55 protein-coding genes, 4 pseudogenes and 2 riboswitches (1 of these 61 only partly in view) are annotated in these 55,039 nt (G+C 63.5%); of the genes and pseudogenes, 30 read left to right on the forward strand and 29 right to left on the reverse strand.

Annotated features, from left to right (window positions below; translation table 11 throughout):
- Nucleotides 1-264: 264 nt before the first annotated feature.
- Nucleotides 265-3,339: an efflux RND transporter permease subunit gene (locus BN1233_RS33155; protein WP_046867899.1), complete on the reverse strand. Its 3,075-nt coding sequence runs from the start codon at nt 3,337-3,339 to the stop codon at nt 265-267.
- On the reverse strand, nt 3,336-4,253 hold the full coding sequence (locus BN1233_RS33160) for an efflux RND transporter periplasmic adaptor subunit (RefSeq protein ID WP_046867900.1): 918 nt from the start codon (nt 4,251-4,253) through the stop codon (nt 3,336-3,338). The genes BN1233_RS33155 and BN1233_RS33160 overlap by 4 nt, the downstream gene beginning before the upstream one ends.
- A 199-nt stretch (nt 4,254-4,452) precedes the next feature.
- Between BN1233_RS33160 and BN1233_RS33165 the strand changes: the two genes are divergently transcribed.
- Nucleotides 4,453-5,844, forward strand: coding sequence for an aspartate aminotransferase family protein (locus BN1233_RS33165; protein ID WP_046867901.1), 1,392 nt, complete (start codon nt 4,453-4,455; stop codon nt 5,842-5,844).
- A gap of 86 nt (nt 5,845-5,930) precedes the next feature.
- On the opposite strand, the gene BN1233_RS47685 is transcribed toward BN1233_RS33165, so the two are convergent.
- Complete coding sequence (locus tag BN1233_RS47685) at nt 5,931-6,074, reverse strand: hypothetical protein (RefSeq protein WP_154678334.1); 144 nt, start codon at nt 6,072-6,074, stop codon at nt 5,931-5,933.
- Between the two features lie 388 nt (nt 6,075-6,462).
- On the opposite strand from BN1233_RS47685, the pseudogene BN1233_RS33170 reads away from it, so the two are divergent.
- The 4 genes and pseudogenes from BN1233_RS33170 to BN1233_RS45235 form a co-directional block, all read left to right on the forward strand.
- Nucleotides 6,463-7,277: pseudogene (locus BN1233_RS33170) on the forward strand (crotonase/enoyl-CoA hydratase family protein).
- The gene (locus BN1233_RS33175) at nt 7,274-8,077 is read left to right on the forward strand and encodes an SDR family oxidoreductase (RefSeq protein ID WP_048709774.1); all 804 of its coding nucleotides are present in this window, start codon (nt 7,274-7,276) and stop codon (nt 8,075-8,077) included. Before BN1233_RS33170 ends, BN1233_RS33175 begins: the two are co-directional and overlap by 4 nt.
- 194 nt (nt 8,078-8,271) lie before the next feature.
- A complete protein-coding gene (locus BN1233_RS33180) occupies nt 8,272-8,658 on the forward strand; it encodes an ester cyclase (protein ID WP_046867902.1) in 387 nt (128 codons plus the stop codon).
- A gap of 155 nt (nt 8,659-8,813) precedes the next feature.
- Nucleotides 8,814-8,954 (forward strand): annotated as a pseudogene (locus BN1233_RS45235) (IS3 family transposase); the annotation flags it as partial.
- 588 nt (nt 8,955-9,542) lie between these two features.
- On the opposite strand, the gene BN1233_RS51335 reads toward BN1233_RS45235, so the two are convergent.
- The 6 genes from BN1233_RS51335 to BN1233_RS33210 form a co-directional block, all read right to left on the reverse strand.
- On the reverse strand, nt 9,543-9,731 hold the full coding sequence (locus tag BN1233_RS51335; protein WP_425311765.1) for a zinc finger domain-containing protein: 189 nt from the start codon (nt 9,729-9,731) through the stop codon (nt 9,543-9,545).
- 43 nt (nt 9,732-9,774) lie between these two features.
- Nucleotides 9,775-11,097 (reverse strand): cobyrinic acid a,c-diamide synthase CobB, encoded by a 1,323-nt coding sequence (locus BN1233_RS33190; protein ID WP_046867904.1) that lies wholly within the window; start codon nt 11,095-11,097, stop codon nt 9,775-9,777.
- Complete coding sequence (gene cobA / locus BN1233_RS33195; protein WP_046867905.1) at nt 11,094-11,888, reverse strand: uroporphyrinogen-III C-methyltransferase; 795 nt, start codon at nt 11,886-11,888, stop codon at nt 11,094-11,096. The genes BN1233_RS33190 and cobA overlap by 4 nt, the downstream gene beginning before the upstream one ends.
- 138 nt (nt 11,889-12,026) lie before the next feature.
- Nucleotides 12,027-12,818, reverse strand: coding sequence for a precorrin-4 C(11)-methyltransferase (cobM, locus tag BN1233_RS33200; protein WP_046867906.1), 792 nt, complete (start codon nt 12,816-12,818; stop codon nt 12,027-12,029).
- A complete protein-coding gene (locus BN1233_RS33205) occupies nt 12,815-13,216 on the reverse strand; it encodes a cobalamin biosynthesis protein (protein ID WP_048709778.1) in 402 nt (133 codons plus the stop codon). The genes cobM and BN1233_RS33205 overlap by 4 nt, the downstream gene beginning before the upstream one ends.
- Entirely contained in the window at nt 13,213-14,466 is a 1,254-nt protein-coding gene (locus BN1233_RS33210) for a bifunctional cobalt-precorrin-7 (C(5))-methyltransferase/cobalt-precorrin-6B (C(15))-methyltransferase (protein ID WP_046867908.1), read from the reverse strand. The genes BN1233_RS33205 and BN1233_RS33210 overlap by 4 nt, the downstream gene beginning before the upstream one ends.
- On the opposite strand from BN1233_RS33210, the gene BN1233_RS33215 reads away from it, so the two are divergent.
- The gene (locus tag BN1233_RS33215; RefSeq protein ID WP_052764035.1) at nt 14,465-15,217 is read left to right on the forward strand and encodes a cobalt-precorrin-6A reductase; all 753 of its coding nucleotides are present in this window, start codon (nt 14,465-14,467) and stop codon (nt 15,215-15,217) included. The genes BN1233_RS33210 and BN1233_RS33215 overlap by 2 nt on opposite strands.
- Here BN1233_RS33215 and cobJ read toward each other — a convergent pair.
- From cobJ to BN1233_RS33250, 7 genes are read right to left on the reverse strand one after another with little or no spacing between them, the layout of a single operon-like run.
- Nucleotides 15,199-15,966, reverse strand: a complete 768-nt coding sequence (gene cobJ / locus BN1233_RS33220; protein ID WP_046867909.1) for a precorrin-3B C(17)-methyltransferase — start codon at nt 15,964-15,966, stop codon at nt 15,199-15,201. The two genes, BN1233_RS33215 and cobJ, sit on opposite strands and share 19 nt — an antisense overlap.
- Nucleotides 15,966-16,703, reverse strand: coding sequence for a precorrin-2 C(20)-methyltransferase (locus tag BN1233_RS33225; RefSeq protein ID WP_046867910.1), 738 nt, complete (start codon nt 16,701-16,703; stop codon nt 15,966-15,968). Before BN1233_RS33225 ends, cobJ begins: the two co-directional genes overlap by 1 nt.
- A 7-nt stretch (nt 16,704-16,710) precedes the next feature.
- The gene (locus tag BN1233_RS33230) at nt 16,711-17,343 is read right to left on the reverse strand and encodes a precorrin-8X methylmutase (protein WP_046867911.1); all 633 of its coding nucleotides are present in this window, start codon (nt 17,341-17,343) and stop codon (nt 16,711-16,713) included.
- Nucleotides 17,343-18,650 (reverse strand): precorrin-3B synthase, encoded by a 1,308-nt coding sequence (gene cobG / locus BN1233_RS33235; RefSeq protein ID WP_046867912.1) that lies wholly within the window; start codon nt 18,648-18,650, stop codon nt 17,343-17,345. Before cobG ends, BN1233_RS33230 begins: the two co-directional genes overlap by 1 nt.
- Nucleotides 18,640-21,969, reverse strand: coding sequence for a cobaltochelatase subunit CobN (cobN, locus tag BN1233_RS33240; protein ID WP_046867913.1), 3,330 nt, complete (start codon nt 21,967-21,969; stop codon nt 18,640-18,642). Before cobN ends, cobG begins: the two co-directional genes overlap by 11 nt.
- A 1-nt stretch (nt 21,970) precedes the next feature.
- Nucleotides 21,971-23,005, reverse strand: coding sequence for a cobalamin biosynthesis protein CobW (gene cobW / locus BN1233_RS33245; RefSeq protein WP_046867914.1), 1,035 nt, complete (start codon nt 23,003-23,005; stop codon nt 21,971-21,973).
- Between the two features lie 31 nt (nt 23,006-23,036).
- Nucleotides 23,037-23,429, reverse strand: coding sequence for a DUF1636 family protein (locus BN1233_RS33250; RefSeq protein WP_046867915.1), 393 nt, complete (start codon nt 23,427-23,429; stop codon nt 23,037-23,039).
- A 259-nt stretch (nt 23,430-23,688) separates the two neighbouring features.
- A riboswitch (cobalamin riboswitch) is annotated at nt 23,689-23,873 on the reverse strand.
- A 166-nt stretch (nt 23,874-24,039) separates the two neighbouring features.
- Between BN1233_RS33250 and cobU the strand changes: the two genes are divergently transcribed.
- The 3 genes from cobU to BN1233_RS33265 are packed head-to-tail and all read left to right on the forward strand — an operon-like array spanning nt 24,040 to nt 26,684.
- The gene (gene cobU / locus BN1233_RS33255) at nt 24,040-24,591 is read left to right on the forward strand and encodes a bifunctional adenosylcobinamide kinase/adenosylcobinamide-phosphate guanylyltransferase (protein ID WP_187144433.1); all 552 of its coding nucleotides are present in this window, start codon (nt 24,040-24,042) and stop codon (nt 24,589-24,591) included.
- 6 nt (nt 24,592-24,597) lie between these two features.
- Nucleotides 24,598-25,203, forward strand: a complete 606-nt coding sequence (cobO, locus tag BN1233_RS33260) for a cob(I)yrinic acid a,c-diamide adenosyltransferase (protein ID WP_046867916.1) — start codon at nt 24,598-24,600, stop codon at nt 25,201-25,203.
- Nucleotides 25,204-25,214: 11 nt separating this feature from the next.
- Nucleotides 25,215-26,684 carry a cobyric acid synthase gene (locus BN1233_RS33265; protein ID WP_046868018.1) on the forward strand — a complete coding sequence of 490 codons (1,470 nt, stop codon included), beginning with the start codon at nt 25,215-25,217 and terminating at the stop codon, nt 26,682-26,684.
- Here BN1233_RS33265 and cbiB read toward each other — a convergent pair.
- Nucleotides 26,671-27,705 carry an adenosylcobinamide-phosphate synthase CbiB gene (cbiB, locus tag BN1233_RS33270; protein WP_244470999.1) on the reverse strand — a complete coding sequence of 345 codons (1,035 nt, stop codon included), beginning with the start codon at nt 27,703-27,705 and terminating at the stop codon, nt 26,671-26,673. The genes BN1233_RS33265 and cbiB overlap by 14 nt on opposite strands.
- Between cbiB and cobD the strand changes: the two genes are divergently transcribed.
- The 8 genes from cobD (at nt 27,667) to BN1233_RS50140 (ending at nt 32,869) form a co-directional block, all read left to right on the forward strand.
- Nucleotides 27,667-28,731: a threonine-phosphate decarboxylase CobD gene (gene cobD, locus BN1233_RS33275; RefSeq protein WP_074078418.1), complete on the forward strand. Its 1,065-nt coding sequence runs from the start codon at nt 27,667-27,669 to the stop codon at nt 28,729-28,731. The two genes, cbiB and cobD, sit on opposite strands and share 39 nt — an antisense overlap.
- A gap of 246 nt (nt 28,732-28,977) precedes the next feature.
- Nucleotides 28,978-29,745 carry a precorrin-6A synthase (deacetylating) gene (gene cobF, locus BN1233_RS33280; protein ID WP_046867918.1) on the forward strand — a complete coding sequence of 256 codons (768 nt, stop codon included), beginning with the start codon at nt 28,978-28,980 and terminating at the stop codon, nt 29,743-29,745.
- Nucleotides 29,742-30,068: a hypothetical protein gene (locus BN1233_RS48730; RefSeq protein WP_244470996.1), complete on the forward strand. Its 327-nt coding sequence runs from the start codon at nt 29,742-29,744 to the stop codon at nt 30,066-30,068. The genes cobF and BN1233_RS48730 overlap by 4 nt, the downstream gene beginning before the upstream one ends.
- 67 nt (nt 30,069-30,135) lie before the next feature.
- A riboswitch (cobalamin riboswitch) is annotated at nt 30,136-30,334 on the forward strand.
- A gap of 34 nt (nt 30,335-30,368) precedes the next feature.
- Nucleotides 30,369-30,551, forward strand: a complete 183-nt coding sequence (locus BN1233_RS33290) for a CbtB domain-containing protein (RefSeq protein WP_046867919.1) — start codon at nt 30,369-30,371, stop codon at nt 30,549-30,551.
- Nucleotides 30,552-30,562: 11 nt separating this feature from the next.
- Nucleotides 30,563-31,270 carry a CbtA family protein gene (locus BN1233_RS33295; protein WP_046867920.1) on the forward strand — a complete coding sequence of 236 codons (708 nt, stop codon included), beginning with the start codon at nt 30,563-30,565 and terminating at the stop codon, nt 31,268-31,270.
- A 285-nt stretch (nt 31,271-31,555) separates the two neighbouring features.
- Nucleotides 31,556-31,963: a hypothetical protein gene (locus BN1233_RS33300; protein WP_048709781.1), complete on the forward strand. Its 408-nt coding sequence runs from the start codon at nt 31,556-31,558 to the stop codon at nt 31,961-31,963.
- A gap of 213 nt (nt 31,964-32,176) precedes the next feature.
- Nucleotides 32,177-32,503 carry a c-type cytochrome gene (locus BN1233_RS50135; protein WP_244470997.1) on the forward strand — a complete coding sequence of 109 codons (327 nt, stop codon included), beginning with the start codon at nt 32,177-32,179 and terminating at the stop codon, nt 32,501-32,503.
- Nucleotides 32,504-32,608: 105 nt separating this feature from the next.
- Nucleotides 32,609-32,869, forward strand: coding sequence for a hypothetical protein (locus BN1233_RS50140; protein WP_244470998.1), 261 nt, complete (start codon nt 32,609-32,611; stop codon nt 32,867-32,869).
- Between the two features lie 63 nt (nt 32,870-32,932).
- Here BN1233_RS50140 and BN1233_RS45240 read toward each other — a convergent pair.
- Nucleotides 32,933-33,193, reverse strand: a pseudogene (locus BN1233_RS45240) (integrase core domain-containing protein); the annotation flags it as partial.
- Between BN1233_RS45240 and BN1233_RS46250 the strand changes: the two are divergent.
- Together BN1233_RS46250 and BN1233_RS43680 are read left to right on the forward strand one after the other, a co-directional pair.
- The gene (locus BN1233_RS46250; protein ID WP_147707691.1) at nt 33,135-33,374 is read left to right on the forward strand and encodes a hypothetical protein; all 240 of its coding nucleotides are present in this window, start codon (nt 33,135-33,137) and stop codon (nt 33,372-33,374) included. The pseudogene BN1233_RS45240 and the gene BN1233_RS46250 overlap by 59 nt on opposite strands.
- Before the next feature lie 9 nt (nt 33,375-33,383).
- Nucleotides 33,384-33,758 (forward strand): outer membrane protein, encoded by a 375-nt coding sequence (locus BN1233_RS43680; RefSeq protein ID WP_147707692.1) that lies wholly within the window; start codon nt 33,384-33,386, stop codon nt 33,756-33,758.
- A gap of 127 nt (nt 33,759-33,885) precedes the next feature.
- Here BN1233_RS43680 and BN1233_RS33315 read toward each other — a convergent pair whose 3' ends face one another.
- The 4 genes from BN1233_RS33315 to BN1233_RS33330 all read right to left on the reverse strand — a co-directional run bounded on the left by BN1233_RS33315 (nt 33,886) and on the right by BN1233_RS33330 (nt 36,665).
- Complete coding sequence (locus tag BN1233_RS33315) at nt 33,886-34,245, reverse strand: hypothetical protein (RefSeq protein WP_048709788.1); 360 nt, start codon at nt 34,243-34,245, stop codon at nt 33,886-33,888.
- 444 nt (nt 34,246-34,689) lie between these two features.
- Nucleotides 34,690-35,526, reverse strand: coding sequence for an LssY C-terminal domain-containing protein (locus BN1233_RS33320; protein ID WP_052764039.1), 837 nt, complete (start codon nt 35,524-35,526; stop codon nt 34,690-34,692).
- A gap of 150 nt (nt 35,527-35,676) precedes the next feature.
- Nucleotides 35,677-36,060 (reverse strand): hypothetical protein, encoded by a 384-nt coding sequence (locus BN1233_RS33325; RefSeq protein ID WP_244471000.1) that lies wholly within the window; start codon nt 36,058-36,060, stop codon nt 35,677-35,679.
- 194 nt (nt 36,061-36,254) lie between these two features.
- Nucleotides 36,255-36,665 (reverse strand): helix-turn-helix domain-containing protein, encoded by a 411-nt coding sequence (locus BN1233_RS33330; protein WP_048709791.1) that lies wholly within the window; start codon nt 36,663-36,665, stop codon nt 36,255-36,257.
- Nucleotides 36,666-36,916: 251 nt separating this feature from the next.
- Between BN1233_RS33330 and BN1233_RS33335 the strand changes: the two genes are divergently transcribed.
- Nucleotides 36,917-37,360: a hypothetical protein gene (locus tag BN1233_RS33335; protein WP_046867922.1), complete on the forward strand. Its 444-nt coding sequence runs from the start codon at nt 36,917-36,919 to the stop codon at nt 37,358-37,360.
- Between the two features lie 127 nt (nt 37,361-37,487).
- Here BN1233_RS33335 and BN1233_RS33340 read toward each other — a convergent pair whose 3' ends face one another.
- The 4 genes from BN1233_RS33340 to BN1233_RS43685 form a co-directional block, all read right to left on the reverse strand.
- Nucleotides 37,488-38,381 carry a hypothetical protein gene (locus BN1233_RS33340; protein WP_046867923.1) on the reverse strand — a complete coding sequence of 298 codons (894 nt, stop codon included), beginning with the start codon at nt 38,379-38,381 and terminating at the stop codon, nt 37,488-37,490.
- Between the two features lie 175 nt (nt 38,382-38,556).
- Entirely contained in the window at nt 38,557-39,255 is a 699-nt protein-coding gene (locus BN1233_RS33345) for a neuromedin U (protein WP_147707694.1), read from the reverse strand.
- A gap of 514 nt (nt 39,256-39,769) precedes the next feature.
- Nucleotides 39,770-40,411 (reverse strand): response regulator, encoded by a 642-nt coding sequence (locus tag BN1233_RS33350; RefSeq protein WP_046867924.1) that lies wholly within the window; start codon nt 40,409-40,411, stop codon nt 39,770-39,772.
- Between the two features lie 151 nt (nt 40,412-40,562).
- Nucleotides 40,563-42,263 (reverse strand): sensor histidine kinase, encoded by a 1,701-nt coding sequence (locus tag BN1233_RS43685; RefSeq protein ID WP_048709794.1) that lies wholly within the window; start codon nt 42,261-42,263, stop codon nt 40,563-40,565.
- Between the two features lie 365 nt (nt 42,264-42,628).
- Between BN1233_RS43685 and BN1233_RS33360 the strand changes: the two genes are divergently transcribed.
- Nucleotides 42,629-43,552: a formylglycine-generating enzyme family protein gene (locus BN1233_RS33360; RefSeq protein ID WP_046868025.1), complete on the forward strand. Its 924-nt coding sequence runs from the start codon at nt 42,629-42,631 to the stop codon at nt 43,550-43,552.
- A gap of 101 nt (nt 43,553-43,653) precedes the next feature.
- A complete protein-coding gene (locus BN1233_RS33365; protein WP_147707704.1) occupies nt 43,654-45,315 on the forward strand; it encodes an arylsulfatase in 1,662 nt (553 codons plus the stop codon).
- A gap of 324 nt (nt 45,316-45,639) precedes the next feature.
- On the opposite strand, the pseudogene BN1233_RS51340 reads toward BN1233_RS33365, so the two are convergent.
- Nucleotides 45,640-46,146 (reverse strand): annotated as a pseudogene (locus BN1233_RS51340) (serine protease family protein); the annotation flags it as partial.
- Between the two features lie 307 nt (nt 46,147-46,453).
- Here BN1233_RS51340 and BN1233_RS33375 point away from each other — a divergent pair.
- The 4 genes from BN1233_RS33375 (at nt 46,454) to BN1233_RS33390 (ending at nt 50,034) form a co-directional block, all read left to right on the forward strand.
- Nucleotides 46,454-47,629: an AI-2E family transporter gene (locus BN1233_RS33375; protein WP_048709798.1), complete on the forward strand. Its 1,176-nt coding sequence runs from the start codon at nt 46,454-46,456 to the stop codon at nt 47,627-47,629.
- A 544-nt stretch (nt 47,630-48,173) separates the two neighbouring features.
- The gene (locus tag BN1233_RS33380) at nt 48,174-48,431 is read left to right on the forward strand and encodes a hypothetical protein (RefSeq protein ID WP_046867927.1); all 258 of its coding nucleotides are present in this window, start codon (nt 48,174-48,176) and stop codon (nt 48,429-48,431) included.
- 131 nt (nt 48,432-48,562) lie between these two features.
- Nucleotides 48,563-48,967 carry a hypothetical protein gene (locus BN1233_RS43690; RefSeq protein ID WP_048709801.1) on the forward strand — a complete coding sequence of 135 codons (405 nt, stop codon included), beginning with the start codon at nt 48,563-48,565 and terminating at the stop codon, nt 48,965-48,967.
- Between the two features lie 410 nt (nt 48,968-49,377).
- Nucleotides 49,378-50,034: a MarC family protein gene (locus BN1233_RS33390; RefSeq protein ID WP_046867928.1), complete on the forward strand. Its 657-nt coding sequence runs from the start codon at nt 49,378-49,380 to the stop codon at nt 50,032-50,034.
- Nucleotides 50,035-50,225: 191 nt separating this feature from the next.
- Here BN1233_RS33390 and BN1233_RS33395 read toward each other — a convergent pair whose 3' ends face one another.
- Together BN1233_RS33395 and BN1233_RS33400 are read right to left on the reverse strand one after the other, a co-directional pair.
- The gene (locus tag BN1233_RS33395; protein WP_046868028.1) at nt 50,226-50,939 is read right to left on the reverse strand and encodes a hypothetical protein; all 714 of its coding nucleotides are present in this window, start codon (nt 50,937-50,939) and stop codon (nt 50,226-50,228) included.
- Nucleotides 50,940-51,817: 878 nt separating this feature from the next.
- The gene (locus BN1233_RS33400) at nt 51,818-52,147 is read right to left on the reverse strand and encodes a hypothetical protein (protein WP_046867929.1); all 330 of its coding nucleotides are present in this window, start codon (nt 52,145-52,147) and stop codon (nt 51,818-51,820) included.
- 735 nt (nt 52,148-52,882) lie between these two features.
- Here BN1233_RS33400 and BN1233_RS33405 point away from each other — a divergent pair.
- From BN1233_RS33405 to BN1233_RS33425, 4 genes are all read left to right on the forward strand, one after another.
- Nucleotides 52,883-53,218 carry a hypothetical protein gene (locus BN1233_RS33405; RefSeq protein ID WP_046867930.1) on the forward strand — a complete coding sequence of 112 codons (336 nt, stop codon included), beginning with the start codon at nt 52,883-52,885 and terminating at the stop codon, nt 53,216-53,218.
- Nucleotides 53,219-53,516: 298 nt separating this feature from the next.
- Nucleotides 53,517-53,897, forward strand: a complete 381-nt coding sequence (locus BN1233_RS43695; RefSeq protein ID WP_048709804.1) for a hypothetical protein — start codon at nt 53,517-53,519, stop codon at nt 53,895-53,897.
- Between the two features lie 533 nt (nt 53,898-54,430).
- A complete protein-coding gene (locus tag BN1233_RS33420) occupies nt 54,431-54,721 on the forward strand; it encodes a hypothetical protein (protein ID WP_046867932.1) in 291 nt (96 codons plus the stop codon).
- A gap of 45 nt (nt 54,722-54,766) precedes the next feature.
- Nucleotides 54,767-55,039, forward strand: the 5' end (the start) of a protein-coding gene (locus BN1233_RS33425) for a DUF2092 domain-containing protein (RefSeq protein WP_046867933.1). Its footprint extends 492 nt past the window's final position; the window shows 273 of its 765 coding nt (coding positions 1-273); it begins with the start codon at nt 54,767-54,769; its stop codon lies beyond the right edge, outside the window.

Here is a 55,039-nt window from a genome sequence, read left to right on the forward strand (position 1 = left end):
TCGGTTCGCAGTTGAGTGCGTCAAGTTCAGCAAATTGGTTTAGCGTGCTGAGGCCTGAGCGGCACGCGGGGCCCCGCGTCGAGCCTCGCATTTCTCTCCCTGAACATCCAAAAGCGGACTTGTAGCCCCACGGATCACAATTGACTACTTCGGTCACTCGGGCACGTGTGGCAAGGCCGTGAATGGCTGACCTGTCGCAGACACACAGCCAATCGCGACCGGCGAGGAAGCTTTCTCAGTTCGGGGGACATCTCATGGCGAGCGTTAAGAGGGCGGGCCGTCCGACAGGGCTGCGCGCCCGCTTGGGCTGCGGCCGCGCGCCGTGCTGGCCACACGGTCCATAACCACGAAGAACGCTGGGACGAAGAGCAGAGACAGAAGCGTCGACACGGTCAGACCGCCGATGACGGCGATTGCAATGGGTGCTCGGGCCTCGCCGCCTGCCCCGAAGGCGAGCGCTGAGGGAATCATGCCAGCGATCATGGCAACCGTGGTCATAATGACCGGTCTAGCGCGCTTACGGCCCGCATCCACGATCGCTTCTCGCGCCGATAGCCCTCGCGCTGTCGCCTCGAGACCGAAATCCACCAACATGATGGCGTTCTTGGCCACGATGCCGAGTAGCATCAGGATCCCGATTGCCACGGGCATGCTGATGGGCTGGCCTGCAACGAGGAGCCCGAGCATCGCCCCGCCAATGGAGAGCGGCAGAGAGACCAGAATGGTGATGGGGTGCAGGAAGCTGGCGAAGAGGAGGACGAGGACGCCATATACGAGGAGGAGGCCGGCCTGCGCCGCAATGGCGAACCCGTCGAAGAGCTCGTTCATCGTCTCCGCGTCCCCAGCCTCTCTTACGCTGATTCCGGGAGCCGGGTTGCGTGCGGCCGGGAGCGCTAAGGCGGCCTCTATGGCGTCCCCGAGGGCTGTTGTGCCAACCAAGTCAGCTTCAATCGTAACGCTCCGGGTGCGGTCGGAGCGCTCGATGCTCGCCTGACCTTGACCGAGCTCCACGTCGGCGACTGCGCCCAGAGGGAGGACGGTGCCACCCTGAGGGGTTGGAAGGCCGATGATCTCCAGGAAAGGTCGGTCGGGCAGCGCGGCGGGGTCCAAGCGCACTCGAATTGGAACAAGCCGGTCACCGGCATCGAACCGGGGCAGGTTCGGCCCAACATCACCAAGTGTCGCAACCCGGACCGCCTCGGCGAGAACTGCGGCCGGGACGCCCAACGCCATGGCGTCGTTGGGTCTCGGACGAATTCGAATTTCGGGTCGGTTGAGGGCCGCCGTGGAGACAACGTTGGAGATCATCGACAACCGCCGCATCTGCGCTGCGAGTTCAACGGCGGTGGCCGAGACCTGCGCTCCGTCCTCGCCAGTCACGATGAGGGTCACGGGGCGCAATCCATTGGCGTCGAGAAAGTAGAAGCGGATATCGGGCACCTCCGCGAGTTCCCGCCCGATCTGTCGCTCCAGCTCGCGCTGCGGCCTTTTGCGCGAGGACCGAGCCTCGTAATTGACGATGATCGTGGCGCGCCGGACTTCCGGCGCTCCGTTCGGCACCTGCCCGCCCCGAACAAGAACCGAGCTCACCTCCGCGATCTTCCTTAGCCGTCGGGTGATCGCGTCCGAGGTCGCGTGGGTATCTTCGAGGCTCGACCCGGGAGGCAACTCCACTACCAGAAGGGAGCGGCTCGTGTCTTCAGGAGGCAGGAACGAGGTGGGAAGAAGTAGCGCGCTCGCGATCGAGGCGGTGAAGATCGCGAGCCCTACGACGACCGTGAGGATGCTGTGGCGCACTGACCAGGCGATGAGACGCGTATACGCCCGCAGCAGGCGCCCCTCGCTGTCAGTGTGCTCCGGGGCAGAGCGCAGATAGTAGGCTGCCATCATCGGAGTGATGAGACGCGCGACCAAGAGCGAGAAGAACACGGCTGCCGCGATCGTGACGCCGAACTGCCTGAAGAACTGGCCGGCCACCCCACTCATAAAGCTCGAAGGTACGAATATCGCTACGATCGTCGCCGTGATGGCGATCACCGCTAGTCCGATCTCGTCTGCCGCCTCCATGGAGGCCTCGTAGGCTGATCGGCCCATACGGATATGTCGGATAATGTTCTCGGTCTCGACAATGGCATCGTCGACCAAGATCCCGGTAGAGAGCGTGATCGCAAGCAGGGTCACCAAGTTGAGGGAGAAGCCCATGGTGTCCATGGCCCAGAAAGTCGGGATAATCGAGAGGGGCAGCGCGAGCGCCGCGATCACGGTTGCCCTCAGGTCCCGCAAGAAGATGAAGACCACGATCACAGCGAGAACCGCCCCTTCCAACAGGGCGCTCAGGGTCGCTTGATAGTTCCCCGTTGTATATGCCACCGGGGAATCGATCAGCCTGATCTGAAAATCCGGGTGGGCGGTCGTGAGGATCGCAACCTGCGCCGCCACGTCTTGCGCCACGTCTACATCGCTGGCGCCCCGAGTTCGCGAAACGGAGAACCCCACGATGGGACTCCCGTCGAGCAGTGCGAAGTTGCTCGGATCGGCGACACCGTCGCGGACGGTCCCGAGGTCGTCAAGGCGCACCGTTCCACCGGTCGGAAGCGCAATGGGCATCGCGGCGAGAGCCTCGATGGTGTGGACGCTCGCCAGAGTTCGGATCACCTCGTCCCGGCCCGAGGACGGTGCCCGCCCGCCCGCCATGTCCACGTTGGCGGCGCGCAGTTGCCGGTTCACGTCGTTCACCGTCAGCCCAACCTCGGTAAGCCGGAGCAGGTCGAGGGAAATCCCGATCTCGCGCTCGAAGCCCCCAACCCGCTCGATCGCAGCGACGCCCCGCAGTCCCAGGAGGGCGCGCCTGACGGTGTCATCGATGAACCACGAGATTTGCTCCGGAGACTTTGAAACCGCTGTGACCTCGTAGGTCACGATGGGCAAACCGGCGATCTCGATCGTCTGAACTACAGGCTCCTGCACGATCTGCGGTAGGTCCGCCCGCAGGCGGCCGACCGCGTCCTTGACTTGGTTGGCGGCCGCCGTCGGATCCATCTCGAGACGGAATTCAATGATCGTGGTGGAGAGCCCCTCCGTGATAGAAGACGTGAGGTGGCGCACGCCCGCGATGCCCGCCACAACGTTTTCCACCGGCTTTGTGACCTGAGTCTCGATCTCAGACGGGGCTGCGCCGAATTGCGAAACTATTACCGAGACGACAGGGATGTCGACGCTCGGGAGCCGGGTCACGGGCAGGTTGCGAAAACTCATCAGCCCGAGTGTCACCAGGATCAGGAACAAGACGACTGCAGGAATAGGCCGGCGGATCGAGGCGGCGGAGATGTTGAGCCTCATGGCCGCGTCTGCTCCGGCAGGGTGCGCACGACGTCGCCAGCGCTCAGGAATACCGCAGCGCGAGCTACGACCAGGTCCCCTGCGTTCAACCCTTCCCGAATCTCGGCCAGTGCGCCTTGAACGATTCCGAGCTGAACAGGCGTGCTCTCGACTCGCCCGTCGCGCACGCGCTGGACGAGGGTGCGCTCGCCCTCGATCTGCAGCGCAGATACGGGAATAGAGGGCCCGCAGCTCCGGCCCGCATCGATGACTCCTGCCACGGTGGCGCCGAATCGCAGCCGCGGACTGGATTGGATCGAGATCCGCACTTGGCCAAGCCTAGTCTGTCGGTCGATCTTCGGCGCAACGAGGCGCACGCGGCCCACCGTCTCTCCGCTGCCGGGGATCTGCACGCGAGCTGCCTGCCCAGGCCGGAGATTCGTGAGCCGGGCTGCCGGGAGCCCCGCCACAACTTCCATGGCCCCATCGCGGGCGAGGCGGAACAGGGGGGCCGGCGATTGAGGCGAGGCGAGGGCTCCGATGCGGGCCTCCCGGGCAATGACAACCCCGCTTACCGGAGCGACGACGTCGAAAGTCGTTGAAGCTGTGGTCCCTGGCTGAGCGGGTGCGAGACTTGTCAGGCGCGCAAGCGCTTGGCCGGCCGCGACCCGTGCCCCCTCCTCGATGAGCACCTCGGAGATGCGTGCACCCTCAGTTTCCGGGATAACGAGAACTTCCTCCTGAGCGACGGTGAATCCCGTGAACGGCACAACGTCGTTGAAGCAGGCAGGCGATGGAACCACTACCGTTACGGTCGGGATCGGAGGTACTTCGAAAGACTGCGCGACCGCTGCGCGCAGGCCTGCCCAATGGACTGCTGCCAGGAGCGCGGTAGCGCGAAAAGCTCGTGACGTGACCCCGCGCGGTCGCACCATCTGTCCGCGTCCTCTCGCAGGCCGTACGGCCCATTTCGTTTCTCAAGATAGCGCACAGGAACAGAAGGTCTCCAGACGCCAAGAAGACAGCTCCGCGTGCCCCGTCGCTCGCACGGCCGAGCCCTCAGGGGCCTTGCCTTCGGGCCGGGACAACTTCGCTCAGGCGAGATAACGTCTTAGCCGCCCGTTGGAGACCTCCATGAGCCTTGATATCGCGTCACTCTTCGCCGAGCACGAGGCGGACCGCTATACCCTGCACACGCGCTACTTGAACGAGCAAATGGTGCGTGTCCTCAGGGTGATCGGCTACGATGTCGGCTTCAAACGGGGGCAGGGGCCTTACCTCTGGGATCGAGAGGGTGTTCGTTACCTCGATCTCCTGAGCGGCTGGGGCGTATTTGCTCTTGGGCGGAACCATCCGGGTGTGAGCGACGCACTAAAGTCCGTTCTCGATGGCGAACTGCCGAACCTCGTCCAGATGGACGTTCCACCCCTTGCGGGGATTCTTGCCGAGCGCCTCCTGCGCAGGGTACCCCATCTCGACAAGGCATTCTTCGCGAATTCAGGGGCCGAGGCCGTGGAGGCGGCGATCAAGTTCGCCCGGGGCGCCACAGGTCGCCCGGGCATCTTATACTGCAGCCACGCCTTTCATGGGCTTACTTACGGCGGCTTGTCGCTCACAGGCGACGACATGTTCCGAAAAGGTTTCGGTCCCCTCCTGCCTGATTGCACCGAAGTCCCCTTCAATGATCTTGAGGCCTTGGAACGCGCGCTGGCCTCGCGTCAAGTCGCAGCGTTCATTGCCGAGCCGATCCAAGGCAAGGGCGTGAACATGCCCTCGGATGGCTACCTCCAAGCCGCAGCCGACCTCTGCCGCCGTCACGGCACCCTTTTTGTCGCCGACGAGATTCAGACCGGCCTCGGGCGGACCGGGCGCTTTCTCGCGGTGGAGCATTGGAGCGTGGAGCCAGACATGGTGCTCCTCGCGAAGGCGCTTGCTGGAGGGCACGTGCCAGTTGGCGCGGTGCTGTGCCGCAAGTGGATTTTCCAGAAGATCTTCGACCGGATGGATCGGGCCGTTGTCCACGGATCCACTTTCTCGAAGAACGATCTCGCCATGGCAGCTGGGCTTGCCACACTTCATGCGCTGGAAACCGAGCGCCTGATCGAGAACGCAGCGGTACGCGGGCAGCGACTGATGTGGGCCTTCGAAAGCATGGCTGAGCGCTACGAATTCGTGAAAACCGTCCGGGGCAAGGGGCTAATGATCGGCATCGAATTCGGTCCGCCCCGCTCGCTGAAGCTGAAGGCGGCCTGGAGCATGCTCGAATCCATGAACAAGGGTTTGTTCTGCCAGCTTATCACTGTGCCCCTGTTCAAGGAACATAAGATTGTATCGCAAGTCGCAGGGCACGCGAGCCATGTCGTGAAGCTTCTGCCGCCGCTCACGATCTCAGACCAGGATTGCGAGTGGATCGAGCACTCGTTCGACACGGTTATTGCAGACAGTCACCGAGTGCCCGGCTCTGTTTGGTCGCTCGGCAAAACCTTGGCGGACCACGCCGTGAAGATGCGTGCCGGGAGCGGCTAATCGCTGGGGCTGCGATTACGAACGCAAGTTCAGGCGAGGTGGAAGAGGCCTACTGCTCCCGCTATTACGCTGAATGATTGGCCTACCTACACCCGGCGACTGCGAGTGAAATACCAGATGGCAGCCGCGATAATGACCACCAGCAGGATGATCCGCCAGTAATCCATGATGCCGCCGGTTGCTCCGGCATCGCTGGCTGGGGAGAGCCAGCGCGAGGAGTCTGTGCCCATGCAGACGACGCAGCCAGGAAGATGAAGCCAATCAGTGCTGTGAGTTTGCTCATGCAAGTGTCTCCGGTTGAGAGATCCAAGAGCAGCCTCTCCGCTGAATGACTAAGCTGGCCCCCTCGGAGAATACCTCCTGCGGGAAGGCGTCCCCTATCAGCCTCACACACGCGTGTGAAGATAGTCCGCAAATTTCGATAAACCGATCCCGGCGAAACCCATACCTGCCCGCATTGTGGCGCCGTGTATGAGGTCACGATCTAGCACCTTCCTGATGGTAGAACCGGAACGTCTCTTCCTGGCCCACTGCGGAACTTTCGCTTGCCAAACACCACTTCGACAATACGACTGCAAAAAAGCTGGCCCCTGAATCCCGATCCATAGGAGGGTCTCCATGAGCGTCTATGTCGAGAAGAACGGGCCGGTGGCCACGGTCATCAACGACCGGCCGAACGCGCGCAATGCCGGCGATCCGGAAACCGCGGATGCGCTGACGCAAGCCTTCCTGGCGTTCGATGCCGACCCTGACGCCAGAGTCGCCGTCTTCTGGGGAGCCGGCGGCGCGTTCTGCGCCGGCTGGGACCTTAAATACGCAGCAGGTCTCGCCGATCGGCAGCGCTTCCAGAAGGAAATCGTCGCGGGGCTGGCGTTTCCGCCTGGCGCGGCGTCGGCGCCGCGCGGCCCGCTGGGTCCCTCCCGGCTGGAACTCTCGAAGCCGGTGATCGCCGCCGTCGAGGGGCCGGCGGTGGCCGGCGGCATGGAACTCGCGCTCTGGTGCGACATCCGCGTGATGGCCGAGGACGCCTATTTCGGCGTCTATTGCCGACGCTGGGAAATCCCGCTTCTGGATGGCGGCACTGTGCGGCTGCCGCGGCTCGTCGGCCAGGGACGCGCCATGGAAATCATTCTGACAGGCCGGAAAGTGCCGGCCGAGGAAGCCTATCGGATTGGGCTATGCGAGAAGGTCGTGCGCAAAGGCCAGGCACGGGAGGCGGCTGAGGCGATGGCGCATGAGATCGCTCGCTTCCCGCAGGCAGCGGTGCGGGCCGATCGCGCCAACGTCTATGAAACTTACGGCCTCCAGATGCGTGAAGCGCTCAAGCGCGAATGGGCAAATGGGCTGGAGGCCCATCACAGGAAGGCGCCGACGGCGCTGCGCGCTTCTCCTCCGGAAAGGGTCGCCATGGCGACTTCGCGGATATCGCGTGAACCTGACGTCGGTCCCGCGCAGCGAGGACGACGTCGATGACCCGGCTCAATGGCCAGGTCGTTCTGGTGACGGGGCCGCCGGCACGCTTGGCCGCGCCATCGCCGAAAAAGTGGAGCGCGCTGGAGGGACGGTCTTCCGCACCGACCTGCGCGGCAACATCGGCCGGAACATCGACCAGTCGCACGACGTGACGCGCGAAGAGGACTGGCGGAATGTGATCGCGGCCCTAGGCCAACGCTTTGGGCGCCTCGACGGTCTGGTCAACAACGCCGGCATCCTGCATATCGGCTCGGTCGAGGATACGTCGCTCGCGGATTGGCATCGGGTGATGAGCGTGAACGCGGACAGCGTCTTTCTCGGCTGCCATTGCGCCTGGGAGTTGCTCGGCCGGAGCCAGACGGCGTCGATCGTGAACATCTCATCCGTGTCCCGCATCGTCGGCGGCGCCAATCTCACGGCCTACAACGCCTCCAACGGGGCCGTCAGGCTCCTGACCAAGTCAGTCGCCCTTCATAGCGCTCGCCAAACGCCGCCGGACCGTTGCAACTCGGTCCACCCCTCCTTCGTCGAAGGCGCGATGGCCGAAGCCGCGCTCGCCGCGGCGACCAATCCGGAGCGGGCGCTGACTGGAATGGTCCGTGACATCCCAATGGGAAGACTTGCGCGCCCCGGCAGTGACCGGGTCAGCCAGCACTCCGGAGGCGAGGATGCCAAGGAAGTCGCGCCGCCTCATTCCATGATCCGATTGGCGTCCTCCCAATCCCGCAGGTTAGGGGAGTGGCAACGGAGGCGCCAGTGATCGAGGCAGCAGGGCTCCTGGGAGGCGGACCGAGGCGACCGCCTTCCGGCGGGCGCTGGAAAAGGCTGGGTTCGAGGTCGTTGAGTTCATTCCAGGCATGGAACGGCTGCCGCTCGGGCGTGAGCGGCAGGCTTCATTGCCCGTTCCATGAACGCTTTTCGGAAGTTACAGCTCACATGACACGAGAGGAAGACATGACCAGCGCCGACCTCCGGTCGATCTATCGGGCATACCTTGACTGTCTCAACGCACAGGACTGGTCCCGCCTCGGTGAGTTCGTGGATGACGAGGTGAGCCATAACGACCGCCCGTTTGGCGTAGCAGGGTATCGGGCAATGCTCGAGAAGGATTTCCTGCAGATACCCGATCTCCGGTTTGAAGCCGAACTGGTGGTTTGCGAGCCCCCCGTCATCGCGGCCCGCCTCAAGTTCGATTGCTCGCCGAAGGGCAGCTTCCTCGATCTACCTGTCAACGGCCGCACCGTGTCGTTTTCAGAGAACGTCTTCTACGAGTTCAAGGCAGGCAGGATCAAAAGGGTCTGGTCGGTTATCGACAAGGCGGCAATCGAAGCTCAGATTTGATGACACGCCTTCATACGCCTTCCGCGAATTTCAACTAAACCGTCGAGGCTTTGGCGCTTGGGATGGCTGTAGAGCGGAAATTATTCTATTGGCACGTTGCTGAAGTTGGCCGAACGTCCGCAATCACCGACGACCGCTTGAATCCGCCCTCCTGCGAGGCCGTCGAGTTCGCCACTCTTGAATAGGTCGATTGGTTCCAACACCGGCGCCTGCTCAAGCCCCTCGGCAACATCCCGCCCGCCGAGGCAGAAGCGGCCTACTACGCTCAGCTTGAGGTCATGCCGATGGTCGCCTAAAATCCAAGCCAATCAGCCTCCGGAAAAATCGGCGCGGTTCACTTGCTCAAGCCCGGCGGCACGGTTCTCATCGTCGATGGCGACTTCGTCTCGTACACGCTTGTGAGACGGATGATTCGGAGGTTCGAGCGGCTTACCGGACGAGCGTCTCCGGCATCCCATACTCCCCATGTCATGCGCGAGACCCACGAACGGATCCTGCGGCAGGTCTACTTCTCCAAGGGAGCACGAGCAGGCGAGGTCGTGAATTTGTGCGTGAGGCTGGCTTCGCCGAGGCCACCGTGGATCGTAATCTTAATCGCATTCACCGCGAGCAAGCGAAGCACATGCCGCGTCTCAAAGGCCTGGAGCGGGCAACCCAGCACTGCTATGCCATCGCGGCGACCAAACGGTGAAGACGGCGCGGCATTGCTCCCGACCCACGATCTGCACCAAATTCAACATTCGAATCGAAGGCCCGCAAGTGGTTCGGATGCTATCCCAAAGCCGCCTACACGACCGAGGTCGAAAGCTGGTGCGTGCTCGAGGGCGGCACCATCGAATTCACGATGCGGCGTCTGCCGAGCGCAGATTGAAGCATCAATTTAATTATTCCGTCCGGTGCCCACTGGATTCGATACTGCTGCTTCGGGAACGCCTTTCTTCCGGGGCAATTCCGGCCTTGGCGAGACGGCGTTCATGCGGGTCACGCTCTTTCCCGGCCCTGGTTACGCACTGGGCTCCTCGTGCTGCTCCGCAACGAGGACACCGGACATTATAAGGAACTGGGTAGTTCATCGATGAACCTTCCTATCCGAAGCGGTCTTCCGTAAGGCGTGCGTCACACGCGAGCTATCACATGGAAGAAACTCCCTGTCACAAAGCCGCACCGATGACCGGCAATCCCAAGATCTTTGCCTGCAGCATCCGTGATTGTGGCGAGCGCCCAATCCTTTGCTTTGTCGCTCCCTGTTATGGAAGCGTAGTGGAATTCGTGCCCAACATGACACTGGCCGGCGAGGCCCAGCGGGCTATCGTGGAGTAGTTGCGATATTCGGTAGCCGAGGTGGAGCTTGCGCTTGGCGAAGCTGGTGTCGACCGGCAGAAGTCCTGCCATCGGGTGCACGACGCCTTCACTGTCTTCGAGTGTTCTCCCAAGAACCATGTAGCCGCCGCATTCCCCATGGATCGGGTGGCTCTCGGCGAAGGAACGAATCCCGCTCAGGAAACGACGTGCCCCCGCAATCCGGCCGGCATGAAGTTCCGGGTAGCCACCTGGCAGCCAGCAGGTGTTGCAGTCAGGGGGCGGGGGCTCGTCGGCGAGAGGCGAGAAGGTCTTGATCTCCGCGCCTGCGGCCCGCCACCCTGCCAGCAAGTGCGAATACGTGAACGAAAAGGCCTGATCAAACGCCAGGGCGATACGTTGTCCGGGCGGCGGCAACATTTGGGCTGCGTCAAGTGCTACGGCCCGTGTAGGACGGGCCAGAGCGACGAGTCGGTCGAGATCAATGGAACGTTCGACCGTATGTGCGAGGTGGTCCAAGCGGCTCTCGAGTTCTACCGTCTCTCCAGCCTGTACCAGGCCGAGATGGCGCTCCGGCAGCATGAGATCTGCATCGCGCATCAAGGCGCCGAGTATGGGCAGGCCGACCCGACCCATGCCATCCTTGACAAGCTGGAGATGGCGCTCACTTCCCACCTTGTTCAACACCACACCGCTAATCTCGATCCGCGTGTCGTACCGCGCACAACCAAGCGCCACGGCAGCCGCGGACTGGGCGTGCCCCGATACGTCGAGGACCAGGACAACCGGCCAGCCGAGCATGGCGGAAATGTCCGCACTCGCGCCCGTGCGGCCAGGCTCCTGCCGGACTCCATCAAACAGGCCCATAGACCCTTCGGCCACGACTAGATCAGCCCCCGCTCCTGCATAGCCGGCGATCGCAGCCAAAAGACCTTCTCTCATAGCAAAGCTGTCGAGATTGAAGCTCGCAAGTCCGGTTGCCGCAGCGTGGAAGGCAGGGTCAATGTAGTCTGGGCCGCACTTGATGCCGCGGACGCGCAAGCCCCGTCGCACGAGAGCCCGCTGAATGCCGAGCACGACGGTCGTCTTGCCCGAGCCGGAGCGCGGCGCGGCAACGAGGAGCCCGGGGGGGCGGGTCATTGCGCCGCCTCAATTCCTGAGGCCAATAGGTGGTTTGCGATTGCGGCGCGGAACGCTGCGACGGCCCCAACCGCAATCACCGCAGGAGAGCGGATCACTCCTCCATCCGCTAGTGATGGCAGACATTCAAGAGGAGCCTCGATCACGCTCTCCTCGCACGTGGTCGCTGCATGCACCACGAGCGTCGGGGTGAAACCTGCAAGTCCGCCCTGCATGAGAGCGTCGACAATAGCCGGCAGGTTAGCAACAGCCATATAGAGGACGATCGGCGCGCCTGTGCGAGCGAGTGACGCCCAGTCCATGGATGCGTCGGCGGCGCAATGGCCGGTCGCGAGAATAACCGCATGATTGGTAGACCGTATCGTGGCCGGGACGCCGTGAATCGCGAGTGCTGCGAGCCCGCTCGACACGCCCGGGATGATGCGGAACGGAATGCCGGCCTGGGCGAGCGCGAGCGCCTCCTCGCCGCCGCGCCCGAAGACGAAGGGATCACCCCCCTTGAGACGTAGGACGCGAAACCCCTCGCGGGCGAGCTGGATCAATCGCTCGCTGATATCCCGCTGGACGGCCGAGCGCTGGCCGCCGCGCTTGCCTGCATGTTCCAGGACAGCGCCGTCCCGGGCCAGTGAAAGCACCCGGCGATCGACAAGAGCATCGTAGATGACGACATCTGCCGCTGCGAGCGCATTGATTGCGTGCACGGTCAAGAGACCCGGATCACCGGGACCGGCTCCAACCAGCCAAGCCGTACCCGATGCAAAAGGTGGCGAGAGGTGTGACAGAGCGGTCATTCTCACCCCTGCGAATGGCCTGCACCCGCAGGGCATTCATGTGTCAGTTTATGGACGGCCCGAACCCGACCAGCGGCCTGCACTGCGGCTGGACTATCGGAGCCTGCGACTTGGCCGGGCGGGTGCCGTTCCATCGTGTCACCTGAGCTTGCCGGGCTCATTTGAAGCTCTCTCTGGGCTGGGCCTGAAGCGCCGGTCGTACCCTGTCGAGTAGAGGGCGCTCTCCCGGAAGTCAGAAGCATCAAGGGCCCAACCGACGAGGATCAGCGCAGTGCGTTCCAGATTCGCGGACCGGACGAGCGGAGCGATGGAGCCCAAAGTGGATTTCAGTATCCTTTCGTCAGGCCAGGAGGCGCGCCAGACCACGGCTGCCGGGCAATCGGCGCCATAAGCCGGCAGCAGCTCCTCTACGACCCGCTCGATGACATGGATCGAGAGATGAATCGCCAGGGTTGCTCGTGTGGCCGCGAAGGCGGCGAGGCGCTCTGTCTCCGGCATGGCCGAGGCGCGACCGGAGGTGCGGGTAAGAACGACAGACTGCGCGACCTCGGGGATGGTGAGCTCCTTTCCCAGGGCAGCGGCGGCAGCCGCGAAGGCGGGCACACCGGGCGTGATCGTGTAGGGAATCCCATGGTGATCGAGGCGCCGGATTTGCTCGCCGAGCGCACTCCAGATTGAGAGGTCACCGGAGTGGAGCCGTGCAACGTCCTCAGCCCGCTCGTATGCTCGCAGATATTCGGACGTAATGGCTTCGAGATCGAGTGGCGCGGTGTCGATGAGCCGTGCACCTGGTGGGCACCAGTCGAGAATTTCACGCGGGATGATCGAGCCCGCGTAGAGACAGACGGGGCAACGCTCGATGAGGGAGCGGCCCCGCACCGTAATGAGATCGGCAGCGCCCGGGCCAGCGCCGATGAAATGGACAGTCATGAATGTGCTTCCTCGGCCGTGGTGGTGTCGCGAGCAAGCGCGCAGGTCGCCGCGGCTGACGTGATGCGCTTGAGAACGAGTACCGCACCAGACCCAACGGCTCCAAGCGCTGCGGCTTCCGCTACAGACCCGACCCCGTGGGCAGCCAGAGCCCGCGCCGAGATGGTTTGTACCGCATGGGCTGCGCCCTCGAGTGCCGCTCTTTCGACACCTACTGGTGCTGTGGACAAGCGGCGCGCGGCCTCGACAAAAGGCGGCATGGCCGCGAGCGGCTCAATCGTGGCGAGCCGGTCGAGCGCTTCGCATTGAAGGGCAGCCTGCAAAAGGGCGCGCTCCACGAGCGCTACGATTTCGTCCGCATCGACGCTGCTGCGGAAACCGACGCCAGCGACGATCATGGCTTTGTCACGACCCATTGCGTCACGGGCATCGCCGTCCGCCAGCCATGCATGCCGCCGACCCGCTCCAAGCGCGACAGCGAGATCCGTCGCATCGCACCGCCGTAACGGGAATGAAGTTCCGCCAACCGCATTTCGGTTTCGATCGTCACGGCATTGACAACGAGGCGGCCCCCTCGTTTGAGCGCCCTCCAGCAGGCTTCGAAGACGCCCTCGTCAGATGCACCGCCGCCGATGAAGACGGCGTCGGGCACGTGCAGACCGGCAAGCGCGCTCGGCGCTCGGCCTATGATGACATCGACATGGATCGCTCCGAGATGACGCGCATTGCGACGCGCTCGCTCTGCGCGGTCTGCCCGCTCCTCGATGGCGAGGCAGCGATTTGTCGGATGTCGCAGACACCACTCGATTCCGACCGAGCCTGCTCCCGCACCAACATCCCACATGAGCTCACCTGCATGGGGCTCGAGGACTGAGACCGTCAGGGCGCGCATCTCCGCCTTGGTGAGCTGACCGTCATTTTCGAACCAGCCATCGTCAAGGCCGGGAGCCAGGGAGACGACCTTGGTCCCTGGTGATGCTTCGACTTCGATTCCGATGGTGTTCAGGGGATTGATATCGGCCAGCTCGAAGGTATTCGCCACAGCGCGGCGGGTGCGCTCGTGCGGACCGCCCATCGCCTCGAGCACGGTGATGATCGAGGACCCGAAGCCTCGCTGCCGCAACAACGCTGCAACCCGGTTCGGTGTCGATCCATCCCAGGAGAGGGCCAAGATCCGGGTGCCCCTCTGCAATTGGGGGATGATCCGCTCCAGGGACCGGCCGTGCAGGCTGATGCAGTCGCACTCGGGAAGCGACCAGCCCAGACGTGCGGCTGCAAGGCTGAAGGCCGACGGATGTGGCAGGCAGACGATCTCGTCAGCGGAGATGAACCGGGCGAGTTCCGCTCCAACGCCGTAGTGGAAGGGATCACCAGTCGCCAGGATGCAGGTTGGCTGGCCCCGGCGCGCGAGGATAGCTTCGTAGCCTGCTGCGATCGGGCTCGGCCAAGGGAATTTCTGTGCAGCGAGCGGCCCCGCAAGCGCGAGGTGGCGTGTCCCTCCGGCGACGAACTCAGCCGTGTCGAGAGCTGCGAGTGCTGCGGGCGAAAGACCCATCCGGCCATCCTCGCCGATGCCCACAATGGTGAGCCACGGTCGTCTCGGAGCCCCACTCGACACTCGCTCAGGTTTCAGGGACAAAGCGCTCATGCGCATCCTCATTCTGGGCGGCACGACCGAGGCTTCCGCTTTTGCCGCATGTCTCGCGGGGCGCTCCGACCTTAGCCCGCTGCTGTCGCTCGCCGGCCGAACGAGCGATCCGCGACCCGCCCCTATCCCGACCAGGATCGGCGGCTTCGGCAGCATCGACGGGCTCGTCCATTTCTTGATGGAGAAGAGGATTGCTGCAGTCGTCGATGCAACGCACCCGTTTGCCGCTCGAATGTCTCACAATGCGGCAGAAGCCTGCGACCGCATTGGCGTCCGACTCCTTGCCCTGCGGCGTCCTCCATGGGTTGCGACCGCCGGTGACCGCTGGATCGAAGTCCCATCGATGATCGAGGCCGTTCAGGCTCTGGGAGAGGCGCCCCGGCGCGTCTTTCTGACCATCGGTCGCCTCGAACTGAATCCCTTTTCGGCCGCCCAGCAGCATACCTATGTGGTGCGAAGCATCGAGCCGATCGGCGATGCCCTTGATGCGCCACATGTCATTGCGATTCGCGCCCGCGCGCCATTCATCGAGGACACGGAGCGTGCGCTCATGGAGCGCGAAGCCATAGACGTGATTGTGACGAAGAATTCCGGTGGGACGGCGACCTACCCGAAGATAACGGCAGCGCGGGCCTTGGGGCTTCCTGTGATCGTGGTGGCTCGCCCGCAGAAGCCTGTGGGAGTCGAAGAAGCGGAGACCGCGGAGGCGGCCGTCCGCTGGCTCGAGCGGCTTCATCGGCCCGCTCCGTAGAAGCGCGGCGTGTAAATGTAAGGTGCATGTCCGGCTTCCCGCTCGATGCGCCGGGTCGTGCTTGCGCCAATGATGACGAGGGTCGCCATATCGGCGGTGGACGGGTCTGCGTCGGCAAGGTCCAGGACTGCGATGCGCTCGTCGGGCCGCCCCACGGCACGCGCGAAGATGGTGGGTGTGTTCGGACCGCGGATCTTGGCAGCAATTGTCAGCGCAGTGCGAAGCTGCCAAGGGCGGGTTGATGAGATCGGGTTGTAGAGCGCCAACACGAAGTCAGCACCGAGCGCCGCACGCAGACGCGCTTCAATCACATCCCAGGGTTTCAGGTTGTCCGACAGCGATAGGGCGCAGAAGTCGCCGCCGAGCGGTGCACCGACGCGGGCCGCCGCAGCGAGCATGGCAGTCACACCGGGCTCGACACGGACCTCGAGCTTGCGCCAGGCCGGATCACCCGTCTCGAGCGCCTCGAATACCGCCGCCGCCATGGCGAAGACGCCAGGATCTCCACCCGATACCACAGCCACGCGCCGTCCCTGTGCCGCAAGTTCCAACGCCAGGCGTGCTCGCTCGACTTCTACCCGGTTATCGGAGGCATGCCGGCGCTGGTCCGGAACTTCGGGCGCGCGCGCCAGATATGGTCCATAGCCTACAAGATCGGTTGCCGCAGAGAGCGCCTCCGCAGTGGCAGGGGTCAGCCAACGAGGATCGCCTGGCCCGAGGCCGACAACCGTGAGTCGTCCTTGGTTCATCACAGGCGCCTTCCCTGGCCCGGTACAATGATCAGGGAAAAATACGGGGCTTCCTCGCCGTCCGGCAGCGCGGCGAAGGGGACAATCCGCTCAGTCGTCATCGTGGCGCGCTCCACATAGACAGCTCGCTCCAGAAGGCCGGTCGCGATGAGCGCCGCGCGCACTTTCCCCAGATTGCGACCAAGCTTCATCACCACAGCGGCGTCAGTGCCTGATAGGCGCCGCACCAACTCGTCCTGGCACAGAGTGCCAGGTACGACGGTAAGCACGTCATCCCCCCATGTGATCGGCATTCCCGCACGAGTCCAGGCGCCAGACATTCCGGTAACGGCCGGGATAACTTCGATCGGGACACGGTCCTTGAGGCGCCGCCACAGATGCATGAAGGAGCCGTAGAAAAACGGGTCTCCCTCGCAGAGAACCGCAACGGTGCTGCCAGATTCGATCTCGACGAGCAGGCGCTCTGTTGAAACCTCATAGAAGGTGCCGATGGCCGAGACGTAGTCAGGATGTTCTGCCGGGATTTCTGTCGTGACGGGATAGATGAGCGCGATCTCCCGATCCGGGTCTGCTCCAACCACTGCGTCGGCAATGGTCCGAGCATTGCCGCGCCGTCCATGCTTGCAGAAGTGGACGAGCCGGTCTGCCGTCTCGAGCACGGTACGAGCACGAACCGTCATGTAATCCGGGTTGCCCGGGCCGAGACCAACGCCGAATAGGCGGACACTTTCGCTCATCCTCGCCTTACTCCGCCGCGCTCGCGAGTGCGTTGACGGCAGCTGCTGCCATGGCACTTCCGCCCCGCCGCCCGTGCACTACGAGGAAGGGCAGGCGCCCGTTCCGCGCGAGGGCAACTTTGGATTCCGCTGCACCGATGAAGCCGACGGGAATACCAATCACGGCCGCCGGTTTCGGCACGCCCTCGTTCAGCATCTCGAGCAAACGGAAGAGAGCTGTCGGGGCATTACCGATAACGACGACGGAGCCGCCCAGGCGCTCGCGCCACAGCTCCAGGGCCGCGGCCGAACGGGTAGTATCCATCGACTTCGCCAGCACAGGAACGCGTGGATCATCGAGGGTGCAGACGACCTCGTTGCCAGCTGGCAGGCGGCTTCGAGTCACGCCGTTTGCAACCATCTTGGCGTCGCACAGGATCGATACCCCACGCTGCAATGCTGTTTCTGCAGCATGCGCAAAGTCAGGTGAGAGTTCGACGTCGGCTGGCAGGTCCGTCATGCCGCAGGCGTGGATCATGCGGACGACAACCCGCTCCGCCGCACCAGCAAAACGCGACAGATCGGCTTCAGCACGAATGATCGCAAACGAGCGACGGTAAATCTCTGCGCCATCGCGGACATAAGCGGGTGCTTCACGCATCAGAGGGGCTCGTGGAATGCATCGGCAAGGATGCCGGACTCTGGAAGATCACGAAGACGCCTTATGATTTCACTGAGAGGCAACGAGGAGAGCGCCGGATCTTGTGCGGAGCCGCCAATGATCGTGCGGTAGAGGCCATCACTGCTGCCGACCAAGGTCAGCGCGGCTGCTCGAGGATGGGCGCATCCCTTCGTGCAGCCAGATACGTGAACAGTCATACCTGCCGCAAGGAGCTTGCGTGCGGATTCAGCAATCTGCGCAGCGTCCGCCTGCACTCGCGTGAAGGCGCTTGCACAGGCAGGACGCCCCGGGCACGCGAGCACGGACAAGCGGGGATCGGCCGGGTCAAGGATGAAACCAGCGCCGCGCGCTTCCTCTGCGAGCGCGCGAACTTGTTCTGGCGCCAGACCTGGAATCAGGAATCCGCGCGTAAAGGACACGCGAACCTCGCCACGTCCGAAACGCTCCGCCCAATCGGCGACTGTATCAATCTGGGCTGCATGGCATCGTCCGAAAGGCAGCGCACCTAAGAGGGCTGCCTGGCCCTCGACCAGAGGGATGATCCCTGCGCGAGGTGCTGCTCTTCGGCACATCGGCGGCATCACGGGAGCGAGACCCACGACGCTGCCCAAATTGACGACCAGCTCGGTTGCGAGATCTCGAAAACGCCGAACATTCGTTTTTCCCGACCGTCTCATCTCGGCGAAGCGTCTCAGAAGGGCGAGTACGGCTTCAGGCGTGCGGTCCGGGGATGTCGTACCGATCCAGCGAATCGTGCTCCCGTGCGCAAGTCCGAGGGCAAGTCCAATTTCTCCGAATGACCGGACGGCACGCAGACTGATGTCTGCTCCGACCTCGTCGAGCGGTATGCATCCGCCACCATCGACGGCAACACAGATCTTTGGCGGGAGGTCTGGCAGGGCGGCAGCAGCAGCTTCGATGGAGTTTGCCAGGGCACGGGTGTCGACGAGGTCAGCAGGGTCTGTCCCGGCAACAGGGGATACGACGGTGAGCCGGAACGGTCCGTCGCCCGCCGGTTCGACGAGCCCGGCCGTTTCGAGACTGGCGAGAAAGATCGGGTAGGTTTCCTCCCGCAGACCGCGGATCTGCAGGTTGCCGCGGGCCGTCACGTCGAGCAGCCCGTTGCCGTGTGTCCGCGCCGCTTGCGCCAGGAGGCGAGTCTGCGCGGCGCTCAGCACGCCACCAAGCGGGTAGATGCGGGCGAGCAGCCCGTCACCCGTGGCCATCGGGCGGCGGACGCCGGGGCACCAGCCTCGGCGATGATGGACGGCAGTCTCACTGGTCATTCGGCGGCTCCTGCTGACCACCGGGCCGCTCGAGAAAAGCGGTAATCGAGTTGAGGCGACTCTCCCACAAGCCCCTTCGGTGAATCTCGGCCAGTCGGTCGCAGATGGCCTGAGCGGCCGCATCGTTCGCCGCATGCAGTTCATTGTGCACGGTCTCGTCTGCAATCAGAGCCGCGAAGACGAGGTCGAGGGTCACCGGTCCGACCGCATCCGTAGTCGCTACGAAGGCGCAAAGAGCGTCGACGCTTTGCGCGATTTCAGCTGCGCCTCGCCAGCCGTGACGCAGTTGCGCAGCAATCCAACGCGGATTGGTCAACCGTCCACGAACGAGCCGATCGACATCTTCCTGCAGACTACGGGCTTTTGGTGTCTCGGGGCAGCTCGTATCGAGACTGTAGAGAGCAGGTCGATTTCCGAGTCCCGCGGCTGCGGCTGCGAAACCACCCATCGCATCGGCCACGGCATCGCCATCCAGGATATCCCGTTCGGCCACGTCGGTGACATGCACGAAGGCTTCGGCTCTGGCGACCCGATCTTGAAAGGTCCCGTCTTCGGAAGGCGCACCCTCGGGCCCGAAGGAGTGCGACGTGTTCGCCAGATAGGTGCGGCCGAGATCCTCCCGGGTCGTCCAAATTCCATCCAGCGCACGGTCTGCTACGCCGGCACCATATGCGCCCGGGGCCGCCCCGAAGACGCGCGCCAGAGGCTCGCCCCGACGGCGTGCAGCCGCGAGTTCATTCCATTCCATGTCCTCGCTCAGGGTCGCCACGGCTTTCACGGCCCGATCGAGCAGCGCGATCTGATCCGGGAATGTGTCACGGAACGCGCCCGACACGCGAAATGTCACGTCCACACGCGGCCATTCCAGGAGCGGCTGGGCCACGATCTCGAAACCGGTCACGCGGGTCGAAGCATGGTCCCAGGTCGGACGAACGCCCATAAGGGCCAGCCCATGCGCCATGTCCTCACCGCCGGACCGGAGCGTAGGCGAGGCCCATAGATCCATTACGATCCGACGCGGCCAATCACCCTCGTCCTGCAGATGGCGTCGCACCACTTCGGTGGCGGCCTTCCAGCCGAGCGCAGTTGCGGCACGGCTCGGAATAGCACGTGGATCAAGGGTCGTGAGATTGCGGCCAGTCGGCAGGACGTCGGCGCGACCGCGCCACGGCGACCCCGCGGGTCCCGGTGGTACGAACCGACCGTCGAGCGCATTTAGCAGGCCTTGCCGCTCGCCCACCGCACAGGCCTCGAAGCCTTCGGGGGCCTGCCCGAATACATGCAGTCCATCCCGAATCGTGACCGTGCCGAGATCGCACAGATGGGCGTCCAGTCGGGTGAGGGCTTCATCCATCGAAGTTACATTTTCGACTCCGCAAATCGCTGCGAGGCCGCTCACACGCGCGCGCTCCAGGATTTCAGAAGCGACCAGGTCGGCGCGGCGAGGATCGAGTGTCTGAGCCGAGGAGAATTCCTCGACCAAGTCGCGCAGGGCGGCCGCCTCGCCATGCAGTCTCGCCTGCGCGACCGGGGGTGGGAGATGGCCCACAGTCAACGCGCCGATCCGGCGCTTGGCAGGTGCGGCTTCGCCCGGGTCGTCGACGATGAATGGATAGATCACCGGTATCGGCCCTATCGCCAGGCGAGGCCAGCAATCGGGGGACAGGGCCACTGCTTTGCCGGGCAGCCACTCGGCGGTGCCATGTGTGCCGAGATGCAGCAGGGCGTCGATCTGCTCGAGGCACCGCAATCCGAAGTAGAATGCAAGATATGCGTGGGACGGGGGCAGGTCCGGATCGTGATACCGGCTCTTTCGATCCCCGCCATGGCCCCGATCGGGCTGCAAGGCCACGAGAACATGGCCGGCGCGCAGAGCCCGGAACTGGAAGGCGCCGTCGCGGATGGCCGGATCAGCCTCAGGGCTGCCCCACACAGCGTCGAGTTGGGCCTGTCGTTCCGCGGGAAGAGAGGCGAGCCACGTTTTGTAGGTTGCGATCGGGATCTTCAAAACCGGCTCGCCATTGATGAGGCGAAGCATGAGATCGCGCGGGGTGAAATCCCGGGCCGCATCGTAACCGGCCTGAACCAGCACATCGAGGATGCCGCAGGTGCTCGCCGGAGTGTCGAGACCTACGGCGAAGCCCGCTCGCCCACCGCGAGCCGGGTAGTCAGACAGGACGAGCGCGAGACGTCTTTCCCCACGAGGCTTCCTGGCGAGTTGAACCCATGCGACCGCTTGATCCGCAACGAAGGCAATGCCAGCGTGATCCGGCTCCTGTACCCGGCGGGCGAAGGCAAGCGCGGGATCCGGGTCGGCTTCCGATTTGAACGAGATCGCGCCTGACCCGATCCGGCCATCGAATTCAGGGAGGGCCACTTGCATCGCCATGTCCACAGCAGACAGCCCGCGTGCGGATGCGGCCCAGGCCTCTCGGGTGCTGCCGCTCGGGATAACCTGGAGAATCGGACAGTTCGCATCATCGAGAACGAAGGTTGCATCGTCTCGAGCAGCAAACGCGGTTGTGGTCACAATGACACTCGGGCGACGAGCACGGACTGCCCGTTGCACCACCATCAAGGACTCCGGGTCCTTCAGACTGGAGACGGCAAGGACAAGCACATCGAGACCGCGCTCCGCAAGAGCATGGGCGAGCGACACCACAGCAGCCGTATCGCCGGCGAGTACGGCAGAGCGATAGACCAGAAGGCAGGCGAGGGGCCGCGCCGGGGACAACCGGGCGATAACAGTTTCTGGATCTTCGGGGCCGTGCGCCAGCGTCCAAGCGAACGCACGAGGCACGGGACGGGGTGGCTCGAAGGGGCCGGCTGAACGCCCGATCTCGGCCGCGATGCGGCCAAGGAGCCGAGCCAGGTTTTCGACGCCGCCCGCTCGAAAATAGGCTTCGAGTTCATCGCAAAGAGCGGCATCGACGGTTGCATAGTCGGCGAGGCGTAGGTCCGGGCGGTCGTCGCCTGGAAGAACCGCGAGCTTCACGCCACGCGCGCTGCACGCCGCCTTCAGGCGTTCGAGGCCATATCGCCAGTAATCAAGACCGCCGAGACAGCGCGCGAGCACGAAATGCGCCTTTGCTGCGGTCGCCTCCACGTAGAGGTCGACCGAGAGCGGATGGCGCAATCGGCGGAGGGAGGCGAGGCGCAGCGTGGGAGCACTAGGTGAACTCCGACCCTGGGCTGCCGCCAGGGCGGACAGATCGCTATCCGCGAAGGAGAGCACCACGATATCTCCCGGGGGCTGACGGAGATCGACCGCCTCGCCACCCTCATCGAGGGAGATCGTCGTGACCGGCAGGAGGTGCATGTTACCCGCGGAGGGCCGCCTCTACGGCGTCGCGGTCGAATCCCTTGAGGCCGATCACGACCATGCGTCCGTCCCGTGCCTCGTCCGGCCTCCACGCCCGGTCGAAATGATGTGCCACGCGCCGTCCTACCCCCTGGACGACGAGCCGCATTGGCTTGCCCCGGACAGGCGCAAAGCCCTTGATGCGCAGGACGCCGGCAGCCTCGGCCGCACGCTTCACCCGGATTTCCAGGGCCTCCGGATTGTCCACGTGGCCAACCGGGATGGCAAAACTCTCGAAATCGTCGTGATCATGGTCGTCTGCACTCTCGTGATGCGACGGGCGGGCTTCGAGATTGGACTCGGCCGCGGCGCCGAGACCCAGGATAACGGCCGGATCCACGCTGCCATGCGCGGTCTCGATGACCTTGACCGCCCGTGGCAGGTGCCCCCGAACTTCAGAGCGGACGCGCGATCGGTCTGTCTCGTCCATCTGATCGGTTTTGTTCAGAAGGATGAGGTCTGCGCAGAGGAGTTGGTCCTCGAACACCTCCTCGAGCGGGTTGTCGTGGTTCACGGACACGTCGAGCGTGCGCTGGTTTGCAAGCGCCGCCGGATCCTCGGCGAAAGCACCCGATGCGACGGCGGGGCCGTCGACAACCGCGATCACGCCATCCACCGTCACCCGGGAGCGAATGTCAGGCCAGTTGAAGGCGTTGACCAGGGGTTTCGGGAGAGCCAACCCTGACGTTTCGATCAGAATGTGTTCGGGTGGCTTCGGTCGGTTCAGGAGCTTGTTGAGTGCGGGAACGAAATCATCCGCCACGGTGCAGCACAGACATCCGTTCGGTAGTTCCACGATATCGTCCTGCGTACAACCCTCGATGCCGCAGCCTTCGATGAAAGAGCCGTCGAAGCCGAGATCACCGAACTCGTTGACGAGCACCGCGAGCCGGCGGCCGCGTGCGTTCTCGAGAAGATGGCGCACGAGCGTCGTCTTTCCGGCGCCCAAAAAGCCGGTGACGATCGTACAAGGCGTTTTCGCGAAGCTGCTCATCGTAGAGATTCCTGTTTCCGCGCCGTTTTCCTCAAGCGGCGTTGCTTGTCTTGGTTGGTGGAATGCGAGCCACAACACCTTTCCGGAAGATCTCCGGTCGCTCGCGCCAGGGCACAAGGCCATCGGCGGTCGCGGCGTAGCGTCGTAGCCCTTCGATGATTGTATCGACCGATGTCTTAGGATCGAGATCGCCGTAGATGTATGTCCAACGTCCGGGAGCCGAGATGGCCACGGTGCACGGTCGTTTGCAGACCGAGAGACACTCGACCGGCTCCAGGCGGATGGAGGGCGCTCCGTCCCGAGCGATTGCGGCCGCGAGCGCTTGGTGGAGCATCGCACCAGGTCTAAGCTCCTTCTCCTCTGGCCCGCCGGGCGGGCGGCAGGTCACGCAAACGTGGAGGCAAATCTCCGGGGCGGTGGTCATGGTATCAGATTGCCTTTGTCAGGCGAGGGCCGGGGGCGAAACGACGAGAGGTCAGAGGCCGGCTAGAAGCGGCCATGCGGGAGGCGAAAGGCGCGGGTGAGGGCCAGGACGACGGGACGAGCGGTCTTCGACAGGGCAGGCGTGGGCATCGTTCTCTCCGTCGGGCGGCCGCGAGGACCGGATGAGCTTCCACGGACGGATCGAACGAGGGTCATCGCTCGAGGAGTCGTTACCGGTACACCCCGTCCGGCAGGTCCGACAGAAGCAGAAGGCGACGGCAGGTCTCCTGGCTCACGGGTCGATGTCCTTGCTCATGCCTTCCCGGGACAACCCAGTGGCTCACCAAGAAAGGACTCTCCGCTTACAGTTGCGGGGGCAGCCGCGGTTTCACACCGCATTCCCTTTTCACCCTGTTTCCAGGGCACCGTCGGCCGGACGATAGCGCTCGCACGGCCGCGCTGCAACCGGGTCCAGCTCAGTTCTATGTCTTGAGGCGCGATCACCGTCCGAGGCCGAAAGCGAGCGGCCAGGACTGAGGCGATTCCGCCGTGGGTGAGGTGGACCTTGAAGGAGCGTGACGGGAGGAGCGGTTGACCGCTATACCACCTCGATGACGATTCAAGCCGATCTCGGTTCTCGCGCCGACCCGCTGGCCGGCAACCGCCTGACGCTCGTGCTGGGAGGCGCACGTTCGGGTAAGAGCCGCCACGCGGAGGCGCTGGTCCAGACTTGGGCGGCTCCCTGGATCTACCTTGCGACGGCCCAGCCGTCCGATGACGAGATGCGTGAGCGAATCGCGGCTCACCGCAGCCGGCGCCCGGACGGCTGGATCACGCGAGATGAGCCATTCGATCTGGCGGGAGCAATCCGGGATGCGCCCGCCGGCGCGCCGGTACTCGTCGACTGCCTGACGCTCTGGCTCACCAACGTGATGCTCGCCGGGCGCGACGTTGACGCCGCAATCCGTGAACTCGTCGAGACCTGCGGCGGGGCACCAAGGCCGCTCGTACTGGTATCGAACGAGGTCGGCCTTGGAATCGTGCCCGACAATGCTCTCGCGCGGCGCTTCCGGGATCATGTCGGCGTCCTGCACCAAAGGCTCGCGGCACAAGCGGACCGGGTGCTGTTCATGGTGGCCGGCCTCTCTATGACGGTGAAGTAGGACGAGATGACCACGGACGATGCGGCACGCCACCGTGCCAAGATGATCAAGCGCAAGGAGGTCCAGGACCGGGAGGTTGCCTCCAAGACCCTCGAGAAGGGGCTTCTCGTCGTTCACACGGGGCCGGGCAAAGGCAAGTCCACGGCCGCCTTCGGGTTGATGCTGCGAGCGCTCGGCAGAGGGTTCAGGGTCGGCGTGGTGCAGTTCGTCAAGGGAGTCTGGGAGACCGGTGAGCGGCTCGCCCTGGAGCGCTTTGCCGATCAAATCGAGTGGCACACCATGGGGGAGGGGTTCACTTGGGAAACCCAGGACCGGGCCCGCGACGTCGCGGCGGCCGGGCGCGCCTGGAGCAAGGCAAAGGAGCTCATGGACCGTGAGGACATTCGCCTGCTCATCCTGGACGAGCTCAACATCGCGCTGCGCTACGATTACCTCCAGCTCGCCGAGGTGGTCGCCGTCCTGCGGGAGCGGCGGCCGGATCTCCATGTCATCGTGACAGGCCGCAACGCCAAACCTGATCTCATCGAGACCGCCGACCTCGTGACCGAGATGACCCTCGTCAAGCACCACTTCGCGGCTGGCGTGAAGGCTCAGGAAGGCATCGAGTTCTGATGCGGGCCCTCATGGTCCAAGGGACCGGCTCGAATGTCGGCAAGTCGCTCCTCGTGGCGGGCCTATGCCGATTCTTCGCGCGGCGCGGCCTCAGGGTGCGTCCGTTCAAACCGCAGAACATGTCGAACAACGCTGCCGTCACGGCGGATGGTGGCGAGATCGGGCGGGCACAGGCCCTCCAGGCACGGGCCGCCGGCATTCCGCCGAGTGTCCACATGAATCCAGTGCTGCTGAAGCCCCAGAGTGAGGTCGGCGCCCAAGTCGTCGTGCAGGGCCGCATGATCGGCACGGCTCGGGCTCGCGAGTATCAACTCTGGAAGCCGCGATTGCTCGAGGCGGTCCTCGACAGCTTTGGCCGGCTTTCGCGAGAAGCTGATCTCATCCTCGTCGAAGGGGCCGGTTCGGCCTCTGAGGCTAATCTCCGGGCCGGCGACATTGCCAATATGGGTTTCGCTCATGCCGCGGGCGTTCCCGTCGTGCTGGTTGGCGACATCGATCGCGGTGGAGTCATTGCTAGCCTTGTGGGCACCAGGGCGGTGCTCGACGAGACCGACGCCGCGATGATTCGCGGATTCATCGTGAACCGCTTCCGCGGCGACCCGACGCTGTTCGAGGACGGGATGCGCTTCATCGCGGAGCGGACCGGCTGGCCGGCGCTGGGCCTTGTGCCCCACTTTTCCGATGCCGCGCGTCTGCCGGCAGAGGATGGTCTCGGACTGAGGCGTGATGGACCGCGTGACGAAGCGGTGGAGAGACGTGATAAAGGCGTTCTGATTGCCGTTCCGGTGACACCGCGGATCGCCAATTTCGATGACCTCGATCCACTCCGTGACGAGCCTGGCGTCACTGTTGCCCTGATCGAACCGAGCATGCCGATCCCCGCGTCAGCGGCGCTCGTTATCCTGCCTGGCTCCAAGAGCACCATCGAAGACTTGCACTTCTTTCGGGAGCAGGGTTGGGACATCGATCTTGCGGCCCATTACCGCCGGGGCGGACGCGTGCTCGGGCTGTGTGGGGGCTATCAGATGCTGGGACGTTTGATCGAGGATCCGCACGGCATCGAGGGGCCACCCGGGCGCGCAGTGCAGGGCTTGGGGCTGCTCGACGTGGCGACTACGCTGATGCCTGAAAAGCAGCTCAGGCATGTCACGGGCACCACGATGCCCGACGGTACCCCGTTCTGCGGTTATGAAATGCACATTGGGGTGACGGATGGGGCGGGCGCGACCGAGCGCCCCTTTGCACAGCTTTGCGGGGGACGGACCGACGGTGCGGTGTCCGCCGACGGGCGCATTGCTGGAACCTATGTGCATGGTCTTTTTGCAGATGACCGCCAGCGCATGCGGTGGCTCGAGATGCTCGGTGCGCCGAACAGCGGGCTCGACTACCAGGCTCTCGTGGACGAGATCCTGGACCGACTGGCCGACCACCTCGGCGCCCATATCGACTGTGACCAACTCCTCGCGATCAGCGCACGATGAGCCAGGCGAGACCGGCAAGACCTGCGACGAGCAAAAGCAGGAGCGCGCAGGCGGTCCGATAGAGGGCAAGAGCTCGATCGATGTCGGCCGGCGTCGCGTTCGTGCGTCCGTCACCCATCCAGCGATCCTCTATGCGAACCTCTCCATAGACTCGGGGCCCGGCGAGCTTCAGTCCGAGTGCACCGGCCATAGCGGCCTCGGGCCAGCCCGCATTCGGGGAGCGATGATGCGAAGCGTCTCGTTTCAAGGCTCGCAGCGCATTGCGGGGAGAGGCGCCTTCGTGCAGTGCAGCCGCGGCAATAATGAGCGCGGCCGAGAGCCGGGAGGCGGGAAGATTTATCAGATCATCCAAGCGGGCCGAGGCCCAGCCAAATGCCTCGTGTCGAGGCGTGCGGTGTCCGATCATGCTGTCGGCGGTGTTCACAGCCTTGTATAAGGCTCCGCCAGCGGGCCCGCTCACCGCGAGCCAGAGGGACGGAGCCACGACTCCGTCGGAGAAGTTTTCAGCGAGGCTCTCGATCGCGGCGCGGCAGACGCCGGCATCATCAAGGCTTTGAGGATTGCGCCCGACGATCATCGATACGGCCGCCCGACCTCCGTCGAGCCCCCGCTCCCGCAGGCTCGCCGCTACCGCCGCAACGTGCTCATGGAGACTGCGCTGGGCGAGAAGGCTGCTTGTGACGAGGGTGAAACCTACCAATCCGATTGGCCCCAGGGCGAGAAGCAGGTCTCCCACAGCGACAGTCGCAAGTCCTGTGAGCCCTAGGAGCAGTCCCAGGGCGAGAATGCCGGCAGCCCGTCGCCATCTTGCAGACCACGTCTCCCGGTTCAGGAGTCTGTCGAGAACCGAGATCAGCCGCCCTATCCAACTGACGGGATGGCCGATCCATGTGTACACCTTGTCGGAGTAGCCGAGTGCAGCCTCTACTAGGAGGACAAGAGTCACAAGCACGAGAGTGTCGGGCGGGAGCACTGGAGTCGAATGAGCGAGAAGCAAATCTGGCACGGGGGTGATCTCGATGAGGCTCAACGGCTTTTTCCTGACGCTCCGAAACCCTGGATAGATCTGTCGACCGGCATCAACCCAATACCTTATCCCTTACCCGCACTGCCATCCCATCTTCTGGAGCGCCTTCCACCGCCCGGTGCACATGCTGATCTGGAGGCTGCGGCCGCTGAAGCTTACGGGACAAGTGACACGGCAGCCGTGGTGGCAGCTCCTGGCACCCAGGTTTTGATCAGCCTTTTACCGCTCCTGCGATCTCGCTCGAGGGTTGCCGTGCTAGGCCCAACCTATGCGGAGCATGCCGTCTCTTGGCGCAGAGCGGGGCACGAAGTCGTAGAGGTTACTTCGCTGACTGATGCAGCTGGAAGCGATGTTCTCGTGGTCGTGAATCCCAACAACCCGGATGGACGCTTTATCGCGCGGCAGACACTTCTGGAACTGGCCGAGCACTTTCACCGGTGCAGCGGATGGCTCGTTGTTGACGAGGCCTTTGCGGATTTTGATGACGATGCGACGCTGGTTGCGCACCAACCGCCGAATACGATCATCCTTCGCTCCTTCGGCAAGACTTTCGGACTCGCGGGCTTGCGGCTCGGATTTGCTATTGCACCGAAAGCCATAGCGTCCAGAATTCGCGCAGCTCTCGGTCCCTGGGCTGTGTCTGGTCCCGCGATCGAGTTGGGACGGCGCGCATTGCGGGATCGTGAATGGCGCGTTGCTGCCGCTCAAGCGCGGGTTGAGGATGCTCGACGGCTGGACGCGATGCTGCTGCGCGTAGCCGAGGGGGCACTCGGAGGCACGACGTTATACCGTCTTGTTGAAACGGACGATGGACCAGAGCTGTTCTCCTACCTCGGCCGACATGGCATCTGGGTCAGACGCTTCCAAAGCAATCCTAGGCTTTTGAGATTCGGGTTGCCCGGGCCCGGGTGGGCCTGGTCACGCCTCGACGAAGCGATCAGGAACTGGTCGCCTCCTAACGATGGCGAGCAACCGACCGACGCTCGAGCCAGAAGCTCTCACAAGGAACTGCCGGCGTAGTCTCCACCGCGATCGGGTTGCCTCGGTTCGGTCCAAAACTGGGCGCAGCGCGATTCGCTATACTTCTCTGGTAGCCTGAAGCTCATCCCGGGTGTTCGACGGCTGCGTGACGGGGATCTCAATGCGCTGGTGTGGCAGCGGTGAGGGTAGCTCACCTCATCCTTGCTCTTGACCTGGAACTTGTCCTAATTGTTCTCAGGTCTCTATCGCCGCCGAACCGGTTCAGGCCAGCCTTGAGAGCAATCAATGAGGAAGCTCTATGTGATCGGCCTAGGGTCGGGAAATCCCGACCACATGACTGTTCAGGCGATTAAGGCTCTGAACGACGTCGATGTTTTCTTTCTCATCGACAAGGGGCCGGCCGCTAGCGAGCTGGCTGTTGCTCGTGAAGAGATATGCCGTCGCTTCATCGAGAATCCAGACTATCGGATTGTCCGTGTCCGCGATCCAGAGCGCAATAGACAATCGGCGGACTATAAACTCGCGGTCGATGAGTGGCATCGAGCGAGGGCAGCTGCTGTCGAAAGCGTGATCCGCGACGAACTCGGGTCGGACGAACGCGGCGCCTTCCTCGTATGGGGCGATCCGACCATATATGACAGCACGATCAGAATCCTCCAGCATGTCCTCGCGCGGGGCACTGTGGAGTTCGACTATGAGGTGATTCCCGGCATCAGCAGTATCCAAGCCTTGGCGGCAGCCCACCGCATTCCGTTGAACGGAATCGGCGAGGCCGTTCACATCACAACCGGTCGGAACTTGACCCAGGGCCGCACTGGGCTTTCTGAGAATACCGTCGTCATGCTTGATGCGGAGAACAGCTTCCGGTCCGCGCCAGCCGCGGATCCCTACATCTATTGGGGTGCCTATGTCGGAATGCCTGACGAGACGCTGATCGCAGGAAGAGTCGCGGAGGTCGCCAACCGGATCGAGACTGTCCGAAAACGGATGCGAGATGAAAAGGGTTGGATCATGGACATTTACCTCTTGAAGGATGGAAAAGCCGAAGAATGATCCGAAATGTGCATGGTGATGTATTGAACGGCATGTGCCTCAATGCATTCGATGACATGATCTGGCGGCAGGATCTCGACGCACTGGTGTTCAGGCCGAAAGGTTACCAGGGTGGCTGCTTCGTCCACCGGCTCGCGTTTCGCTTCCATGACAGCGAGGCATCCCGAGAGAGCTGTGAGAAATTCTTCTGGGCGAATCTGGATGCCTTCGAGCGGGCGGCGCAAGCCAAAATCCGAAGAGGTCGAGTCCTTGACGGGGAGAACTTCCATCTGACGAGCCGGGACATCCGGCGGGCCATGAGCTTGCCTCCCGACGCATCATGAAGACCGGACTGGCCAAGAAATCAGGTCGAGAACTCGCCAGCTTTGCATTTGTGATTCAATGAAATAGGGTTATAGCTGAGAGGTCGGATCCCCTCTCGGGGAAGAAAAAGGGAATGCGGTGCGGGCGACTTTCGCCCAATGCCGCGGCTGCCCCCGCAACTGTAGGCGGAGAGTGTTCCTCGACGCGCCACTGGGATTCTCCGGGAAGGCAAGAGGAAACACGCTGATCCGTGAGCCAGGAGACCTGCCGGCATCGGAAGTACCTCGCAAAGTCCTCGGGTGGAGGACAAAGGATGGAAGATGAACACTCAGCAGACGCTCCCGATCCAAACATCCGTCGCCTCGGCTTCTCGCCTGACCCAGATCGGTCTCGCCGCATTTCTCGGCCTGTTCGTTGTCGGATTCGCTGGCTTCTCGCATATCGAGGCCATTCATAACGCGTCGCACGACGTGCGCCATTCTCTTGCCTTCCCCTGCCACTGAGGGCGAGGGCGATGGCGGTCTTTCGGAACATCGTATTCATCGCCGCACTGGCAGGACTCGTCGCTGGCCTTGCGATGACCGTCATGCAGTACGCCGGCACCGTTCCTCTGATCCTGAAGGCCGAAACGTTCGAATCTGCCGAATCGACTCACAATCATGCCGCTGCGCCAAATGTGGCGGCAACTTCTCAACTTCACGACCATGACGAAGGCTGGACGCCGGAGAATGGGTTCGAGCGCTCGGCCTACACCGCACTTGCCAACATAGTGACGGCCATTGGTTTTGCGCTCTTGCTCGTGGCAGCGTCCGAGATTGCGGGCGGGATGATCGGGTGGCGTCAGGGGATATTCTGGGGGCTGGCAGGTTTTGCCGTGTTTACCTTGGCACCCGGCGTCGGGCTTCCTCCCGAGTTGCCGGCCATGCCGGCAGCTGAACTCGACCAGCGTCAGGCCTGGTGGATTGCGACCGCGGTTGCGACGGGTATCGGGCTGGCCTTGCTCGTCTTCAAGAAATCCTTGCCGCTCGCAATCCTCGCCGTCGCACTCATCGTTGCGCCGCATCTCGTCGGTGCGCCGAAGCCGGATAGCTTCGAAACGCCAGTTCCCGAAGCTTTGGCGCATGACTTCGTGGTCATGGTGTTCGTAGTCAGCCTTGTCTTCTGGGTAGTCCTTGGCGGGACTGCGGGCTTCCTCCGCTCGCGGGTGGAGCAGATGGGATAAGTTACTGATTCAGCCCTCTCAATAATAAGAGAATAAGAGGTTTATAGCCGTGGTCCAAACCTAAACTTGAAGTGGAACGACGTTGCCGGCCGATAATTGCTAGATCATCGCAACAAGATGACCGATGCGGCTGTCCGCTTCAACTGCAAGAGCTTAACACCAAGATGCGTGTGAATGATTCCTGTTCATCTCCGCCCTCTGTTGATGCCGGGGTTCAGCTTGTTTCTGTCGACCGACGAATGATGGCCGGAGGCCCGGCCCCGCCGGGCACGCGCTCGTGATGGCATGCTCCTTTCCAGCCCGCTGCCGATGTGGGACTGTCTCCAGGTGAGGTTCTGGCTCGCCATCCAGCGCCTGCTCCCGGTCCTTGCGGTCCTGGGACTCGTGCTCGCCCCGTTCACCGCGCCCGCATCGGCCGGGGGGATGAGTTCGCCCATGGCCGCCATGGCGGCGGGCGACGGCATGGCGATGGCCGGGGACATGGACTGCTGCCCACCGGAGCGGCCCGTGACGCCGGACTGCCTGAGGGCGTGCCCACTCCTGTCCGTCTGCCTGGCGAAGACCTTGCAGTGCATCGCCGCGGCGAGTGCCATGCTGGTCCAGATCGCCGTCACGCACGTCCTCATCCCGGGGAACGACGCCCTGCCGGACAGCCTGGCCCAAGGGCCACCTCCGCGACCTCCGCAAGCCTGAGTTCGATGCCGGCCGCAGGGCCGGATGCCGTCGCGTGATGCCGTCGCGCGGCAGGCCGCATCTGTTCGACTCGGGAGGAACAGTCATGATGCACGACATGATGGGAGGCGGGATGATGTGGGGCATGGGGCTGTTCGGGATCGTCGCCCTGCTCGTGGTGATTCTGCTGATCGCCGCCCTGGTCAAATACGTCTTCTTCCGCTGAGGCCCGCCATGATCCGGCTGGCTCTTGCGGTCTCCGCGCTCGCCGTCCTCGCGGCTCCAGCAGCCGCGCAGGGCGATCCCGACCGCGGCGCCCAGCTCTACCGGGCCTGCGCGGCCTGCCACTCCCTGGAGCCCGACCGCAACATGACGGGGCCGAGCCTTGCCGGGATCTGGGGCCGCAAGGCGGGCTTGCTCGCGAGCTTCCACCGCTATTCGCCGGCCCTGAAGGGGTCCGATGTGACCTGGACCGAGGAAACCCTCGATCCGTGGCTCCGGGATCCAGCGAATTACATCCCGGGCAACCGAATGACCTTTCCAGGGATCAAGGATGCGTAGGCGCGCGCGGACCTCATCGCCTATCTGGGAACGATTCCCGCCACGGGTCAGGCAGACCGGAGCGCGCCCGGCGGTGCAACGGGCGAGATGATGGGCGGCGGCTCCGTGCCCAACCTGAGGACGCTCGCCCCGGAGGATCGCGTGCAGGCGATCGGCCATTGCGGCGACACCTACCGGGTCACCACCGCCGACGGGAGGACGCAGGAGTTCTGGGAGCGCAACCTGCGCTTCAAGACGGACTCGGGGCCGGAGGGACCGGAGAAGGGCGCCCCGGCCCTCGTCGGGGCCGGGATGATGGGCGACCGCGCCTCCGTGATCTTCGCGGCGCCCGAGGAGATCAGTGCGCTGATCAAGCCCCAATGCTGAGAATGAAGGAGAGACACATGCACGATGCGCTTGCATGCACCCGGCGGGGCTTCGTCGCCGGATGTTTAGTCCCGGCATTTGGTGGATCGGGTCGAGCCTGAAGCGTTGCGGCTCGGATGTCCAGATCTTGCAGATGTATTCGTAGGGGGTGAGGCCCTTCAGGGTCTTGAGCCGACGGGCGAAGTTATAGGCCCTCAGGAAGTCACCGAGGTGGCCGCGCAGTTGGTCGTAAATGTCGTAGTAGTAGCGCCTGACGGTGGCGTCCTTGAGCGTGGGGTTCATTCTCTCGACTTGCCCATTCGTCCAGGGATGGCGCGGCTTCGTCGGCGGCACTCTCTCGCTCTCGAACAACGACGACGGCGGTTTCACCGGCGGCGGCCAGATCGGCTACAACTACCAGATCGGGTCATTCGTGATCGGTGCCGAGGCCGACATCCAGTGGGCCGATACGGACCAGAACATCAACGCCGTCTTCGTGCCGGCGCCCGGCTTTGTTGCCGGCTGAGACGTCTTCGTGCCCGGCGTCTTTAATAGCAACGCTCCGGAGTGGTGGGGCTCGGTGCGGGCGCGCCTGGGCGTCGCGATCGATCGGGTCCTGATCTACGCCACCGGCGGTCTCGCCTACACCGAGGACAACACCGGCTGGGTGGTCGGCGGCGGTGTCGAGTGGGCCCTGCCCGTGAACTGGTTCGGCTCCTCGGCGGTCACCTTCGGGGTCGAGGGCCTGTGGATCAACATCGATAGCGACAATAACAACTTCAACAATGGCTTTGTCGGGACGTTCTCGACCCCCGGCAGGGCGCCCGTTGCGGTCGTCGCACCGGCATTCGACAACAACAACGACAACGAGTTCGGCGTCGTGCGCGCGAAGCTCAACTTCAAGTTCTGAGCATCGCATCCACAAACACAAGGCCCGGCCAAGCGCCGGGCCTCTTTATTACCTTGCGGCCTGCGTCATACTTGCTCCGAGCAAGCTGTCGAAACGCGCCTGACTTTCAGCTGACCTTTGGGTTCGCTTACCGCGCCAAGCCGCGCGGAGCGACGTAGTCGACCGGACCGAAAGGATTAGTCGCTCCCACATAGGGCCCGTTCAAAATCGGGCTAGGCAGGAGATAAAGCCCGAATTTGGCGCGCGTCGGATCGTAGGGGGGCATCAGCAGATAGGATTGCGCCTGACCGTAGCCGCTCGTCGTCCGATCGAGCGAGCCGACCGGGACAACCGTGCCCGGGTCCAGAAAACTGCGTGGTGTTACTCGCAAGACCATCGGGCCGCCCTGCCCCAGTGCTTGGCGCTTGCGGGGCTGGGCCTCCGCATGCAGCGGGATGGCAAGGGATATAACAGCAGCAGTCGCACGGATGACGAATGGGGAACGCATTGCCAGTCCTCCACAGTTCGAGAAGACTCTCGCGGGAACCCCCGTTGCAGGTTTCTTTGTGGCGTCGGCTGTCTCAACTCACGCTCCTTGGCAGCCGATCAGCTTTCTTATGGATAGTTTGGGCGAACTCGTTGCAAGGCAAACCCGTCCATTCCGATTATTTTTGTGCCAGGGAGAACAGGGGGGAGACGCACCGCTTCCCCTCCGTTCCGTTGGCACTTGCAATGGATGGTTGCGGCAGGCATTCGCCGTCCTCCTTGTTGACCGCAGGATCGCAAAAGCGCCCGGTCGGGACGAGCCTGACTGGGCTGAGTTCATGAAGATCTCAGTCAGGAGTTGCGGAATCGAGAGGCCTCCTGAAGTGAATCCTATCCGATCGCTACGGACCTGCTCGACCTCCGAAGACTGCCGCTGAACATTTTCGGACAATCGTGTTCACGACAGTCATTTCGAAGCGTTCCTCCAGGTCCCCATCACGATGTTCCAGACGCCGTTCTTTGCCCTGACGAGCGGGGGACTAACCAGCACGGCCGGGGGCTGCGTGCGCTTATCTCCCGCCACCACGAGAACGGCCATCCAGATCTCACCATCAGTGAAGTAGGGATCGTCCTCGCCGTTTCGGCCGTTCAATGTCGGGCCAATCCCGGACACCTGATAGCGCGTCGCCACCATCCCGGCCTGGACAAGGTCGTTGATCAAGCCGTCGCGTTCGGCATCGATGTCCGGCGCGATGTGATGAGTGACCTGACCGGTGTACCGGCTCACACCAACACCGCGATCGAACGTCACCGATCCGAGCCAGACGGGCCGGCCCTCCTGACCACTCTCCAGCACTCTCCAGAAGCGCACATGATGACGCTGGTCGGCGCTCGAGCCGACGGGCCTCTCGTAGGCGAGGTCCTCGCGCCGGCCCTGGTAGAAGAGGGGACTCACCGGCGCATCGCGATAGGGCCGATCGAGAAGCACGCTGTCGACGATTTCAAGACTGCTCCGCAGCGTGATCGGATCAGCCGGATACCAGCCTGCCGCATGCATGGCGCGCACGACATCCTCCTTCGATCCGACAAGGCCGACGTTGAGCGGATCTCCTGGAATGCCCTGCTCCGTGTGCGTCACCATGGGCCGGCCTTGAAGGCCGCGCTGGTGCTCGTAGTGGGTCCACACCGAGGGCAGCGCCACATAGGCCAACAGAGCATAGGCTCCGAGAAGGGCAGCGGCGACGATCAGGCCCTTGCGGAGCCATGAGGGAACCAGGATCGCGTGTCGATGACGTGTTTTCATCACGTGAACCCCGCAAGGGGAGCCAGTGCTTGCTTCGGCAGCGCAGTGACCGCGTCAGGCCCAAGGCCAAGAGACACTCCGTCCGGCGGCCTCCGAACGGGGTAAATTCAGAGGCCCCGGACCGAGGAAGAGGATCGAGAGGCGTCCGTGCTAGCGGCCCAGCGCGCTGCGGGCCGTTCCGAGAGCCCGCTCGCAGGAGGTCGCATCGCCGGCCTGATCGGCCTGCCGCGCCTGCGTCAGAGCTGCAAGAATCTGCTCGTAGTCCGAACCTTCCCCAAGGATTTCCTCAGCCTGGGCGATGGAGCCTGGCGTCGGCTGATGGTGCTCCATCGCCGCCGTGCTTTCACGCGTCATTCGTCCGGTGCCGGCGGTGGTGTCGATCCGGGCGTCGACCGCGGCCTGAAGACGGTCGATCTCGGCCGAGCACGGCCCGGCGCGAACGGATGTCGGCACAAGGGCCGCTAAGGCCATGAACATCATGGGAGGTAGGGCAGCCCACCCCGGTCGGACGTGCTTTGAGCTCTGAGACTGCATTGTCTTGCCTCCGTGAGAGTCCGGGCGCGCCGGCACTGCCGATCCCGGACGCGGCAATGCATTCGCCATGATAGCCTCATGGTATGGACGTGCTTGACCGAAGTGGACAATCGCTTGACCTTCCCTGATATCACCGTCGCATAATGCGTCCGACCATCAACGGCGCCGTCGCAACCGGTGCCCGGTCTCGACCTTCACGCGCTGGTCCGGACATGGCTTGCTCTCCATGCGGAGGGAGGCTGTTCGGACCAGCGCGTGAAGGCGCTCGGCTCCGAGTATTTCAGCACGGCCGCGACCAGGCTGAGAGAGATCTTGGTCTGGGCCCGCAACTGGCGTGCGATCTCGCAGCGAGCCTCGGCGACAAGGCTCTGGAAGCCTGCGCCATCGGCGTGCAGACGCCGACTCGGTAGCCGGGGCTGCACGGCAAAGCGGCCCGCAGCCGATGTGGCCGAGTACCGGGTCGCCGGGATCTCGGCGCGCAGCACGCGGCGCAGGCTCTCCTTCAAGTCTTTCTCCAGGGCGGCCTTGCGCTCCCAGATGCAGCCCTCGAACACCCGGCAGAGGATCGGATCTGAGCCTGCGATGCAGTGCTCGAGCCAGCGCACCGGAAGATGAGGGCATCGATCTCCTGGTCGAAGCACACAGGGGCTTGGAGAATTACCCGATATTCGGGCTCGGCATGTAGGCAGGCTGCGGAACCTGTCGTTTTTCTGTTGTGGCTATTGTGGCGACCAGTTGGCCGAAAAGGTCAAGCGAATGTCTCACTCGATCAAGCACTGCGCACTCTTCTGCCCATACTGACACGGGATGCGGGAAAGGATCGTACATCCCGTTTCGTGACAGCAAGGAGAGTCAGATGCGCATTCAGACAAACTCCTCGAAATGGCTGACAGCTCTGGCTGCGGCACCTGTCGTCATATTCTCGTCCATGGCCATCGCGCAGCCGCTGACATTACGCGTCAGCCCGGCCACACCTCCGGGCGGCATCCCATCTCTCGGCTATGCCGTGAACCCGGCCGCGCTCCCGCCTGGCGTGACACCCATGGGCTATACCCAGAATGGATGGCTGATGGTGCCGGCCGACGATCTTCACAGCATCGGGCCACGTTATGTGCAGCCCAGTGGTATCAAACTCAGGCGCGGGAGCGAGGTGCCGGACTGGATCGACACGGGGAACATGGAGAGCGTCTCGATCCGCGGCCTGCAATCAAGTACCCGCTACAGCTACTTCATCTCGCCCGACCAGAAGATCGTCGTGATGGATCCCCAATCCCGGCGGGTCATGCGCGTGATCCGTTGAGGCCAAATGCTGTTCCCTTTCTCGGATCAGGTCTCCGAGAGGTGCAAGGATCGTCCTCTCGAGGACGATCCTGATCGGCCAGCGCCACGTCGTCGTGCGTATGACCCGTCAATCGGCTCGCCACGCATCAGAACCGCATGCTGAGCCCGAGGATCGGGCCGTGCACCAGCATGTCGAACTCGTAGCGCCGCCGGCCCTCGCCCTGCGTGTAGTCGACGGAGAGCGCGCGGTAGCCGATGACGCCCGAGAAGCTGACGCCCCGATACGTCCCGAGGTCAAAGCCGTAACCGCCGGTGGCTTGCCAGGAAAAGTTGCTCCCAACCCCGAAGCCGCCGATGTCGCCGCGCAGGAACAGCTCGTGGCCCGGAGCCACGGCGTAGCGCAACTGGGCGCCGATCACCGGGTCGAGCCAGTCGACCGAGCCGGAGGCGGCAATGGCCCGCGCCCCGACGATCTCCAGGTCGCCGATGTCGGCCGTGAAGGCGACATCGAACGAAAGATCCGCGTTCTGGTACCAATAGCGTCCACCGCCACGGACATCCAAGGCCAGCGGCCCGGAGCGCGCGACCTCGTAGGACGCCCCGAACTCGATGATGGCTATCTCGATGTCGAGGTTGAGGCCCCGTGCGACGGTAGTGGATATCCCCGGCGCTGGTGTCCGGCTCCGGATGTTGCTGCGATCGACGCCGAGCTTCATCCAGACCGCATCGCCGTAGAGTGCGAACCGGCCGTAGCGCGCCTCGAAGTCACCCATCAGGGCCACGATTGAATCGCTCTTCTCGACGATGTCGATGAAGCTCGCATTGACCTTGGCACTGCGTCCCCGGATCGTCTCGGTGCCGTTCAGCGCGGGGAGCCAGGCGTAGGGGACGAAGCGAAAGGTCCACCCGGACGGGGCCACGACCGGCGTTGCCTCCGGAGCAGGTGCCAGGTCCGCGGCCAGCGCGGCTCCCGCGGTTCCGAGCACGAGTGCGAGCGGTGCCAAGACAGCGCGAAAAAACCGGTGTACGACTGCGTGCATCGTTCCATTTTCCATCGTTGGCTTACTTCGGGAACAGGAACTGCACCTGGGCCCTGAGCTGTCAGTCGGCGCCGCCGGTCGGCGTCGCGACGTTGTAGTAGGCAGCGAGTTGCATGTTCACGGGCTGGCGACCGATCTTGATCACCCGCCCGAAGCCGCCGCCAACCGGAACGGTTCAGCGATCACCATGACCACCTTCCCAGTTTGCGGTGATGATTGGCGACGACGTCAGATACCAGCCGCCCGGGAAGTTGTAGTTCACGAACGGCTGCAACAACATCTGATTGACGTCGGGGCGATTGCTCTTGCCCGTGAAGGACCAGACGTTGTTGACGAGGGCACCGACTACCCACGGGCCTTGGATCGTGAGCGCCACGAAAGTCGGCCCCATCGAGTACTTGCCCTGCGTGAGCGTCTTGTTGGTTCCGGTCGGAAACACGAAGGTCGGGCCGACGCCCCAAATGATGCCGTGCGTCGGCTGCTTTGGCGAGAAGAAGAAGCTCGGATTGATGTCGCCGAGGCCGAACTCGCGGTCGCCCGTGATCGTCAAGGGCGGCTGCGCAATCACCGGCGCGATCCAGCGGGTGATCAGGTTCCAGTCCTGGTTGAGCGAGATCGGAACAACAGGCTGGATGTTCAGGATATTCTGTAGCTGCTTGTGCGGGCCGACGTTGAAATTGAAGTTGTTCTGGAAGGGCAGGCTGATCATGTCGGCGATCGGGTTCTGCGCCGCCTTGGCGAGATCGCCCACGTCTTGCCCCCGTTCAGCCTGTCGTTCCGCCTGTGCGAGGGCCGCCATGCCGGCCAACGATCCCAGGACGACAACGGCCAACCGCAGCGCCGACAGCCCGCAGATCGCTCGCCTCTCATCCATAGGGGTCCCCCGACGTCCCCAGTGTGCCCACGATCAATCAAGCAGATTCCCGCCCCACTCACCAGACAGGGATTGGCGGCTCCGGTCAGCCGGACGCCCAGTGTTGCCCTTGGGACACTGGGTCGTTCTCCCGGGCCTCCGACTGCCCTGGCGGTCGACGAGGAATCCGCGTCCTTCCGAAGGATCGCGCCCATGCGCAACGACCGGTCCACTCTCAGGAGGATGTGTCGATCCGGTCTCACGGTGAGACCCGCGCGAGATCGACCTACGGGTGTGGTCAGCAGGAGGCTCGCAGGCGCCCCCAGAGTGACGAGGGTTCCTGTGCCGATGAAGGTCCTACGGGATCCGTGCGCGGGGTTGGCGCCAGCCGCCGAGGCCCAATGAGCCGCCGACGGGATGGCCTGCCGAAAATGACAGACAATCGGCTTGGATGCCGCGACCGCCATGGTGACGTCGCCTGCATCCCCGCGATCCTCCTGTCATGCGCATGAGGCAGGTTTGAAGTCCGCAATCCTCAGCAATCGCCTTCCACGAGCTTGTTGCGGATCGCGTAGCGGATCAGGGCGGCGGTCGTGTCGAGGTTGAGCTTGCGCATCGCGGTGGCGCGATGGGTCTCGACGGTCTTCAGGCTGAGGCTGAGGACTTCCGCGATCCTCTTGTTGGTGTGCCCCTCGGCGATGAGCTGCACCACCGCCGTCTCGCGGGAGGTCAGCAGCGACGCCGTCGCCCCGGAGCCCTGCGCCAGGAAGCTCTCGAGGAGCGCCTCCGAGACCTTGCTGGTGAAGAACGGTTTGTGGTCGGCCAGGCTCTCGACCGCCGCCACCAGGAACCGCTTGGCGTCGGATTTCAGCAGGAAGCCTCGCGCGCCGGCCTCCAGGACTTCGCGCACCAGGGTCGCGGTGTCGTGCATCGTGAAGATCAGCACCTCGGCGCCGGGCACGCGGGTGCGGATCTGGCGGGTCGCCTCGATCCCGTTCACGAGCGGCAGGGCATAGTCGAGCACCACGACATCCGGACGGGTCGCCAGCGCCAGGTCAATGGCGGCCTTGCCGTCCTCCGCTTCCCCGACCACCTCCCAGCCTGCCTGGCCCTCCAGGATCGCCCGCACCCCGGACCGGACTACGTCGTGATCGTCGGCGATCAGGATGCGGGTCATCGCGGGCCCCTTCGGGTGCAGGCGCGCGCATCGGCGCCGGCCTGGCCTCGGCCTCCGGCAGGATACAGCAGGTGCCTGTCCGGCGAACCGGCGCGAAACCCTGAAAGTGGCCGCGTCAAACCCTGAAAATCATCTCGGACGCCCGGGAACATCAGGCCGCAAGCGAGATTGAGGCTGCTCGCCTTGCCGCGTCCGGCAGCGGGACATGGGCCAGCAGGAACGTGCCCCGGGGACCGGACCTGATCCGCAGATCGCCATCGAACTGCCGCAACCGGGCGCGCATGCCGGGGATGCCGACGCCCATCCGGGTCCGTTCGCCGGAACCGTGGCCCGCAGGCCTCTCGAGGCCCCGGCCGTCGTCGCGGACCCGCACGACCAATCGCCCGCCGGCCAGCTTCGCCCCGACCGACACTTCCGCGGCCCCGGCATGGCGATGCACATTGGCCAGCGCCTCCTGCACCACCCGGAGCATGGCGCGCTGGACCTCCGGCGGAGTGTCGTCGACCCGGTCGGAAATCCGGATCCGGGCCCGCAGCCCCGTGCGTCCCGCAAACCCGTCGATGAACTCCTCCAGCGTTGCCTTCAGCCCATCCTCGGCGAGGTTCGGCGGGTGGAGCAGGTAGGTGAAGACGCGAAGCTCCTGGAGGGCCCGGTCGAGCAGGGCCTCGATCTGGGCGAATGTCTTGCGGGCAGCCGGGCCCTGCTGGACCTCCCTTTCGAGGCGCGCCAGCCCGAGATTGGCCGCGACGAGGCTCTGGGCGGTGGAGTCGTGCAATTCCCGCGCGATGCGCTGGCGTTCCTCCTCCTGCAAGGCGAGCAGTTGCTCCGAGAGTTGGGTGACCTCGCCTCTGGCCTGGGTCACCAGGTACGCCAGCGTCCTCAGGGGCCGCTCGACCTGGCGAGTCATGAACAGGGCCGCGAGCCCGCCGGCGAGGAGGAGGAAGGCCGCCGGCCATGCCATCTGCCGCAGGACGCCCGTGACAGGCGCATTGACGAGGGCGAGCGGTACCGCGACTACGCTCGTCCAGTTCGTCGCCCCGGAACTCCGGTACGCGACCCGGACCGGAACCCCGCGCTCGTCGACACCCCCGATCGATCCCTCGACCATCTCGTTCGGGTTGCCGGCGGTGAGGCGTGCCGCAAGGGTGCCCGGCATCGGAATGTGCGACGACGTCTCCGCTCCCCTTGTAGTAACGATCGGCTGGAGCCTGCGATCGTAGAGTCCCTTCATCCATCCTTCAGGGACCTTCTGGCTTCTTAGGATGGTGCCGAGGCGGTCCTGCGAGAGCACGGTGGTGAGGAAGCCCTTCATCGTGCCATCGTCATGGTTGATTCTGAGGCTGAGCGCGATGACCGTCGTTCCGGGCTTCACGAGGCTCGCCATGCGGCCCGACACCGTCCAGCCGCGCTCGCGAACCCGGTTTAGGGCGTCCGGATAGGTCGGGAAGTCCCTGTGCCGGGGGAGCGGCGCGCCGAAGGGCCGGAGCGTATTGACGACCTGCCCGTCCAGATCCTGAAGGATCAACCAGGACCCATCAGGGATCGGCGTCGCCTTGAGCTGATCGTAGAAGGCCTTTACGTCGCTGGACTTTAGGGCAGGCGATGAGGACAGGCCCCGTAGCAGGGCATTGCCGGCGGCCACCTCCTGGTCGAAGCCGAAGGAGAGGGTGAATGCCGTGCTCAAGGCACGATCGCGGATGGCTTGGCGTTCGTTCCGGGCATTGGAGAGCAGCAGTGCCGCCGCGACGATGCACGCGGCCAGGACCACTCCCGCGAAGGGCAGGGCGACGCGCCGCCTGAGGCGGAGCGGGTCACCTCGAACCGGGACCCGCTGACCGGCACTGTCAGCCATGCGGCCACCTCAGGCCTGGATACCGGCTGGATGCGCCGGCCTCGGAAGCCCCCCTCCCGATGGCTTAACTCATGTTAGACCCTGGACCGGGATGCTGTCGAGCAGGCGGAATGTCGGTGCCGCCCGGCGGCGCCACCGGAGCGATCCTCGAGCGAGCCAGTGCCCGGAAGCAGGCATCGCGGCAGCGGCCCATCAGTCGCAGAATCAGGGTTTGCCGCCGCGATTTTGCGGGCAAACCCCAATGGCGGCCGAGGCGGAGACCGGCGAGACTCGACGATCCTTGGTGATCGGGAGCGCCCCTCATGTCGCCAGCCGTTGCCGGAATCCTGCCGGCGGATGCCCGGCGGACGCCCACGGACCCGCAGATGCTCTGGATCCCGGGCGGCACATTCCGGATGGGCTCGGACCGGCACTATCCCGAGGAGGCGCCGGTCCATCGCGTCACCGTCGACGGCTTCTGGATGGATGCGACGCCGGTCACCAACCGCCAGTTCCGCGCCTTCGTGCGCGCCACCGGGCACGTCACCGTCGCCGAAAGGCAGCCTGACCCGAAGGATTATCCACGGGCTCTGCCGCATCTGCTCAAGCCCGGCTCGCTCGTCTTCAGCCCGCCGAATTATCCGGTGGATCTGCGCGATTGGGGACAGTGGTGGGCGTATATTTTCGGGGCGAACTGGCGCCGGCCCTCTGGTCCGGGTTCGTCGGTTAAGGGGCTGGACGATCATCCCGTCGTGCATGTCGCGTATCCGGATGCCGAGGCCTACGCCGCCTGGGCCGGCAAGGACCTGCCGACCGAGGCCGAGTGGGAGTTCGCGGCCCGCGGTGGGCTCGATCAAGCGGAGTTCGCGTGGGGCGACGAGTTCACCCCGGACGGGCGGCACATGGCCAACACCTGGCAGGGGGCGTTCCCGTTCCAGAACTCGAAACTGGACGGCTACGAGCGGACCTCGCCGGTCATGACATATCCGCCCAATGGCTATGGCCTCTACGACATGATCGGCAATGTCTGGGAATGGACGTCGGACTGGTACGCCCCCAAGCATCCGGCCGGCGCGCCGAAGGCCTGCTGCATTCCCGAGAATCCGCGTGGAGCACGCGAGGGGAACAGCTACGACCCCTGCCAGCCTGACACGAGGATTCCCCGCAAGGTGCTGAAAGGGGGCTCGCATCTGTGCGCCCCGAGCTACTGCCGCCGCTATCGACCGGCGGCGCGCCACCCGCAGCCGGTTGACAGCTCCATGAGCCATGTCGGCTTCCGCTGCATTTCCAGGGAGAGGAGCACCCCATGACCCATGATCGTGCGTTCCCACAGCCCGTGGGCGGGAGGCCCCGCCTTTGCAGGCGCGCCAAGGCTGCAATGGTCGGGGCCACGGCCCTGGTCTCGGCGGCGATGTCTGTTCCGGCCATCGCCCAGGCCCCACAGCAGCAGAGACCCAACATCCTGTTCATCATGGGCGATGACATCGGCTGGATGCAGCCGAGCATCTACCATCGCGGTCTGATGGTCGGCGAGACGCCCAACATCGACCGCATCGCGCAGCAAGGCGCGATGTTCACGGACTACGTTGCCATGCAGAGCTGCACCTCGGGGCGCAATGCCTTCTTCACCGGCATGTATCCGTTGCGCACTGGTATGATCCCGCCGCAACTCCCGGGCAGCCCGTCTTATCTCCAACCCGGTACCCCGGCGCTCGCCAAGTTCCTGCTCGATCTCGGCTACAACACTGGCGAGTTCGGCAAGAACCATCTCGGCGATCACACCGCCGCTCTGCCGACCGCGCACGGCTTCCAGGAATACTGGGGCTACCTCTACCACCTCGACGCGATGCAGCAGGTAAGCTTCCCGGACATCAACAAGACCGCGACGCAGCAGACCGTCGCGCCTCCATGCCGCAATACCCCCATTCCCGGCATTCCGGAGGTGGCGGGTGCCGTGGATCCAAGGACCACGGTCTGTCTCACACCTCCGCGGAATATCCTGTCCTGCAAGTCCTCCGACGGCACCGAGCGAAACCAGATGTGCAGTGACGAGGGCCCACTGACGCTGGAGCGCTCGGAGACGGTGGACGAGGAAATCTCGGCCAACGTCATCGACTTCCTCGACCGCAATGACCCCAAAAAGACTAACAAGCCGTTCTTCGTCTGGTACAACCCGGCCCGCATGCACGTCGTGACCGTGCTGTCGCCCAAGTACCAGGCCATGGTGGGCGAGCGCGGCGGCAAGGACTGGGGCGTCAACGAAGCCGGCATGAAGCAGCTCGATGACAACATCGGTGATGTGCTCAAGAAGCTCGACGACATGGGTCAGGCCGACAACACCATCGTGGTGTTCACGACCGACAACGGCGCCGAGGCGATCAGCTTCCCGGATGGCGGCGTCACCCCGTTCAAGGGCCAGAAGGGCGAGGCTTGGGAAGGCGGCTACCGCGCCCCGATGGTCATCCGCTGGCCGGGGGTCATCAAGCCCGGTACGGTATACAATCAGCTCTTCGCCGCCCTCGACTGGGTGCCGACGCTGGTCGACATCGCCGGGGGCCCCAAGGGCGACGGGCTGAAACAGCAGATCGAGGCCGGACAGTATCCCGGCATCGTCAAGACGACGCTCGACGGCTTCGACCAGCGCGACTTGCTTGAGGGCAAGTCTGCAAAATCGGCGCGCGACCACTTCTTCTATTTCTCAGGGGCGACGCCGTCCGCCGTGCGCTACAAGAACTGGAAGATGTACTACACCATGTCGCAGCCCGGGCCGGCCGGCTGGATCATGCCGCTCGTCCCGTTCCACTTCACGCTCGTCCAGAACATCAAGCGCGATCCGTTCGAGCAGGCGGTCGGCATCGACCAGAAATCGGCCATGAGCCTGGGCGGCGCGTTGGGCGCTCCGGCGACTTCGTTCCAATACGACTGGAACATGCTGCCGATCGGCCAGCAGTTGTGGCTGGAGCACCTGCTCACGTACGAGAAGTTCCCGCCGCTGCAGGCACCGGAGAGCTACAACCTCAGCGGGATTCTGGAGCAGGTCAAGAAGGCCAACATGAATCACGCGGGCGACTAGGGTGCATGCCCTGGCGGCACGTGAGGCAGGCGCCCCTTCGAGGACTCCGCCGTCGCCAGGACGGTGTGGAAGAGGAATGCGGCCGGCGGCGATCGACGGCTGATGCCACAAAATGGCGGCGGGCAGCTGGCCCGCCGCCCTCGTGTTCAGAGCCTTGGGTTCGCGATGGACCTCAATATTGGTTGGGGCGCCCCAAGGGGTCGGGACCACCGACTGCTCCGGCGGTAGGAACGGGAGGGGTAGTCCCGTCAGGAGCCCATTGAGCACGGCCGTCACCCGGCCGTGCCGGCAGTCGAGCACGGGCGCTCCCGAGGCGCCCTCCTTGAGCAGGAGGCGGTTGGACCCTTGAACTTCGAAAAGCATGAGACCGGCATACTTGCCGGTAGGATCCTCAATCCTGGGCACGTCACCACGGGCGGCATGCCGCCGTCCTCCGGGATAGCCCAGGTCGAGGACGATCTCGTCCTGCGAGGGTGGCTCCGGCCCGATCTCGAGTGCCTGGGCACCCGGGAACGGATCCCGCAATTCAAAGATCGCCAGATCCTCCGCATGCCGGGTTCTCGATACGGTCCTTCTCCCATCGCGCTCGGCGAAATTGCCCTGGTAGACGATGCGAGCTTGTGCCCTGACTGTCACGTCCGGCGCCCCGTCCGTGATAGCCTGGCGCAACTCCACCTCGTGCCAGCCCTGGGCGGGAAGTTCATTTGCGAAATGCGCCGCGGTGACCAGAAACCGGGGAGAGCCGTAGAACCAAGCCGTGGCCCGCTCGCCGACGATCGCCACGCTCGCATGCCCAAGTCTCTCGTTGTCGAAGTACCAAGCGATGCTCACGACGGAACGGGTGTAGGATGAGGATCGACGCAGGTCGTATCGGCCGCTTGGGCGTGCGCTCGAGATAGGCTCCAGTTACTGTCGCGTATGAAAGGCAACAGCGCCAAGGCGGCGACGCACAGCGTTGCCCGGACCTGCGATGGGATATCTATGCATTTCCCCATTGTGCGCGTCCGGAACTGCGGAGCAACGAGGCGACGCTGACGCAACAGATCCGGAGCGCCCTCTCAACGGAATACCGTCGGGACGGTTCCAGCCTGGCCGATGCGATCGGGGAGCAAGGGCCGAGCGGATTGGGAGGTTACCGATGAGGGTTGCACGCCCGACCATTTTTTGGATCACGATCTCCGTCATTGCGCTGCTGGCATTGATACTGCTGCGCCCAATCCTGCTGCCATTCGCAATCGGGATGGCGCTCGCCTATCTGCTGGTTCCGGCGGTAGATGGACTGGAGCGGATCGGGATCAATCGCTCGCTCGCCGCTTTGACCCTGGTCCTACTGCTGGTCGTCGGTTTCGTGACCATTGTGGTTGTGATGCTTCCGGCTATCGTCGGCGAGCTGAACTTCTTCATCGACCAGTTCCCACGCTACGTCGCGCGCATGCAGTCTCTCATCAGCGACACGAGCCGACCCTGGCTGCACAGGATCATGGGCGAGAATCTCCACATCGGGGAGTCCTCCGGCAGGATCGCGACAACGATGGGCGGCGCTTGGCTCGAAGACGCCGTTCGCTCACTCTGGTCGAGCGGAGAGGCCCTGATCTCTCTGCTCTCGCTGCTGGTGGTGGTCCCGATCGTCAGCATCTATCTTCTGGCGGATTGGGAGCGGATGATCGCAACGATCGACGGCTGGTTGCCGGCTGGGTCTCGCGAGGATGTCCGGGCTCTCGGGCGTGAGATCCACGACACGGTCGCCGGCTTCGTGCGCGGGCAGATCGTGATCTGCTTGATCCTTGCCGTCTTCTATGCCGTGGCCCTCAAGGTGATCGGTCTCAACCACGCCATCCTGATCGGCATCACGGCAGGCCTGATCAGCTTCGTGCCGTATCTTGGCGCAGGGGTCGGCGTCGTCATCGCGATGTGCGTTGCGACGGCCCAGTTCTGGCCGGACTGGACGCTCCTGGGCATCGTGGCCGGCATTTTCTTGATGGGCGAAACCCTTGCCGATTATGTCCTGTCGCCGCGCATCATCGGGGCTCGCGTCAAGCTCAATCCGGTCTGGCTGATGTTTGCGCTGTTCGCCTTCGGATATCTGTTCGGCTTCCTTGGCCTGTTGCTCGCGATCCCGCTCGCGGCGTCGCTGGGCGTGATCCTGCGATTCGCGATGCGCAAGTCCTTGGTTGGCTCGGACGCCGCGCTAGCATCGTCCGCAGCCGATTTCACCACCCCCATTGCCGACAAGCACGCCAAGCCGGGGCAGCAGCGGACGGTGGTTGTTCCAAACGATCGAGCTTCTGTCCCGACCGGTCAAAGAGAGCCTTGATCCGCAGGTTTCAGGATATCGGTATGGGTGCGACGTCACTCCACGGGCCACGCGGGAGGGATGCTTGCAGGCTACGGCCACGCGTTCCGCGAAGGATGACCCGGCGCGTCCGGAGAAAGGCGGTGAACCCGGATCGATTGCCAGGTCGAGAAGGGCATCCGCACCGGGTGCCGAGCGGTGCCCCGACGGCGTTCCTGCTTCTACTGAAAACCGGGCGCTGATGCCCGGAACAGGACCGTGTTCGGGCATATCGAACCTTTGATCCCGCCGGTCCTGGCGAAGCCGCAGCGAGCCCGGACCGAGCTGGCGCCCGCAGTGCCTAGGAGCAAGCGTTGCGATCCGGCAGATCCGACAGGAAATCAGGGTTTGCCGCCGCCATTCTGCGGGCAAACCCCAATAGCGGCCGAGACGGAAACCGGCGAGACTCGACGACCGGTGGTGATCGGACCGCCCCTCGTGTCGCAAGCCGTTGCCGGGGACCGTGCCCGTGAACGTCCGATGGGCTTCCCATGTCGCGGGCGGTTCGCAAGCAGGAGGATCAACAATGACCCGTGTCGTTTTGCTCGTCGCCCTCGGGGGCCTGATGCTTGCCGTGCCGGGCCGGGCGCAGGTTCAGGATCCCGGGCTGGCGCTGCACGGCGGCGAGATCACGATCCCGTCGGAAAGCACCCTCGAGCGGGAGGCGGTGACGCAACCCCGGAACGAGTTCTCGACGGACGATGCCATCGCCGACCGGCAGATGGAGGAGCAGGACCGGGTGATCGACCGCGAGGTCCTGCGCGGCATCTGCTCGGACTGCTGAGCGACCGTCCCCTCCTGTCCTGGTCACCGATGGCACGTGCTCTGCCGATCGCAAGGGGCTCCTGCAGGATGCGGGCGGCAAGCCGCCAATGCTCCTCGGATCTGGGCAAAGCTGATGAAAGGGTGAAGCGGATGAAGGCATCCTTGGCGGCTATGGCGCTTGTTGGCGCGGTTGCTGTGGCACTCATTGCGATCGCTCTGGCGGGGTGCCAGTCGACCGTGGGGACGGCAAGCGGCGCCCCGAACGGCACGCTCACGAAGGCCGGCTTCGTGGCCAAACGCGCCAGCACGCCGGAGCAGGTCGCGGTGCTCAACAGCCTGCCGGCGAACACGTTCGTGCGGCAGACCACAAACGGGAAAGCAACCTATCTCTATGCCGATCCGGCAGCGTGCGGCTGCGTCCATGTCGGAGGCGAGAGCGCATTCCAGAGCGTCAGGGGCATGCAGAACATCGTCTATGACATGAACCGCCTGGAGTTCGGCGGCGGTCTCGATCCGGACAACATCGGCGATCTCAGCGACTGGCAGCCGTTCTGACGGCGGTAAACGTACAGGTCTTGTTTACGCCAAACGCATCATCAAACCGGGCGGGAGCCACCAATCTGCAAGCGGGGAGCGTGCTCAATGTGCTGCAACTCGACTCGGGTACCGTAACGACTTCGCGAAGGAGCAAGTGCTCCTCACCTGTCATCAATCTCACAATCGGCGTGCCGCGGCTCAGGCGTCGTCACCTCAACGCGGGAAACGCCGAAGAGGCTCACTTCTGTTCCCGCCCCGAATGAACACTGATTGAAATACCGCACGCACTGTTCCGAAGATCGCGCATGCCCTAAGGTTCATGTGGACGACTAAGCGGGATCCAGCACTCGCCGATCCGCTGATGGTCAACGGCACCCCTGGATGATCGACAACATGAGCAAGATGATTAGATTTGTGCAGGAGCCGTCATGCGACAGGTATTGACGTTATTCGTCAGCACGTTTTCGACGTTGCTTGCGATCATCAACCCACTTGAGGTTTTGCCTGTATTTATTAAATTACTCGAAGGTGAAGATGCCGATCAACACCGGCACGTTGCGCGTTGTTCATGTTTTTATGCCATATTGCTCTTGTTCTTCTTTCTCGTCTTCGGAACGCTCATATTGAAAATATTCGGCGTTTCTCTCAGCATGGTTCGCATCGTCGGTGGGATCATCCTGTTGCGCATCGGATTTGAGCTATTTTCGGGTTCATCCGCAGATGGATCGCCAAATACGGTCAATAGGAATGGACAAAAAGGTGACATCGCCTTTGTCCCGCTCGCCATGCCGCCTATGTGCGGCCCCGGGGCAATCGCGACAATGCTTGGCATGACCTCGCTCGTGAAAAGCTCTGGGCTTGAACTTGCCTCCTTTCTCGCTATCGCCTGCGCCACTCTCGCAGCCATGCTCGTGACTTATCTATGCTTGGCCTATGCCGAGAATGTCGTCGGGCGAATTGGTCCCATGGGGATCGACGCGGTTACCCGCATCGTCGGGTTCTTCGTGGCCACCATGGGCGGGGCGCTCATCTTCCACGGTGTGGTGGAAGCCCTTCAAGAATACGGAGTTATAGCAGCACGCTGAAAGCCTGATATCGGAACAGTTGCGTCACTGCATTCGACACAATTCGAAGGCTTCGTTCCGTACGTCGAGTTTTCTGCAATGCGCCGCTACTTGAGCGCGGTGGCCGCAGTCATGTCGGATTCTGCCTCGACAAGTGGTGTCTGCGCTCTGAAGGCCGTCAATGTCGGCCCGTCATTGGCTTCACAACGGCATCAGGTAAGGATGTTCACTGCCCTCGCAGCGACCAGAGCGACGGTCAGCAAGGACACGATTGCCTCGACCATCATCAGAATCTTTGCCCGCCCCGTCAGTGGCATCGTGTCTGTCGGGGAGAATGCCGTCGCGTTGGTGAACGACAGGAACAGGTAGTCGACAAAACCCGGCACCCAATTCGCGGCCCCACGGGTACTAAGGGTCATTTGCGGGAAAAGGAAGTCGGCGATATCGGTTTTTGCGAACCCGATTCTCGGCGGTCCTCCCCGGTCGATGTTCCAGAACCACAACGCGAAGATGATGACGTTCGTCACCCAGATGTTCAGCGCATCGATCAGCAAGGTCGTGCCGTTGGCCGAGAGGCCATGCACCAGGGCTCGCACAAGGTCAATCAGCGCCCCGCAGTTCATGACGCTCATGACCGCTGTCAGAAGAAGCGCAACGCGCCGGATCAGCAGGCGGTGGCGTTCGATGATCTGCCAGTGGTGGTCGGTTGTTGCGGCCGGCACCTGCACTTGGGTCCACGCCGTGCCAGCGGCTAGAGGCGCCAACATAGCGAGCTCGATCGTCGGAGCGAGCCAGCGTGGCCCGAAGGAGAGGTCGTTGATGACGAGAAGCTGAAGAACAACGACCATGAGGACGGCGCCACGTGCAACCCAGAAATCAAGCGCCTGACGATGGATGATTGAATGAGGGTGCGGAGTGCTCATCATGTCACCTTCGACCACGTATCTCTCAGACCCCAGAATAGCTTGGTTGGCGCGTTTAGGTGCGAGGGTGATTGGCCGGTCATGGTGGCGCTGCAAATCTGGCTACGCGTCGAATGGTAGAGGATCAGCAGGAGTCCGCCGATGGGTTGAGAGAGTTCATCATGGCCTCCCTTCCATACGGCCGGACTCGCCACACGGGGCAAGGGTGCTTGAAGCGGAGCAAGCAGCCAATACCGAGTCGGCAAGCAATGGGCCGGCCCTCTCCCTGTCCCACGAATGTCACCGCTTTCCCGGAGCCAAGCGACCTCACAGGCTGTGGGACAACCGGAAGAATCCTGCTTAGGTTATGCAGACGTGGGCGATGGCCTCGTGCGAATTGGCCCGGCCCACCTCAGACGTGGGCGCGGGTCTATTTGTTTGTGCATGGCGGACACGCCCGCTGTCTATCCGAGATTTTGCGGCTGATTTATTAGGCCACGGGTAAAGTCGTATTCGGAGGGGAGCGCTCCAGTCCCAACTCCAGTCCCAATTTCGAGCGCAGCTTGGATCATGGCGCGGTAAGCCCCATAGTCGCTTGTGTCGGATGGCGGCGGTTCATCGTGGAAGTGATGGCCGCTCTTGTATCGCCAGAAGGCGCCGATCATCTCGGGCGTTGGCTATTTCGGAGCGAGCACGAAGCCGTCTGGCAGGATCCCAATTCCAGTTCCAACGGTAGCGGCGCGTAGGTGCTCGATTTCGGCGGCCGCTTCAAGCAAAAGCGTCTGGTCCCAAAACGCGCCAATCCATGGATCATACCAAGCGAATATTGGACGCCGCCGCCGCTTGGGTCGATGGGCACTCGGGACGGACACATGGCGCGTGCTCCGGGTGCTCCGCTGTACCTACTTGCCCTGCAGCTTGTCGAGCACTGCCTGAGTGGCTGGGCCGGCGATCCCCCCGAGGAGTGGGGTTGCAAACACGCTGACCACGGCGCCCACGGCTCCTGGCACAAGTGCCGCAAGGCCGTCCACGTGATTGGCAACCGTGCTGTCGTCGGCAGCTTCGCCCTTGGTGGCTTCCTGTTTCAGCGCCGCCAGCTTCGCTTCTGCCTGGGGGCGAACCTCGGTCGGCGCAGCCGTGATCGCCTCGGTCAATGGGCGAAATATATCGTCCAGTGCGGCTGCAAAAGGGGCTCCGATGTTGACGCTACCGCTTTGACCTTGGCCTGTCATGTCAGCCTCCTAAGTCTTGGATCGCAGCGCGTTGGTGCTGTCGAGCATAACTGATCCGGGGTGCTCCAAACAACCTCAGCGGATTGCCTATTTTCATAAGCCCCTTGATTTACCTCCCATCTGAGAGCGTCACGCGCGCCGCCCTATGCCGCCTCGGCTTTCCCCTCACTCTCGTTGGTAATGACCTCGGCCCAAGTATCGAGCATCGAAGCGCAATCGTCCGGGGCCTCAGGGTCGAAGGGATGGTCGCCACCTTTGTGATCTTGCACCGGCACGGCAGAGTGGCGAGCAATCTCCATTTCTGAGTAAGTCAACCTCGTAGGGTCTCTGCAACCCTCGTAACGATGCCCCTGCCCACGCTGGCCGATCGGAGATGCCGGGATGCGTCGCTAGAAATATCTTGTGATCCTACGCCTCGACAACTCGCGCAAACCGTTCTGGCATTCGGAGAATGGAAAGCGCTTTACTCCTGTTGGGGAGGCAGTAGTGAGAAGATTGATCGAAAAGAGCACCTGATCAGTCGGCCGTCAAGATAATGGCTCGACTTTGGAGACTTGGCGCGCTATTCTTCCAACAGTTGTTTCGGGCTCCCAGCCAATGATCGCTAAGGTAGCGCAATAGGTAGATAGAACTCGGCACCCAGGCACTTGGCGGGATCTTCGTTTGACAGATGTCGTCGAGGAGAGTGATCTATCGGTCATGTGACAGGATTGAAGGTCAAGCAGGGAGGCAAGCATGTTCCGGATCGTGGGAATGGTCATGCTAGTCTTCGCCGGCACGGCTGCTGCGGCGGACGAATTCCCTGGGTTCGATATAGAAGCGATATGTCGGGCTGCACCGCGCCTCCTGCCGAGCGAAACGGATACCTATCAGAACTGCGTCCGGGACGAGACCGAGGCGCGCAATCAGCTGGAGCGTCAGTGGGCGAGCTTCAATGCCGGGCTGCGTGAAGAATGCGTTCGCGATACAAGCGTTGGAGGTTCCCCAAGCTTCGTGGACGTTCTCACCTGCATTCAGATGGCAGTTGGAATGCCTGCTTCGATGCCCCACCGACTCCGCCGGACTCCTTGACGGAGGTCAGCGCCTGTAACGTGAGAACGGCCTGAACCGACATTGCAGGTCAGTCAGTTCCCTTCCTGCATGCAGCGTGCGTAAAGTTAGGGCAATGCTGCTTCCTGGCTTTTTCAGAAGTTTACGGGACGGTTCGCTCCGTTGTCTCGGCTGGTCCGCGAACCCGCCCCGGCGGCAGTCTTGCGCTTAGCCCATCAACTTTCCGACTTGCAGTCCGCTTGTGCTCGCAATCAGCCGGGCGCAAGCGGCATCGCTCCTCGCAAAATACTGGCCTCAAGCGTAGGTAACGAAAGGTGAGATGGATGAAAACATCGTTCACTCTGGCGCTCGTCGCCGCTGCTCTCGCTGCCTGTCAGTCGGCACTCCAGTCCTCAAAGGTACCCCGAACGGCATGCTCACGAAGGCCGGCTTCGTGGCCAAACGCGCCAGCACGCCGGAGCAGGTCGCAGTGCTCAACAGCCTGCCGGCGAACACGTTCGTGCGGCAGACCACAAACGGGAAAGCAACCTATCTCTATGCCGATCCGGCAGCGTGCGGCTGCGTGCATGTCGGAGGCGAGAGCGCATTCCAGAGCGTCAGGGGCATGCAGAACATCGTCTATGACATGAACCGCCTGGAGTTCGGCGGCGGTCTCGATCCGGACAACATCGGCGATCTCAGCGACTGGCAGCCGTTCTGACGGCTGCAGACGTGTCCCCGTGCTTGCATCGCGCAGCCGCCACATTCATCAGGAGGCGTCCAAGTCCGTCAATCAACGGTGCGCCAAGTCGAGCAGAACCGGGAATCGGTGCGCCTGCAGTACGCACTCGCTGATCGCGCCCGCCAGTTGGGTAACGGCATGAGCAGTTCCTCGCCATCGACGATAACCTCGGGCGCCCGGCCGCCTCGGTGCTCGGCAGGCCTGCCTTCCAGCGGCTCATCGCCGAGGTCGGGTTGGGCCAGATCGGGCTGGTGCTCGGGAGCGACGTCTCGCGGCTGGGGCGCTGTGCCGGAATTGGCATCGGCTGTTGGAAACATGCGCTCTCTTCGACGCAGTTCCGCGATGCCGGAATACCTCCATCCGGAAGGTGAGGGAGCGTTCAGAGGTGGTGTAATTTCGACAGTTTTTGAAAAACCATGACCAAAACTTAAGTCGCGACCACCATTTGGACTAATTTTCATTAGAATATTCAATTGTCGCCAGCGTCGGCGACTTAGGACAGGGGCGGCGCCATGAAGCAGATCGCGATCGCTTTTGTGTTCCTCTCGATAGGCTCCTGCGCATTCGCTCAGGTGGGACCATTGACTACCGCACGAACCTGCGCGGAAGATCGGGCGCTCATCAACGCGCAAGGTGCAGCGGTGCTCAACACGAGCGCGATGACCTATGCGCGATACGTCAAGGACGGAGCCTATTGCCTCGTCGATCAGTACCCCGCACCGGCATGGGTCCCGAGTGCAGACAATCCACAATGCTTCATCGGCTATCGCTGTAAGGATGGGCCAGACGATAGCGACTTTTGACCCGGGAATGGAGAAAGCGCGCCGCAGACACAAGGAGATGGCAGGATGAGGAGAACGATACTCACGGCCATTGCGACGGCAGCCATCTGCTCTGCGGTCCTGGCCTATCCCGTATTGGCGCAGCAGGCGCCACCGCCGCTCGAGGCGCAGGCGCTCGAGCTCGTGAAGGCAATGGGTGCGAAGCTCGCGCAAGCGAAGACGCTGCAGTTCGAGTCGCGCAGTACCTATGAGGTGCCAGGGCCGAACGACACGAGGGTTTATTTCACGAGCGCCGCCGCCGTCAGCATGCAGCGGCCCGACAAGCTGCGCGTGATCTCG

This window comes from Microvirga massiliensis, from assembly GCF_001006805.1.
Lineage (GTDB): Bacteria > Pseudomonadota > Alphaproteobacteria > Rhizobiales > Beijerinckiaceae > Microvirga > Microvirga massiliensis.

Excerpts from the sequence above, each read along its gene's own strand:
- BN1233_RS33155 (WP_046867899.1), bottom strand. The coding sequence starts at position 3,339 with ATGAGGCTCAACATCTCCGCCGCCTCGATCCGCCGGCCTATTCCTGCA.
- BN1233_RS33160 (WP_046867900.1), bottom strand. The coding sequence starts at position 4,253 with ATGGTGCGACCGCGCGGGGTCACGTCACGAGCTTTTCGCGCTACCGCG.
- BN1233_RS33165 (WP_046867901.1), top strand. The coding sequence starts at position 4,453 with ATGAGCCTTGATATCGCGTCACTCTTCGCCGAGCACGAGGCGGACCGC.
- BN1233_RS47685 (WP_154678334.1), bottom strand. The coding sequence starts at position 6,074 with ATGGGCACAGACTCCTCGCGCTGGCTCTCCCCAGCCAGCGATGCCGGA.
- BN1233_RS33180 (WP_046867902.1), top strand. The coding sequence starts at position 8,272 with ATGACCAGCGCCGACCTCCGGTCGATCTATCGGGCATACCTTGACTGT.
- BN1233_RS51335 (WP_425311765.1), bottom strand. The coding sequence starts at position 9,731 with ATGAACTACCCAGTTCCTTATAATGTCCGGTGTCCTCGTTGCGGAGCA.
- BN1233_RS33190 (WP_046867904.1), bottom strand. The coding sequence starts at position 11,097 with ATGACCCGCCCCCCCGGGCTCCTCGTTGCCGCGCCGCGCTCCGGCTCG.
- cobA (WP_046867905.1), bottom strand. The coding sequence starts at position 11,888 with ATGACCGCTCTGTCACACCTCTCGCCACCTTTTGCATCGGGTACGGCT.
- cobM (WP_046867906.1), bottom strand. The coding sequence starts at position 12,818 with ATGACTGTCCATTTCATCGGCGCTGGCCCGGGCGCTGCCGATCTCATT.
- BN1233_RS33205 (WP_048709778.1), bottom strand. The coding sequence starts at position 13,216 with ATGATCGTCGCTGGCGTCGGTTTCCGCAGCAGCGTCGATGCGGACGAA.
- BN1233_RS33215 (WP_052764035.1), top strand. The coding sequence starts at position 14,465 with ATGCGCATCCTCATTCTGGGCGGCACGACCGAGGCTTCCGCTTTTGCC.
- BN1233_RS33210 (WP_046867908.1), bottom strand. The coding sequence starts at position 14,466 with ATGAGCGCTTTGTCCCTGAAACCTGAGCGAGTGTCGAGTGGGGCTCCG.
- cobJ (WP_046867909.1), bottom strand. The coding sequence starts at position 15,966 with ATGAACCAAGGACGACTCACGGTTGTCGGCCTCGGGCCAGGCGATCCT.
- BN1233_RS33225 (WP_046867910.1), bottom strand. The coding sequence starts at position 16,703 with ATGAGCGAAAGTGTCCGCCTATTCGGCGTTGGTCTCGGCCCGGGCAAC.
- BN1233_RS33230 (WP_046867911.1), bottom strand. The coding sequence starts at position 17,343 with ATGCGTGAAGCACCCGCTTATGTCCGCGATGGCGCAGAGATTTACCGT.
- cobG (WP_046867912.1), bottom strand. The coding sequence starts at position 18,650 with ATGACCAGTGAGACTGCCGTCCATCATCGCCGAGGCTGGTGCCCCGGC.
- cobN (WP_046867913.1), bottom strand. The coding sequence starts at position 21,969 with ATGCACCTCCTGCCGGTCACGACGATCTCCCTCGATGAGGGTGGCGAG.
- cobW (WP_046867914.1), bottom strand. The coding sequence starts at position 23,005 with ATGAGCAGCTTCGCGAAAACGCCTTGTACGATCGTCACCGGCTTTTTG.
- BN1233_RS33250 (WP_046867915.1), bottom strand. The coding sequence starts at position 23,429 with ATGACCACCGCCCCGGAGATTTGCCTCCACGTTTGCGTGACCTGCCGC.
- cobU (WP_187144433.1), top strand. The coding sequence starts at position 24,040 with ATGACGATTCAAGCCGATCTCGGTTCTCGCGCCGACCCGCTGGCCGGC.
- cobO (WP_046867916.1), top strand. The coding sequence starts at position 24,598 with ATGACCACGGACGATGCGGCACGCCACCGTGCCAAGATGATCAAGCGC.
- BN1233_RS33265 (WP_046868018.1), top strand. The coding sequence starts at position 25,215 with ATGGTCCAAGGGACCGGCTCGAATGTCGGCAAGTCGCTCCTCGTGGCG.
- cobD (WP_074078418.1), top strand. The coding sequence starts at position 27,667 with ATGAGCGAGAAGCAAATCTGGCACGGGGGTGATCTCGATGAGGCTCAA.
- cobF (WP_046867918.1), top strand. The coding sequence starts at position 28,978 with ATGAGGAAGCTCTATGTGATCGGCCTAGGGTCGGGAAATCCCGACCAC.
- BN1233_RS48730 (WP_244470996.1), top strand. The coding sequence starts at position 29,742 with ATGATCCGAAATGTGCATGGTGATGTATTGAACGGCATGTGCCTCAAT.
- BN1233_RS33290 (WP_046867919.1), top strand. The coding sequence starts at position 30,369 with ATGAACACTCAGCAGACGCTCCCGATCCAAACATCCGTCGCCTCGGCT.
- BN1233_RS33295 (WP_046867920.1), top strand. The coding sequence starts at position 30,563 with ATGGCGGTCTTTCGGAACATCGTATTCATCGCCGCACTGGCAGGACTC.
- BN1233_RS33300 (WP_048709781.1), top strand. The coding sequence starts at position 31,556 with ATGCTCCTTTCCAGCCCGCTGCCGATGTGGGACTGTCTCCAGGTGAGG.
- BN1233_RS50135 (WP_244470997.1), top strand. The coding sequence starts at position 32,177 with ATGATCCGGCTGGCTCTTGCGGTCTCCGCGCTCGCCGTCCTCGCGGCT.
- BN1233_RS33315 (WP_048709788.1), bottom strand. The coding sequence starts at position 34,245 with ATGCGTTCCCCATTCGTCATCCGTGCGACTGCTGCTGTTATATCCCTT.
- BN1233_RS33320 (WP_052764039.1), bottom strand. The coding sequence starts at position 35,526 with ATGAAAACACGTCATCGACACGCGATCCTGGTTCCCTCATGGCTCCGC.
- BN1233_RS33325 (WP_244471000.1), bottom strand. The coding sequence starts at position 36,060 with ATGCAGTCTCAGAGCTCAAAGCACGTCCGACCGGGGTGGGCTGCCCTA.
- BN1233_RS33335 (WP_046867922.1), top strand. The coding sequence starts at position 36,917 with ATGCGCATTCAGACAAACTCCTCGAAATGGCTGACAGCTCTGGCTGCG.
- BN1233_RS33340 (WP_046867923.1), bottom strand. The coding sequence starts at position 38,381 with ATGCACGCAGTCGTACACCGGTTTTTTCGCGCTGTCTTGGCACCGCTC.
- BN1233_RS33345 (WP_147707694.1), bottom strand. The coding sequence starts at position 39,255 with ATGGATGAGAGGCGAGCGATCTGCGGGCTGTCGGCGCTGCGGTTGGCC.
- BN1233_RS33350 (WP_046867924.1), bottom strand. The coding sequence starts at position 40,411 with ATGACCCGCATCCTGATCGCCGACGATCACGACGTAGTCCGGTCCGGG.
- BN1233_RS43685 (WP_048709794.1), bottom strand. The coding sequence starts at position 42,263 with ATGGCTGACAGTGCCGGTCAGCGGGTCCCGGTTCGAGGTGACCCGCTC.
- BN1233_RS33360 (WP_046868025.1), top strand. The coding sequence starts at position 42,629 with ATGCTCTGGATCCCGGGCGGCACATTCCGGATGGGCTCGGACCGGCAC.
- BN1233_RS33365 (WP_147707704.1), top strand. The coding sequence starts at position 43,654 with ATGTCTGTTCCGGCCATCGCCCAGGCCCCACAGCAGCAGAGACCCAAC.
- BN1233_RS33375 (WP_048709798.1), top strand. The coding sequence starts at position 46,454 with ATGAGGGTTGCACGCCCGACCATTTTTTGGATCACGATCTCCGTCATT.
- BN1233_RS33380 (WP_046867927.1), top strand. The coding sequence starts at position 48,174 with ATGACCCGTGTCGTTTTGCTCGTCGCCCTCGGGGGCCTGATGCTTGCC.
- BN1233_RS43690 (WP_048709801.1), top strand. The coding sequence starts at position 48,563 with ATGAAGGCATCCTTGGCGGCTATGGCGCTTGTTGGCGCGGTTGCTGTG.
- BN1233_RS33390 (WP_046867928.1), top strand. The coding sequence starts at position 49,378 with ATGCGACAGGTATTGACGTTATTCGTCAGCACGTTTTCGACGTTGCTT.
- BN1233_RS33395 (WP_046868028.1), bottom strand. The coding sequence starts at position 50,939 with ATGATGAGCACTCCGCACCCTCATTCAATCATCCATCGTCAGGCGCTT.
- BN1233_RS33400 (WP_046867929.1), bottom strand. The coding sequence starts at position 52,147 with ATGACAGGCCAAGGTCAAAGCGGTAGCGTCAACATCGGAGCCCCTTTT.
- BN1233_RS33405 (WP_046867930.1), top strand. The coding sequence starts at position 52,883 with ATGTTCCGGATCGTGGGAATGGTCATGCTAGTCTTCGCCGGCACGGCT.
- BN1233_RS43695 (WP_048709804.1), top strand. The coding sequence starts at position 53,517 with ATGGATGAAAACATCGTTCACTCTGGCGCTCGTCGCCGCTGCTCTCGC.
- BN1233_RS33420 (WP_046867932.1), top strand. The coding sequence starts at position 54,431 with ATGAAGCAGATCGCGATCGCTTTTGTGTTCCTCTCGATAGGCTCCTGC.